42 protein-coding genes and 1 riboswitch (2 of these 43 cut by a window edge) are annotated in these 57,671 nt (G+C 71.3%); of the genes, 15 read left to right on the top strand and 27 right to left on the bottom strand.

Features of this window, described 5'->3' with window-relative positions; translation table 11 throughout:
* Positions 1-5, bottom strand: the start of a protein-coding gene (gene purN, locus ACFYXF_RS43860) for a phosphoribosylglycinamide formyltransferase (protein WP_389358440.1). It extends 625 nt beyond the left edge of the window; only the first 5 of its 630 coding nucleotides appear in the window; the start codon lies at positions 3-5; its stop codon lies off the left edge, out of view.
* Between the two features lie 289 nt (positions 6-294).
* Between purN and ACFYXF_RS43855 the strand changes: the two genes are divergently transcribed.
* Positions 295-1,098: a hypothetical protein gene (locus tag ACFYXF_RS43855; RefSeq protein ID WP_389358438.1), complete on the top strand. Its 804-nt coding sequence runs from the start codon at positions 295-297 to the stop codon at positions 1,096-1,098.
* Positions 1,099-1,122: 24 nt separating this feature from the next.
* Here the strand turns inward: ACFYXF_RS43855 and ACFYXF_RS43850 are convergent, their stop codons facing one another.
* Entirely contained in the window at positions 1,123-2,823 is a 1,701-nt protein-coding gene (locus tag ACFYXF_RS43850) for a DUF6350 family protein (RefSeq protein ID WP_389358436.1), read from the bottom strand.
* 97 nt (positions 2,824-2,920) lie between these two features.
* Between ACFYXF_RS43850 and ACFYXF_RS43845 the strand changes: the two genes are divergently transcribed.
* Positions 2,921-3,943 (top strand): helix-turn-helix domain-containing protein, encoded by a 1,023-nt coding sequence (locus ACFYXF_RS43845; RefSeq protein ID WP_389358434.1) that lies wholly within the window; start codon positions 2,921-2,923, stop codon positions 3,941-3,943.
* A gap of 358 nt (positions 3,944-4,301) precedes the next feature.
* Here the strand turns inward: ACFYXF_RS43845 and sucD are convergent, their stop codons facing one another.
* The 7 genes from sucD to ACFYXF_RS43810 all read right to left on the bottom strand — a co-directional run bounded on the left by sucD (position 4,302) and on the right by ACFYXF_RS43810 (position 13,257).
* Positions 4,302-5,186 (bottom strand): succinate--CoA ligase subunit alpha, encoded by an 885-nt coding sequence (sucD, locus tag ACFYXF_RS43840; RefSeq protein WP_389358432.1) that lies wholly within the window; start codon positions 5,184-5,186, stop codon positions 4,302-4,304.
* Between the two features lie 21 nt (positions 5,187-5,207).
* Positions 5,208-6,386: an ADP-forming succinate--CoA ligase subunit beta gene (gene sucC, locus ACFYXF_RS43835; protein ID WP_389358430.1), complete on the bottom strand. Its 1,179-nt coding sequence runs from the start codon at positions 6,384-6,386 to the stop codon at positions 5,208-5,210.
* 673 nt (positions 6,387-7,059) lie between these two features.
* On the bottom strand, positions 7,060-7,929 hold the full coding sequence (locus ACFYXF_RS43830; RefSeq protein WP_389358428.1) for a hypothetical protein: 870 nt from the start codon (positions 7,927-7,929) through the stop codon (positions 7,060-7,062).
* A 138-nt stretch (positions 7,930-8,067) separates the two neighbouring features.
* Positions 8,068-9,243 carry a VWA domain-containing protein gene (locus ACFYXF_RS43825; RefSeq protein WP_389358426.1) on the bottom strand — a complete coding sequence of 392 codons (1,176 nt, stop codon included), beginning with the start codon at positions 9,241-9,243 and terminating at the stop codon, positions 8,068-8,070.
* On the bottom strand, positions 9,240-11,975 hold the full coding sequence (locus ACFYXF_RS43820) for a DUF5682 family protein (RefSeq protein ID WP_389358424.1): 2,736 nt from the start codon (positions 11,973-11,975) through the stop codon (positions 9,240-9,242). The genes ACFYXF_RS43825 and ACFYXF_RS43820 overlap by 4 nt, the downstream gene beginning before the upstream one ends.
* Positions 11,972-12,115, bottom strand: coding sequence for a hypothetical protein (locus ACFYXF_RS43815; RefSeq protein WP_389358422.1), 144 nt, complete (start codon positions 12,113-12,115; stop codon positions 11,972-11,974). Before ACFYXF_RS43815 ends, ACFYXF_RS43820 begins: the two co-directional genes overlap by 4 nt.
* The gene (locus ACFYXF_RS43810; protein ID WP_389358420.1) at positions 12,112-13,257 is read right to left on the bottom strand and encodes an AAA family ATPase; all 1,146 of its coding nucleotides are present in this window, start codon (positions 13,255-13,257) and stop codon (positions 12,112-12,114) included. The genes ACFYXF_RS43815 and ACFYXF_RS43810 overlap by 4 nt, the downstream gene beginning before the upstream one ends.
* Before the next feature lie 167 nt (positions 13,258-13,424).
* Between ACFYXF_RS43810 and ACFYXF_RS43805 the strand changes: the two genes are divergently transcribed.
* Positions 13,425-14,777, top strand: a complete 1,353-nt coding sequence (locus ACFYXF_RS43805; RefSeq protein ID WP_389358418.1) for an SWIM zinc finger family protein — start codon at positions 13,425-13,427, stop codon at positions 14,775-14,777.
* A 61-nt stretch (positions 14,778-14,838) separates the two neighbouring features.
* Positions 14,839-16,641 carry a DUF5691 domain-containing protein gene (locus ACFYXF_RS43800; RefSeq protein ID WP_389358416.1) on the top strand — a complete coding sequence of 601 codons (1,803 nt, stop codon included), beginning with the start codon at positions 14,839-14,841 and terminating at the stop codon, positions 16,639-16,641.
* 55 nt (positions 16,642-16,696) lie between these two features.
* On the opposite strand, the gene ACFYXF_RS43795 is transcribed toward ACFYXF_RS43800, so the two are convergent.
* The gene (locus ACFYXF_RS43795) at positions 16,697-17,113 is read right to left on the bottom strand and encodes a cobalamin B12-binding domain-containing protein (RefSeq protein WP_389358647.1); all 417 of its coding nucleotides are present in this window, start codon (positions 17,111-17,113) and stop codon (positions 16,697-16,699) included.
* A gap of 414 nt (positions 17,114-17,527) precedes the next feature.
* Here ACFYXF_RS43795 and ACFYXF_RS43790 point away from each other — a divergent pair, with 414 nt between their 5' ends.
* Together ACFYXF_RS43790 and ACFYXF_RS43785 are read left to right on the top strand one after the other, a co-directional pair.
* Complete coding sequence (locus ACFYXF_RS43790; protein ID WP_389358414.1) at positions 17,528-18,412, top strand: esterase/lipase family protein; 885 nt, start codon at positions 17,528-17,530, stop codon at positions 18,410-18,412.
* A 238-nt stretch (positions 18,413-18,650) separates the two neighbouring features.
* Positions 18,651-20,198 carry a M23 family metallopeptidase gene (locus tag ACFYXF_RS43785; RefSeq protein ID WP_389358412.1) on the top strand — a complete coding sequence of 516 codons (1,548 nt, stop codon included), beginning with the start codon at positions 18,651-18,653 and terminating at the stop codon, positions 20,196-20,198.
* A 138-nt stretch (positions 20,199-20,336) separates the two neighbouring features.
* On the opposite strand, the gene pcrA is transcribed toward ACFYXF_RS43785, so the two are convergent.
* The gene (gene pcrA, locus ACFYXF_RS43780) at positions 20,337-22,874 is read right to left on the bottom strand and encodes a DNA helicase PcrA (RefSeq protein WP_389358410.1); all 2,538 of its coding nucleotides are present in this window, start codon (positions 22,872-22,874) and stop codon (positions 20,337-20,339) included.
* A gap of 289 nt (positions 22,875-23,163) precedes the next feature.
* Positions 23,164-23,323: riboswitch (cyclic di-AMP (ydaO/yuaA leader) on the top strand.
* Between the two features lie 7 nt (positions 23,324-23,330).
* On the opposite strand from pcrA, the gene ACFYXF_RS43775 reads away from it, so the two are divergent.
* Positions 23,331-24,518, top strand: coding sequence for an NlpC/P60 family protein (locus ACFYXF_RS43775; protein WP_389358408.1), 1,188 nt, complete (start codon positions 23,331-23,333; stop codon positions 24,516-24,518).
* 22 nt (positions 24,519-24,540) lie between these two features.
* On the opposite strand, the gene ACFYXF_RS43770 is transcribed toward ACFYXF_RS43775, so the two are convergent.
* Positions 24,541-24,894, bottom strand: coding sequence for a hypothetical protein (locus tag ACFYXF_RS43770; RefSeq protein ID WP_235475414.1), 354 nt, complete (start codon positions 24,892-24,894; stop codon positions 24,541-24,543).
* A 488-nt stretch (positions 24,895-25,382) separates the two neighbouring features.
* On the opposite strand from ACFYXF_RS43770, the gene ACFYXF_RS43765 reads away from it, so the two are divergent.
* Complete coding sequence (locus tag ACFYXF_RS43765) at positions 25,383-26,507, top strand: NlpC/P60 family protein (protein ID WP_389358405.1); 1,125 nt, start codon at positions 25,383-25,385, stop codon at positions 26,505-26,507.
* Here the strand turns inward: ACFYXF_RS43765 and ACFYXF_RS43760 are convergent, their stop codons facing one another.
* Positions 26,508-27,320: a LuxR C-terminal-related transcriptional regulator gene (locus tag ACFYXF_RS43760; protein WP_389358403.1), complete on the bottom strand. Its 813-nt coding sequence runs from the start codon at positions 27,318-27,320 to the stop codon at positions 26,508-26,510.
* Positions 27,317-28,609 (bottom strand): PspC domain-containing protein, encoded by a 1,293-nt coding sequence (locus tag ACFYXF_RS43755; protein WP_389358401.1) that lies wholly within the window; start codon positions 28,607-28,609, stop codon positions 27,317-27,319. The genes ACFYXF_RS43760 and ACFYXF_RS43755 overlap by 4 nt, the downstream gene beginning before the upstream one ends.
* Before the next feature lie 179 nt (positions 28,610-28,788).
* Here ACFYXF_RS43755 and ACFYXF_RS43750 point away from each other — a divergent pair, with 179 nt between their 5' ends.
* Positions 28,789-30,240: a PspC domain-containing protein gene (locus tag ACFYXF_RS43750; RefSeq protein ID WP_389358399.1), complete on the top strand. Its 1,452-nt coding sequence runs from the start codon at positions 28,789-28,791 to the stop codon at positions 30,238-30,240.
* Entirely contained in the window at positions 30,227-30,499 is a 273-nt protein-coding gene (locus tag ACFYXF_RS43745) for a hypothetical protein (RefSeq protein WP_389358397.1), read from the top strand. The genes ACFYXF_RS43750 and ACFYXF_RS43745 overlap by 14 nt, the downstream gene beginning before the upstream one ends.
* Before the next feature lie 42 nt (positions 30,500-30,541).
* Here ACFYXF_RS43745 and ACFYXF_RS43740 read toward each other — a convergent pair whose 3' ends face one another.
* Complete coding sequence (locus ACFYXF_RS43740) at positions 30,542-31,072, bottom strand: DoxX family membrane protein (protein WP_389358395.1); 531 nt, start codon at positions 31,070-31,072, stop codon at positions 30,542-30,544.
* Positions 31,073-31,234: 162 nt separating this feature from the next.
* Positions 31,235-32,512 carry a hypothetical protein gene (locus ACFYXF_RS43735; protein WP_389358393.1) on the bottom strand — a complete coding sequence of 426 codons (1,278 nt, stop codon included), beginning with the start codon at positions 32,510-32,512 and terminating at the stop codon, positions 31,235-31,237.
* 224 nt (positions 32,513-32,736) lie between these two features.
* Here ACFYXF_RS43735 and ACFYXF_RS43730 point away from each other — a divergent pair, with 224 nt between their 5' ends.
* A complete protein-coding gene (locus ACFYXF_RS43730; RefSeq protein ID WP_389358391.1) occupies positions 32,737-33,618 on the top strand; it encodes a DUF4429 domain-containing protein in 882 nt (293 codons plus the stop codon).
* Positions 33,619-33,776: 158 nt separating this feature from the next.
* On the opposite strand, the gene ACFYXF_RS43725 is transcribed toward ACFYXF_RS43730, so the two are convergent.
* A complete protein-coding gene (locus ACFYXF_RS43725; RefSeq protein WP_389358389.1) occupies positions 33,777-34,571 on the bottom strand; it encodes a class II aldolase/adducin family protein in 795 nt (264 codons plus the stop codon).
* 265 nt (positions 34,572-34,836) lie between these two features.
* On the opposite strand from ACFYXF_RS43725, the gene ACFYXF_RS43720 reads away from it, so the two are divergent.
* Complete coding sequence (locus tag ACFYXF_RS43720) at positions 34,837-35,304, top strand: pyridoxamine 5'-phosphate oxidase family protein (protein WP_389358387.1); 468 nt, start codon at positions 34,837-34,839, stop codon at positions 35,302-35,304.
* Positions 35,305-35,327: 23 nt separating this feature from the next.
* Here the strand turns inward: ACFYXF_RS43720 and guaA are convergent, their stop codons facing one another.
* Positions 35,328-36,899 (bottom strand): glutamine-hydrolyzing GMP synthase, encoded by a 1,572-nt coding sequence (gene guaA / locus ACFYXF_RS43715; RefSeq protein WP_389358385.1) that lies wholly within the window; start codon positions 36,897-36,899, stop codon positions 35,328-35,330.
* A 245-nt stretch (positions 36,900-37,144) separates the two neighbouring features.
* Between guaA and ACFYXF_RS43710 the strand changes: the two genes are divergently transcribed.
* On the top strand, positions 37,145-37,555 hold the full coding sequence (locus tag ACFYXF_RS43710) for a chorismate mutase (protein ID WP_389358383.1): 411 nt from the start codon (positions 37,145-37,147) through the stop codon (positions 37,553-37,555).
* Positions 37,556-38,257: 702 nt separating this feature from the next.
* Positions 38,258-39,298, top strand: coding sequence for an LAETG motif-containing sortase-dependent surface protein (locus ACFYXF_RS43705; protein WP_389358381.1), 1,041 nt, complete (start codon positions 38,258-38,260; stop codon positions 39,296-39,298).
* 98 nt (positions 39,299-39,396) lie between these two features.
* Here the strand turns inward: ACFYXF_RS43705 and ACFYXF_RS43700 are convergent, their stop codons facing one another.
* The 4 genes from ACFYXF_RS43700 to ACFYXF_RS43685 all read right to left on the bottom strand — a co-directional run bounded on the left by ACFYXF_RS43700 (position 39,397) and on the right by ACFYXF_RS43685 (position 46,243).
* Positions 39,397-41,178: a GMC family oxidoreductase N-terminal domain-containing protein gene (locus tag ACFYXF_RS43700; protein WP_389358379.1), complete on the bottom strand. Its 1,782-nt coding sequence runs from the start codon at positions 41,176-41,178 to the stop codon at positions 39,397-39,399.
* Between the two features lie 73 nt (positions 41,179-41,251).
* The gene (locus tag ACFYXF_RS43695) at positions 41,252-42,883 is read right to left on the bottom strand and encodes a succinic semialdehyde dehydrogenase (protein ID WP_389358377.1); all 1,632 of its coding nucleotides are present in this window, start codon (positions 42,881-42,883) and stop codon (positions 41,252-41,254) included.
* A gap of 130 nt (positions 42,884-43,013) precedes the next feature.
* Positions 43,014-44,786: a protein kinase gene (locus ACFYXF_RS43690; protein ID WP_389358375.1), complete on the bottom strand. Its 1,773-nt coding sequence runs from the start codon at positions 44,784-44,786 to the stop codon at positions 43,014-43,016.
* Positions 44,783-46,243, bottom strand: a complete 1,461-nt coding sequence (locus tag ACFYXF_RS43685) for a diacylglycerol/lipid kinase family protein (RefSeq protein ID WP_389358645.1) — start codon at positions 46,241-46,243, stop codon at positions 44,783-44,785. Before ACFYXF_RS43685 ends, ACFYXF_RS43690 begins: the two co-directional genes overlap by 4 nt.
* A 341-nt stretch (positions 46,244-46,584) precedes the next feature.
* Here ACFYXF_RS43685 and ACFYXF_RS43680 point away from each other — a divergent pair, with 341 nt between their 5' ends.
* Positions 46,585-47,454, top strand: coding sequence for a hypothetical protein (locus ACFYXF_RS43680; protein WP_389358373.1), 870 nt, complete (start codon positions 46,585-46,587; stop codon positions 47,452-47,454).
* Here ACFYXF_RS43680 and ACFYXF_RS43675 read toward each other — a convergent pair.
* From ACFYXF_RS43675 to ACFYXF_RS43655, 5 genes are all read right to left on the bottom strand, one after another.
* Positions 47,451-49,112: a serine/threonine-protein kinase gene (locus ACFYXF_RS43675; protein ID WP_389358371.1), complete on the bottom strand. Its 1,662-nt coding sequence runs from the start codon at positions 49,110-49,112 to the stop codon at positions 47,451-47,453. The genes ACFYXF_RS43680 and ACFYXF_RS43675 overlap by 4 nt on opposite strands.
* Positions 49,113-49,209: 97 nt before the next feature.
* Positions 49,210-50,868, bottom strand: a complete 1,659-nt coding sequence (locus tag ACFYXF_RS43670; RefSeq protein WP_389358642.1) for a serine/threonine-protein kinase — start codon at positions 50,866-50,868, stop codon at positions 49,210-49,212.
* Positions 50,869-50,997: 129 nt separating this feature from the next.
* Positions 50,998-54,072 carry a protein kinase gene (locus ACFYXF_RS43665; RefSeq protein ID WP_389358369.1) on the bottom strand — a complete coding sequence of 1,025 codons (3,075 nt, stop codon included), beginning with the start codon at positions 54,070-54,072 and terminating at the stop codon, positions 50,998-51,000.
* 152 nt (positions 54,073-54,224) lie between these two features.
* Positions 54,225-56,483 (bottom strand): serine/threonine-protein kinase, encoded by a 2,259-nt coding sequence (locus tag ACFYXF_RS43660; protein ID WP_389358640.1) that lies wholly within the window; start codon positions 56,481-56,483, stop codon positions 54,225-54,227.
* Positions 56,484-56,838: 355 nt separating this feature from the next.
* Positions 56,839-57,671, bottom strand: the end of a protein-coding gene (locus tag ACFYXF_RS43655; RefSeq protein WP_389358367.1) for a glycerol-3-phosphate dehydrogenase/oxidase. 874 nt of this gene lie beyond the right edge of the window; only the last 833 of its 1,707 coding nucleotides appear in the window; the start codon falls outside the window, past its right edge — the gene reads right to left on this strand; the stop codon is at positions 56,839-56,841.

Raw genomic sequence — 57,671 nt, 5'->3', positions numbered from 1 at the left:
GCCACGACGGGGCCCTTTCTCGGGGGAGCGTTTGTACGGTCGTACGAATGCTTCGCGCCCCCGGATACGGGGAAGTCTACGAAGCGGCCGACCGCCAGCAACGATACCGGCACACCGGACAGCCCCCACGGGACGGGGGCGTGGCCGGAAGGTAGCGTCTGGGAGGGGCCGGTCCGGGAACGCGGTCGTCATACGGTGCGTTCACTGGGTGACGGCTCACGCCGAAACGGCCCTGACTCCAACCGAAGCTGTAATCAACGAAGCTGTAATCAACAAGGGGAAGACGCTCACTTGATGTCGGACCGCAGCCTGCGACTCCTCCCGCTCACCCCGCAGTCGGTGCTGCTGCGGGAGCGCCCCGCGTCGCCGCCCGACGCGCCCTCGGGCAAGAAGAACGGCGACCAGGGCGACACCGGTGCGACCGGCGACGGGCAGGAGAGCGCGGCCCAGGACGACAACCCGTTCGCCCCACCGCCGGAGGGCACCCCGGACCAGCCCTGGCAGCCCCGGCGTCCGGCGGGCGACGACTCGTCCGACGACAGCGGGCACGGGCACTCCCCGTGGGGCAACCAGTGGAGCGACCGGCAGCCCGGCCGTTCCCCGGGCGGCTTCGGCGACCGCTCCGGCCGCCAGGGCGGACAGGGCGGTCCCGAGGGACCGGGCGACGGCCCGGGCACCAACCCGCGCTGGGACCCGACGGACCCGGCCCAGCGCCGCGCGCGGTACGCACTGCTGTGCGGTATGTGGGCCTTCTTCTTCGCCCTCTTCAGCTGGCCGTACGTGGCGCTGCTGCTCGGCGCGCTCGCCCTGCACTGGGGCATCAGCGCCCTGCGCACCAAGCCCCGCACCCCGAACCCGGACACTCCGGCACCGCCGCCGGGCGCGCCCGGTAGCGGTCGGCAGCAGCGGACGGCCGCGATCAGCGGGCTGGTCACGGCATCCCTGGCGCTCGCCATGGTCGCCGTGACGTTCAGCCTCCAGTTCGTCTACCGCGACTACTACACGTGCACGAACGACGCCCTCACGAACACCGCGAAGAAGGCGTGCGACGACCTGCTCCCGAAGGAACTGCGGGACGTGTTCGGCACGAACGGCTAGCCACGGCTGCGGATACGGCTACGTCTACGGCTGTTTCTCTTCCGGCTTCTCCGGCTTCTCCGACTCCTCCGGCTCATCCGGCGGGGGTGTCGCCGACGCCTCCTTGAGTGCCGCCCAGCGGGCCTCGCGGGACGCGGTGTCGTACCAGGGCGAGAGTGACGACGCGGGCGACGGCGACGGCAGGTCGAGGGGGAGGAAGTCGTACGCGGCCTCCGCCTCGTACGGGTCGCTCGCCTCGTACGCGTCGTCGGCGGTGGCGGCGGCCGCCCCATGCTGCTTCTTCGCCCCGGCGGGCGCCGCCGAGGGCCTCAGCTTCAGCGTGCCGATGTCGGTGCGGGTGCCTGCGCCGGCTCCTGTGGCCTTCGGGCGTCGCTCGCGCAGCCGCCATGCTCGCAGCCCCACGGCTGTCGGTACGGCGACCGTCGCCGTCCACGCCAGCGTCGCCGCGCCCGTCTGCCACCAGCCCGGCCCGATGTGCGCGAGGGCGTCGCTGCCGAGCGGACCGCCCGCGAGCCCGGCCAGCGCGGCCAGCGCGCCCGCGCACAGGACGGCGGCGAGGCCGGCGTTCGCGGCGGTACGCCAGCCCGACCAGGACGCCCTTCCCCCGCCGGGGGCCGCCGCCCGTGCCGTGAACCAGGCCAGCGTCAGCCCGGCCGCCACCGGTACCCCGGCGACCGCCCAGGTCAGCGGGGTGCCCGGACCGGCGTCCGGTACCGCCGCCAGCAGCGGGAACGGCGGCAGCAGCGGCGCCGGATCGGAACCCAGCGGGCCCGTGACCCGGCCCGCGCCGAGCACGAAACCGGGCCCGAGGGCATAGGCCGCGCCCCACAGGGCCGCGTTCGGAATCAGGGCGAGACAGAGCAGCAGTACGGCGATCCGCCCCGACCACGCCTCCGTCAACTGGAGGAAGGAGGCCCGGGCGGCTCCGCCATGCCCCACCAGCGACACGGCCACGAGCAGCGCCCCGCCCCCGACGAGCACGGCCGTACCGGCCCCGGCGGCCCGCCCGACGGCCAGGACCCGGCCCCGCACCTCCGGGTCCAGGATGCGCCGGCGTACCCACCTGGGCAGCAAATACAGCACCCGTGGCGACAGGGGCGCGCACGGTCGGCCGTACGCCGTCCACACCCCGGCGCCCGCCGCCGCCATGGCGAGCAGCGGCACGCATACGGCCGTCCAGGCCCAGTCGGGACGCAGCCCGCCCCCGGCCGCGTACAGCGCGACGCCTCCGCCGACGGTCAGATACCCGGCGACGACCCCGAGCCAGGCAGTGCGGGCGGGAACGGGGGGCGCGTCCCCCGTCGCGCCCTCCTCCTCCGGGCCCTCGGCTGCGTCACGGGCGGCGCGGTGCAGCAGCCACACCGGGAGGGCGAGCAGGAGGAGGGGGGTGACGCCGACGGGGGCGGGGGCGCCGGTGATGCCGTCCGCGCGGATCAGTTCGGCGCCGTGGGCGAGGAGCCAGAGGGCGGCGGCGATGTGCAGTGCGCCGTCGGGTCCGCTGTCCGGGTAGGGCGAGCTGATCCACAGCCCCATCACGAGCACGGCGAACGAACCGAGCCCGAGCCCGGCCGCGACCGCGCCGCCGAGCAGACCCGCGCCCAGCCCGGGAGGACGGTCACGCAACCGGTCGCGGACCCGGTCCCGGACCCGAACGCGCAGGCGCGGGGACAGAGGCAGTGGCAGGAAGGGAAGCCGGCGGCCGGTCGTCTGGGTCACGAGCGCCATGCTCCCAACGACACGCGCTTTCCGGGCGTAACAGGCGAACTTACGACGTGTCACTCAAAATGCATTTTATGTACCTTTTCGCGCGAAGGGGTCTCCGGTGACGCAGAGCCCCACCATCCCGCTGCCTCCACCTTCCGAACGCCGACGCCTGCGCGAGTCCCAGTCACTGACGCAGGCTCAGGTCGCCGAACGGGTGGGCGTCAGCCGCGAGACGGTACGCGCGTGGGAGAACGGCCGTACGACACCGCGCGGACGCAAGGCACAGACGTACGCGAGCCTGCTGGCGGCGGCGCCGGCGGCGACGCCCGTGGAGGACATGACGGCCCTGACGCCCGCTCAGGCCTTCGACGCGCTCTACGCGTTCTGCGCCCCCGCCCTCGTACGGCAGACCTATCTCCTCACCGGGCGCCGGGAGTTGGCGCGCGAGTCCGTCGAACGGGCGTTCCAGCTGGCTTGGCATCGCTGGCCCGAGGTGGCGGTGGACCCGGACCCGGCGGGCTGGGTCCGCGCCATGGCGTACGACTGCGCCCTCTCCCCCTGGCACCGCTTCCGCGCCCGCCACCGCCACCCGGAGGCCCCGCCCGCCGACCCGACCGACCGCGCGCTGCTCTCCGCGCTCCTGAAACTCCCCCCGCCGTACCGCCGCACCCTGCTCCTGTACGACGGTGTGGGCCTGGGCCTACCCGAAACGGCGGCGGAGACGGAGGCGAGCACCCCGGCAGCGGCGAACCGCGTCCTCCACGCCCGCGAGGCGGTGGCGGCCCGGCTACCGGAGTTGGGGGACCCGACCCACCTCTCGACCCGCCTGTCGGGCCTGGCCACCCACGCCCGCCTACGAGCCGCCCGCCCGTCAGCCGTCCGCGCGGGCAGCGAACGCCGAGCCCGCAACTGGACCCACGCGGCGATCGCCTTCACCATCGCCCTGATCGGCGCCACCACGTTCACCCTCCACACGTCCCCCACGCACTACGAGCCGGCGGTGGCCCCCGGCGCATCGGTCCAGGGGATCCCCCCGATCCCGGCCCCGGGCCCCTTGTCCCGAACAGAACTGACCCTCCGCAAGAAGCTGAGGGGCGAGACCGAGAACGGCCCGGAGAGGGTGACACCGGAGATGCGATAGCCCTCGACGACACCTTGTCGCGGACAGCCGTCCCACACCCACCCACCCCGCCCGGCCTGGACACCCAGCCCGACTGCGGGCAGCAGCCACCCACCCGGCTGCGGGCAATCGTCCCGCACCCACCCACCCGCCTAGCCGCGGCCACCCCCGCCCGCCCGACTGCGGCCAGCCACCCGACTGCGGGCAGCAGCCACCCGCCCGGCTGTGGGCAGTCGTTCCGCTGGGGCGGAACGGGTGGGCACAGCCACCGACTCCGGGTACCCGGTGATCCCACGGCACCTGTACCGACGCCAGTGGGCCCGCCCCCGGCAAGGGGAACGGGCCCACAGACGTTCAGCTCAGTACCGCCAAGGAGGCATCAGCCGGCGAGCAGCTCGCGCGCCAGCTTCGCCGTCTCGGTCGGCGTCTTGCCGACCTTGACGCCGGCGGCCTCAAGGGCCTCCTTCTTGGCCGCAGCCGTACCCGACGAGCCCGAGACGATGGCACCGGCGTGGCCCATCGTCTTGCCCTCGGGCGCGGTGAACCCAGCCACGTAACCGACAACCGGCTTCGTCACGTTCTTCGCGATGAAGTCCGCGGCGCGCTCCTCCGCGTCACCACCGATCTCACCGATCATCACGATCAGGTCGGTGTCGGGGTCCGCCTCGAACGCGGCCAGCGCGTCGATGTGCGTCGTACCGATGACCGGGTCGCCACCGATACCGACGGCCGACGAGAAGCCGATGTCCCGCAGCTCGTACATCATCTGGTACGTCAGCGTGCCCGACTTCGAGACCAGACCGATGCGGCCCGGCTTCGTGATGTCGCCCGGGATGATGCCGGCGTTCGACTGACCCGGGGTGATGAGCCCGGGACAGTTCGGGCCGATGATCCGGGTCTTGTTGCCCTTCGACTTCGCGTACGCCCAGAAGGCGGCGGAGTCGTGGACGGCGATGCCCTCGGTGATGACGACCGCGAGCGGGATCTCCGCGTCGATCGCCTCGACCACGGCGGCCTTGGCGAAGGCCGGCGGTACGAAGAGGACCGATACGTTCGCGCCCGTCTTCTCGATCGCCTCGGCGACCGTGCCGAACACCGGGATCTCGTTGCCGTCGATGTCGACGGACGTGCCCGCCTTGCGCGGGTTCACACCACCGACGATGTTGGAGCCGTCCGCCAGCATGAGCTTGGTGTGCTTCATGCCCGTGGCACCGGTCATGCCCTGGACGATGATCTTGGAGTCTTTGTCGAGGAAGATAGCCATGGCTGTGTCTGTCCCTCTTCCTTACTTCGCAGCCGCGAGCTCGGCGGCCTTGTCGGCCGCACCGTCCATGGTGTCCACGCGCTGGACCAGCGGGTGGTTGGCGTCGGAGAGGATCTTGCGACCCAGCTCGGCGTTGTTGCCGTCGAGGCGGACGACGAGGGGCTTGGAGACTTCCTCACCCTTGTCCGCGAGCAGCTGCAGCGCCTGCACGATGCCGTTGGCGACCTCGTCGCACGCGGTGATGCCGCCGAAGACGTTGACGAAGACCGACTTGACGTCGGGGTCGCCCAGGATGATCTCCAGGCCGTTCGCCATGACGGCGGCGGAGGCGCCACCACCGATGTCGAGGAAGTTGGCCGGCTTCACGCCACCGTGGTTCTCACCGGCGTACGCGACCACGTCGAGGGTGCTCATGACGAGACCCGCGCCGTTGCCGATGATGCCGACCTCACCGTCGAGCTTGACGTAGTTGAGGTTCTTGGCCTTGGCGGCGGCCTCCAGCGGGTTGGCCGCGTCCTTGTCCTCAAGGGCCGCGTGCTCCGGCTGACGGAACTCCGCGTTCTCGTCGAGGGAGACCTTGCCGTCGAGGGCGATGACCTTGCCGGAGGCGACCTTCGCGAGGGGGTTGACCTCGACGAGGAGGGCGTCCTCCTTGATGAAGGTGTCCCACAGCGTCACGAGGATCTCGGCGACCTGCTCCGCGACCTCGGCCGGGAACTTCGCCTGCGCGGCGATCTCACGGGCCTTCTCGATGCTCACGCCCTCGTTGGCGTCGACCGGGACCTTCGCGAGGGCCTCGGGGTTCTCCTCCGCGACGACCTCGATCTCCACGCCGCCCTGGACGGACGCCATGGCGAGGAAGGTGCGGTTCGTACGGTCGAGGAGGTACGAGACGTAGTACTCCTCGACGATCTCGGGCGCGGTCTCGGCGATCATCACCTTGTGGACCGTGTGGCCCTTGATGTCCATGCCGAGGATGTCCGTCGCGCGGGCGACGGCCTCGTCCGGGGTGGCGGCGAGCTTCACGCCGCCGGCCTTTCCACGCCCACCGACCTTCACCTGCGCCTTGACGACGGACTTGCCGCCCAGGCGCTCGGTCGCCGCGCGCGCCGCCTCAGGCGTGTCGATGACTTCACCGGCCAGCACCGGTACACCGTGCTTGGCGAAGAGGTCCCTCGCCTGGTACTCGAACAGGTCCACGCGCGTCCGTCCCTATCAGTGATCTCGCGGTTCGTTGGATGCGTGGGCGTGCCGCGAAGGGCAACGTGACGTCCGCTGTGTCACAAGGGTGGCGCACACGGTGTCCGAGCGCGCGGCATGTCCGTCTCGCAGGTTATCGCCGCACCCCGCAGGTCCCTAAATCAGGAATCACACCTGAGCGGTGATACCTGTCACAGAGTGCCATTCACGGCCGTCGGCGGACCCCTGTGCGGGCGCTCGGGAGGGGCTTAGATGCGGTTACGGGTGCAAAGGTGAGGCCTCACCGGGCTGGGGTAGGCCCGGTGAGGCCTCTGGAAGGCCCGCCAACGGCTTTGACGGTCCTCCGGCAAGCGGTCCCCACCCCTTTGGGAGCCACTCACCGCCGTCCGCCGGGCCCGCCCCGCCCGGACCGATGGCATTCGGCCGTACGGGGCTTTCCTGACGGAGTCCGAAAGATCCGCACGTCAGGCGCGCGGAAGTCGGGCGTACAGGGGTCGTGTGTGCAGGGATCAGGCGTACGGAGGCCATGCGCGCGGACGTCGGTTGCGCGAAGGTCGGGTGCGCGGAAGGCGGTCACCGGACTGGCACTCCGTGCAGTCGTCGCAGGCTCCGTTCACGTCACGCACGGCGCGAATTCACGCGCACGGGGACGGAACGGAGAAGGTCCCCGGTCCTAACCGGGGAAGACAGGAACGGCCCGGTACCTGTCCCGGGCCTCGACACCGGCGGCGACCGGGGCGACCCCCGGTACGAGCCGCACCGGCGCCCGCCGGCTCAACGCGACGGCATGCGCGTCGCCGTGCCCAGCACCGTGCCGGGAGCCACTGGCCTCGACGACCGCCCGCTCACCGAGCGCCCCGTTCGGCACCCCGCCCGGCAGCCCACCGGGCACCTGCCGCACAGCCACCCGTGAGACGGGCCCACCGCCCTGCGCGACGCTGCCGCTGTCCACGACCGACCGGACGGCGAACCGGGGCCCGTGGGCAACTCCGCCCTGGTGCGTCCGGAGAACGGTCGTCGGCAGGCTCTTCTCCGGCAACGAGGGAGAAGTGGGGGAGGCGGGCGAGGCAGGAGAAACGGACGACGCTGGAGGAACGGGCGCGGCAGGGGAAGAGGGGACGGTGGGCGAGGCGGGCGCACCCGGAAGCACGGGAAGGTCTGGGAGTCCCGGAAGCGCAGGCAACGTCGGCACTTGCGCCGTTACCTCCGCCAGCTTCTCGGTGACGGTCTCCACCAGCCCACCGACCGGCTGTACGACCTTGTCGACGGTTTCCTCGACGGCGGACGGCACAACCGGCTTGACCGGCACTACCGGCTTGACCGCCTTGACCGGCTCGGCCAACGAATCCGTCACCCGCAGAACCTGGTCCTGAACCTGTCCGAGGGGCAACGGCGCGCCCTCCGCCGCATGCGCCCGCTCCCCGCACAGGAACCCGAACACGAACAACCCGCCCACCAGCACGGCCACTTGCAGCGCACGCCGCCCTACCGCCGTACGCGTCACGCGCAGTACGGCAATGGACAGGGCGGCTGGCCAGTTCAAGGGGAGGGGCCTCCGGGCGGCGGCAGGACTGGGTGGGCGCCGATCCTCGCACGCCCCTCCCGAGGTCGCGCAAGCCCCCCGTACCGATGCTCACTCATGTCCGTTTTGCCGACCGGAGTCGCCCCCGCCCCACTCACCTCACTCGGTGTCGGGTATCGGCAGCGGACGCTTCTCGATCGCCGCGGCCATGATGTCCGGGAACAGATCGGGCGTGCAGGCGAACGCCGGTGCGCCCAGCGCCGCGAGTGCCGCCGCGTGCTCCCTGTCGTACGCGGGCGCCCCCTCGTCCGACAGCGCGAGCAGCGTCACGAACTGCACCCCGGACGCCTTCATCGCGGCGACCCGCTTCAGCATCTCGTCGCGTATGCCGCCCTCGTAGAGGTCGCTGATGAGCACGACGACGGTCTCGGCGGGCCGGGTGATCTGCGACTGGCAGTACGCGAGCGCCCTGTTGATGTCCGTACCGCCGCCGAGCTGCGTACCGAACAGCACGTCCACCGGATCGTCGAGCTGGTCGGTGAGGTCGACGACCGCCGTGTCGAAGACGACGAGCCGTGTGTCGATCGACCGCATGGACGCCAACACGGCTCCGAACACCGACGCGTACACCACCGACGCCGCCATCGACCCGGACTGGTCGATGCAGAGGACGACCTCCTTCTTCACCGACTGCGAGGCACGCCCGTAGCCGATGAGCCGCTCGGGCACGATCGTGCCGTACTCCGGGAGGTAGTGCTTGAGGTTGGCCGCGATCGTGCGGTTCCAGTCGATGTCGTGATGGCGCGGCCTGCTGATCCGGGCACTGCGGTCCAACGCCCCGCTGAGCGTGGCCCGGGTCCGAGTGGCGAGCCGCTTCTCGAGATCCTCAACGACCTTGCGTACAACGGCCCTCGCCGTCTCCTTCGTCGTCTCCGGCATCGCCTTGTTGAGGGAGAGCAGCGTGCCGACGAGGTGGACGTCCGCCTCGACCGCCTCCAGCATCTCGGGTTCCAGCAGCAGGGCGGAGAGCCCGAGCCGGTCGATGGCGTCCCGCTGCATGACCTGGACGACGGACGACGGGAAGTACGTCCGGATGTCGCCGAGCCACCGCGCGACCGACGGCGCGGACGCCCCGAGCCCCGCCGAACGGTCCCGCCCTCCGCGCCCCTTGGTCCCGTCCCCTCTGCCGTAGAGCGCGGTGAGCGCCCCGTCCATGGCTGCGTCCTGCCCGGAGAGCGCGCACCCGGTACCGTCCGCCGCGTCGCCCCCGAGCACGAGCCGCCACCGCCGCAGCCGCTCCTGTGCCGGATCGACCGACTCGGTCACCGTCGTCATGTCCCCACCCCCACAAGGTCGTTGTCGTGGAGCCCCTCGGCCCCCAGCAGCAGTCGCAGCACCGGCAACACGGCATCCGCCCGCCGGACATCGAGGTCGGGCGCGAACCCCGGCACACCGGCGGCCCCGGCCACCGCACTCCCCCGCTCGCCCGGACCGCGCCGGACCAGTTCCCCCAACGTTCTGCGCACCCCGGGCTCGTACGCCGAGAAGGTGCGCCTCAGCAGCGGCAGCACATCGGTGAACGCCTCCGCCGGCACCCCGGTGAGCCAGGCGTCGACCAGCCCGAGCAGCCGCCCGTCGTGCACGAGCAGCATCCCGCCCCCGGAGCCGCCCCCGACGAACCCCTCGATCCACGCGGCCGCGTCCCCCGGCGCCGTCCCCGGCGACAGCACGAGCCCCATGAGCACGGCCGCCTCGTCCTGCGCCAACTCCCCATCGTCCAACAGCAACCGAACGGCCCGCCCACGCACCACCCCGGCCACACTGTCCCGCGCGGACAGAACCCGGAGCACGGAGTGCCAGCGCTGCCGCAACTGGCTGGGGTTACCCGGCACGGCAACATCCGCCGCAGCATCCGCGTCGACGCCCGCAAGACCCCCCTCGGCCCCAACACCGTCCCCACGGCTCCGCAACTCGCCGCGCTGCTCCGGCGCGGAGTCACCCGCCACGGTGTCAGCGTCGGCATTCGCAGGACCGCCAGGAGCCTCGGACTCTTCGGACTCCCCGGAGCCGGGGATGCTCGCGGGGATCCCGGTAGCGCCGCCCGCGGGTACGCCGTCCCCGGAGGCCCCGACAGCAGCCGTACCACCTGCCGAAGACAGCCCCGGTGCCGGAGCTGTGTCCGTATCCGGCGCCGGAGTAGGTGCCGCCGCCTCGCCGAGCAACCCCACCGCCCCGTGCACCGCGTCCACATGGCGCCGCATCTCCTCCGCCGCGTCCGTGTCGAGCGCGGCGCAGGCCGGGGGCAGGCCGACGAAGACGCGTTCGGCGAGGCCTGCCGCGACCTCGGCCAGCGCCTGGGTGTCCGTGCCGCGTACGTCGCCGTAGCGCAGGGACCGGACCAGTGCGGGCAGAGCCTGGGCGAGATGGCCCACGTCCGCGTCGAGGGCCGCCCGGTCGGCGAGGACGCGCATCACCACGGGGAGCGCGTCGGACAGTTCGGCGAGCAGACAGCGCTCGGCGAGTGCGGTCACGTCGGCCAGCGAGCCCGCTCCGACGGCGTCGGCCTCCGCCCTGGCGGTCGCCGCCGAGAGCACGGTCGTCCCCCACACACCGGCCTCGGCGACCCGTACCGCCAGCTCCGGCTCCCACCGCAGCCGCCACGTCTCCCGGAACGTCCCGGTGCTGCCGCGCGACGCCGCCGGTTCGCCCCAGCCGATGCCGAGCAGTCGCAGCCGGTGCAGCAGCCGACTGCGCGCGGCGTCGGTCTCCTTGCGCAGGTCGAGTTCCAACTCCCGTTCCAGCGCCTCCGGTTTGAGCCGCAGCCGGCGCTGAAGCCGTGTCAGGTCCCGCTGCAACGGCACGGCGGGCGCCGACTCCGGGACCTCCCCGAGGACGTCCCCGACGACAAGCCGGTCCTGCACCAGGGCCAGCGGTACGTCCGACCCTTCACACATCACCGCCCGCATGGCATCGGTCGTCTCGGTCAGCCCCGGCAGCGGGCGCCCCCGCATCGCGGCGAGCGTCTCCGCCAGCCGCACCGCCTCGATGACGTGCGCCGAGGAGACCATCCTGTCCTCGTCGCGCAGCAGCCCGGCCACCTTGGTCATCCACCGCTCGACCGGCCGGTCCCGGGCCCCGAACAGATGCCCGTACCAGCCGGGCGAGTCGATGCCCGCCCCGTACCCGCTGGCCCGCGCCAGCCTGCGATGCGTCCACGGCACCCAGGTCACGTCCACCTTGACCTTGGGCAGCCCCTTCAGCAGCGCCCGGTCGGCGGCGACGGCACCCTTCCGCCGCAGCGCGGGCACATGCCAGGCCCCGCACACGACGGCCACCGCCGCGTCCCCGAACTCCCTTTGCGCCGCCCGCACCTGGAGCCGCATGTACGCCTCCCGGACCGGATCCCGGTCGTGGCCCCCGGTCCCGTACACCTCCCGCAGCGCGCCCATGGCCTCTTCGAGCACCTCGAAGGGAGCGAACGCGTCGCCATCCCCCACCCCCCGGTGCTCGACGACGTCCTCCCACCAGCGCTCCGGATCGTCGTAACCACCGGCCCGCGCGAGCACGGCGAGCGGATCGACCCGCACCTCGGCCTCGGTGTCCGTGTCCGTGTCCGTGTCCGTGTCGGAGGCCGGATCGCCGACGCCGTCCCCCTCCTCCCTCGTCCCGCCCTCCTTCTCCTTCTCGTCCTTCTCCTCCTCGCTCCCCCACGCCAGCGTGTGCGTCGCGGGAAGGTCGATGAAGCGGGCGGGTACCCCGTGGTCCAGGGCCCAGCGGATCGCCACCCACTCCGGGGAGAACTCGGCCAGCGGCCAGAACGCCGAGCAGCCGGGTTCGTCCACCGCGTGGGCCAGCAGGGCGACCGGCGGTCGCATGTCCTCGTCGGCGGCCAGCGGGATCAGGGCGTCGGCCTCGGGCGGCCCCTCGATCAGTAGGATCGCCGGCCGCGCCGCCGCCAACGCGGCCCGCACCGCCCGCGCCGACCCGGGCCCGTGATGCCGCACACCGAGCAGCAGGGGCCCTCCGCCGGACCTCCCACCACGGTCCTCCCCCTCGACGTCCGTCACACCAGCCCCCTCTTGGGCCACAGCGTGTCGTCGTCGCCGTACGCCCCGCTCACCGCACCGACCTCCACGGACACCGAACCGCCTCCCACCGACATCGCGTACACCCGCCCCCGTACACCCGCACCAACCATGCAGTTCACGCGCTCACCTCCCGGCACGCCCGGTAGAAGTCCTTCCAGCCGTCGCGTTCGCGGACCACCGCCTCCAGGTACTCCTGCCAGACGACCCGGTCGGCCGCCGGATCGCGGACGACGGCGCCGAGGATGCCCGCGGCGACGTCGGAGGCCTGCAGGACGCCGTCGCCGAAGTGGGCCGCCAGGGCCAGGCCGTTGGTGACGACCGAGATCGCCTCGGCGGTGGACAGCGTGCTGCTGGGCGACTTCAGCTTCGTACGGCCGTCCGACGTGATGCCGTCGCGCAGTTCACGGAAGACGGTCACGACGCGGCGGATCTCGTCGACGCCGTCCGGCACGGCCGGCAGGTCGAGCGAGCGGCCGATCTGGTCCACCCGGCGCGAGACGATGTCGACCTCGGCGTCGGCGCTCTCGGGCAGCGGCAGCACGACCGTGTTGAAGCGGCGGCGCAGGGCGCTGGACAGCTCGTTGACCCCCCGGTCGCGGTCGTTGGCCGTGGCGATCAGATTGAACCCGCGAACCGCCTGCACCTCCTGCCCCAACTCCGGTATCGGCAGGTTCTTCTCCGACAGGATCGTGATCAGCGTGTCCTGTACGTCGGCCGGGATACGGGTCAGTTCCTCCACCCGGGCCGTCATCCCCTCCGCCATCGCCCGCATGACGGGGCTGGGGACGAGGGCGGCACGGCTCGGACCGTGCGCGAGCAGCTCCGCGTAGTTCCAGCCGTACCGGATCGCCTCCTCCGGTGTGCCGGCCGTGCCCTGGACCAGCAGCGTCGAGTCGCCGCTGACCGCCGCCGCCAGATGCTCGGACACCCAGGTCTTCGCCGTGCCGGGAACGCCGAGCAGGAGCAGGGCACGATCGGTCGCGAGGGTCGTGACGGCGACCTCGACGATGCGGCGCGGGCCCACGTACTTCGGTGTGATCACCGTGCCGTCCGGCAGGGTGCCGCCTTGCAGATACGTCGCCACGGCCCACGGCGACAGCTTCCAGCGTGCCGGGCGCGGACGGTCGTCCTGCGCTGCCAGCGCCGCGAGTTCGGCGGCGAAGGCGTCCTCGGCGTGCGGCCGCAGTTCTTCCGTCTTGTTCGCGTGAGCGGACTGCTCTCGACTCGGGTCGACGGATGTCGGTTCAGCGGAAACAGGCATGGCTCGGTCCCCCTCCAGCTCGGCCGGTCTTGGCCCGTTCGGATCTGGTGACCACACTGCACCACGCCACTGACAACGCGTTCTGACCTGTGAAAACGCCATGTCGAGGGTTGAGCGGTGATCGCTGCGAGGACCGATTGTCAGTGCCGGGACCTACCTTCGATGTCATGACTCAGCAGGGGGTGCGCTGGACGGCGGATCAGGTGCTGGCACTGGCGCCTGACGTCTCGTCACGCAAAGCGGGAAGCAAACTCGGCGCGGCCGGACCGTGGTCCGAGGCCGGCAGTTCTGACGAGGGGACGGTGTGGGGGCTGTGCAAGGGCAGTGGCAGCAAGCCGTATCAGACGGTCGTCGACATCGCGGACGCCACCGGGCCCGCGTACAAGTGCAGTTGTCCGAGCCGCAAGTTCCCGTGCAAGCACGCCCTCGGGCTGCTGCTGCTCTGGGCGGGCGGGGACGGCGCGGTGCCGCGAGGGGAGGCGCCGGGCTGGGCGGAGGAGTGGCTGGCGGGGCGGCGGAAGCGTGCGGGAGAAAAGCGGGCGGCGGAGGCAGGTGGCTCCGGGTCCGGTGATCCGGAGGCGGCGCGGCGCAGGGCGGAGCGCCGCGCCGAGCGGATCACGGCCGGGGCGACGGAGCTTGAGCAGCGCCTCGCCGACCTGCTGCGCGGTGGCGTGGCCACGGCGGAGCAGGCGGGGTACGGGCTGTGGGAGGAGACGGCGGCCCGCATGATCGACGCGCAGGCCCCCGGACTGGCCTCGCGCGTAAGAGAGTTGGGGGCGATCCCGGCGTCCGGTCCGGGCTGGCCGATGAGGCTGCTGGAGGAGTGCGCGCTGCTCCACCTCCTAGACCAGGGCTGGCTGCGCCGGGAGGAGCTGCCGGACGGTCTGGCGGCGACGGTACGGTCCCGGATCGGCCTGCCCGGCTCGGCGGACGGCCCGCCGGTACGCGACCAGTGGCTGGTCCTCGCCCAGTACGAGACGGCCGACGCCCGCCTGACGACCCGCAGAATCTGGCTGCACGGCACGGAGTCGGGCCGCACAGCCCTGCTCCTCTCGTTCGGAGCGGCAGGCCGCGCCCCCGAACTGGCGCTGCCGGTCGGCCTGGCGTTCGAGGCAGAGGTCTCCGCGTATCCCGGCGCCGGGCAACAGCGCTCGGCCCTGGGCGAGCGATTCACCGCACCCGCGCCCACGAACGTACGTCCGCCGGGAACGACAACCACGCAGGCGGCGGAGCGCTACGGGGAGGCACTGCGCGCCGACCCCTGGCTGGACTCCGTCCCGGTGACGCTGGACCGGGTCATACCCGTCCCGGCCGGCGACTCCTGGCAACTGGCAGACGCCGAAACCGACTTGGCACTGCCCCTGTCCCCCTCCGCCATCGCCCACCCCGGCCTGTGGCGCCTGATCGCCCTCTCGGGCGGCGCCCCGGTGACGGTCTTCGGCGAATGCGGCCACCAGGGTTTCACTCCCCTGACGGCCTGGCCGGCGGGCACGGCGGACCAGGCGGTACCGCTGTGCTGAGACAGCGCGACACTCCCCGACGCCCCGCCCCCACCACTCCCGACCGACGAAAGGGAACCTCATGAGCGGCAGCAGGGCCTCCGCCCCCGAGGGCGCGTCTTCCCCGGGCACGCCCAAGGCGGGCGGTAGCTGGGAGGAGCTGGTCACCGCGGCGCTGCTCGGCACGGAGCGGCGTACTCCCCCGGGCTGCCCGCCGGGCGTACACGCTCCGGTCGCGCTGCTCGACGCGGCGGCCGTGGAGACCGTACGGCGGCGGGCGGGGCTGCGGCCGGCTCGGGCGGCGACGCATCCGGAGCCCGCCGTGGCGGACCCTCGTCCGCCGCTGCCTCCGGCGGCCGCCCGCAGGCTGGCGATGCTGCTGGCCGACCGGCCCGGCACGCCCGGCGGCAGCGGTCGCCGGGGCACGGCACCGGATCTGATGGAGCTGCTGCCCCAGTGGCTCGCGGCGGCGAACACGCACGGCTTCGCGGCCCCTCCCCAGACGCTGCCCGCGCTGCTCGACGCGGCCAGGGGGCGTACGGATCTCCGTCCGGCGGCGCTGGAGTTCGCGGGCCCGCGCGCGCTGTGGTTGGCCCGGCTGAACACGGACTGGCGGTTCGCCCTGCGTTCGGCGCCGGGCGGGGGCACGGCCCTGCCCGCCGCCGACGAGACCGAGCGGATCCAGCAGCTGTGGCAGGAGGGCCTGTTCGCCGAGCGCGTCTCCCTCCTCGCGGCGATACGCGCGCGGGAGCCCGCCGCCGCCCGGGAGCTGCTGGAGACGACCTGGCCGACGGAACGCGCCGAGGACCGGCTGATGTTCCTCGACTCGCTCCGCACCGGCCTGTCGGCCGAGGACGAGCCCTTCCTGGAGCGGGCGTTGGCCGACCGCAGCCGCAACGTCCGGGCGACGGCCGCGGAGTTGCTGTCCGCACTGCCCGACTCGGCGCTCGCCGCGCGAATGGCGGTCCGCGCGGGAGCGTGCGTGGCCGTCGACCACACGAACGGCGTCGGCCACACCGACAGCACGGCCGCCGGCAAGCGCGGTACGAGTGGCGGGCCCTCGCGTGCCGTCGAGGCACCGCCCGAACTCGACGCGGGCAAGGAACGCGACGGCGCCACCGGCGAGGGCGACACTAAGGGCACGCCCGCGCTCGTCGTCGAGGCTCCGCACGAGTGCGACGCGGGCATGGAGCGCGACGGCGTCGTGGCCAAGGCCCCGGCGGGACGCGGCGAACGGTCCTGGTGGCTCGGCCAGTTGGTGGAGGCCGCCCCGCTCCGCTCCTGGTCGGAGCGGCTCGGCGGGCGTACCCCGGAGGAGATCGTGGCACTGCCGGTGGCCGACGACTGGCGGGCCGAACTGCACGCCGCGTGGTGCCGGGCTGCGGTCCGGCAACGGGACGCCGACTGGTCCCGGGCTCTCCTCGGCGCACCCTCGACACCCGAGGCCGGCGGACCCGGCGCGGTGTCCCTGGCGGAGCGGGCGAAGCTCCTCGCGACGCTGGATCCCGCCGAACGGGCCGAGTGGGTCGCGGGGTTCATCGCGACACACGGCCTGTCGGAGGCGTTCCAGCTGCTCGGGGTGTGCGCGGTGCCCTGGGCTCCGCCGCTCGGGCGGGCAGTGGTCGACGCACTCAACATCGCCCGGGACGCGGGAAGTTACCCCTGGAGCTTCAGCGGGGTGATGGGCCTGGCGGAACGCTGCCTCGACCCCTCCGAGGCCGGCCGCCTCGACGGCCTGCTGGCGGTCCCGGACGAGGGGGAGGACGCGTCACCGGGCGCGGGAAGCTACTGGGCGGAGGCGTTCCAACGCCTCGTGGGTACGTTGCGCCTGCGCGCGGCCATGGCGGAAGAACTGGCGACGGGCGGAAGGGAGGGAGGGGCCTGAACCACGACCAGGAACCACTCGCGCCCCGAGCCACGCACCCCGAACACACGCCTGCCTACGCCCCCGCCGACTCCCGCGCGTTCCCCCGCACCCACTCCACCACCGAAGCCGTGGTCGCCCCGGGCGTGAAAATCTCCGCGACCCCCTTCTCCTTCAGGGCAGCGATGTCCGCCTCGGGAATGATCCCGCCGCCGAAGACCTTGATGTCGGCCGCATCCCGCTCAGCGAGGAGGTCGATCACGGCGGCGAAGAGCGTGTTGTGGGCGCCGGAGAGAACGGACAGGCCGATCGCGTCGGCGTCCTCCTGGATCGCGGTGTCGACGATCTGCTCGGGGGTCTGGTGGAGCCCGGTGTAGATAACCTCCATACCGGCGTCCCGCAGCGCCCGCGCGATCACCTTGGCGCCGCGGTCGTGCCCGTCGAGCCCCGGTTTCGCCACCACCACACGGATCGGACCGCCGGCCACACCCATCACTGCCTCCACGAAGTGCATGAAGTGAACGAACGTTACGTCCAGCATCCCGCAACCCGCAGTTTCGCGACGATCGGCGAGGGGGAAATCACACGGTGGGACACGTTCGCCGCGCACCGCTGCCTTCACCGGAGCGGAGCAAGGGGAGCCGCATCGAGGTCGTCGCACCACCGCGCCGCGAGCCGCGCGCCGTGGCGGTGCGGTGGCTCGGAGATGGCACGAAGGGCGGAAAGGGCACGACAGCGGGGAGCTTCGTCGCCATACGGCAAGGAGCACCTCCACCCCTTGGCGTCACACACGCCGCACGCCCCCTCGTACACCACCGACGCCACCACCGGCCGCCCTCGGCGCGACCCCCCACTAGGGCACACGGGGGACAGAGAAGTCCTCCCGCGTGCCGACAGGAGGTCGGCCATGAAGGTCATCCGGGCAGTACAGCCGCTGCTGCCGCTCTGCGAGCGCGTCCTGCCGAGCAGGCTGGCGGGGCTCTCCATCGCCCTCCTGAAGGCGACCGCCCTGGAGATCGCGATCCTGGCGGGACATCTGCTCCTCTATCCGTCGGGCATCACCCAGGAACGCCGGGCCACGGCCACAGACCCCGCCACCTCCTCCACGCTCCCCGAGACCCCCGCCCCCACCCACCTGCCGACGCAGCCGAAACCCCCGGTCGTCCTCCTGCACGGCTTCATCGACAACCGCTCCGTCTTCGTCCTGCTGCGCCGTTCCCTCGCCCAGCACGGCCGACAGCAGGTCGAGTCGCTGAACTACTCCCCGCTGACCTGCGACATCCGCACCGCGGCCGAGCTGCTCGGCCGGCACATAGAGGAGATATGCCGGCGCACGGGCCACCCGCAGGTGGACATCGTCGGGCACAGCCTGGGCGGCCTGATCGCCCGCTACTACGTGCAGCGGCTCGGCGGCGACTTCCGCGTCCGTACGCTCGTCACCCTCGGCACCCCGCACTCCGGCACCCGGGTCGCCCCACTGGCCGACGCGCACCCGATCGTCCGCCAGATGCGCCCCGGCTCGCAGGTCCTCGAGGAACTGCGCCTGCCCGCGCCCGGCTGCCGTACGCGTTTCGTCAGTTTCTGGAGCGATCTGGACCAGCTGATGGACCCGCCGGAGACGGCCTGCATCGACCACCCGGACCTGCTGGCACAGAACGTGCAGGTCACCGGGGTCGGCCACCTCGCCCTGCCCGTGCACCCGGCCGTCGCGACCGGCATAAGGCAGGCCCTCGACCAGAGCGACGCTCCCGTCGTCACCGGAGCGCAGACCGGCGGACTGACCGTGGCGTAACCCCGCGCACAGGCGGCTCAGCACCACCGAGAAGGCGATTCAGCACCGTCGAGATTCGAACAATCTTCGAACGCCAGGCCAAACCCGTGCCCGCAGTCCCCCGAAACACGGCCGAATGCCCGTTTCCCGCAGGCACGAAACCTGCGGAAGATTGTCGCGCCCGCATACCGCCGGGTACAGTCGCCGCACTGCTCTGCCAGCTCTACCAGCCCCTGTTGTCGAGGCGAAAGAGAAGTTGGTGAACGAACGTCACCCGTCGGGGACCATGACCACCCCGGCTCCGGCTTCCGATGCCGCGACAGCGCATTACGCGTCGTACGGCACCCAGGAAGTCCCTTTCGGTGACTTCACCACGTACGACTCCACCTTCGCCAACGGTTTTGACGCGGGTATGGGCACGGGTACCGGTACCGGGACTTTCGCCGCCGACCCGCTCTTCGGCAACATGCCGGCCGACGACACCACCGGTTCGTACGACAACTCCCAGTGGTCCACCGGCAGTCACCACACCCTGAACTACGACCCGTACGCGGCCCAGCACCACGCCGCCTACGACACCGGGGCGTACGACACCACCACCTGGGCGCCCGGCTACCAGCAGCTCGCCGACATCCCCGCGCAGTCGCCGCCCCCGGGCGCCGAAACCAGCGGCCAGTGGGATGCGAACGCCTGGCTCCAGCCCGAGCAGGTCGGCCAGGCCGACCAGACCCAGCAGTGGGCGTGGGGCACACAGGTCTCCGACACCGGTGTGTACGACGCCACGCAGTGGAACTCGGACGGCGGCCCGAGCGGCACGTCCGCCGAGTACGACCACGAGCGTGAGCACGAGTACGACCAGCAGGCCACCGCGATGTTCGAGCAGATCGCGGACGTGCCGGACGTACAGGAGTACGACCAGCACGCCCTTGCCCACGACGAGTCGGACCTCGTCGCCGACGGCGAACTGCCCGCCGAGGCCCCGCTGCTCGACGGCCAGGAGGAGACCGCCCCGAGCACGGCACCCTCCGGCGGGCGCGCGGCGTCCCGTACGGCGGCTCGCAACGCGGGCCGGTCCCGGCGTCGTACCCCGGCCAAACGTTCCGCTCTGCTGACCGTCGCCGTTCCGTCCGCCTGTGTGATGGGGGTCGCGGGCATCGCCGCCGCCTCCGTGGGCGGCATGAGCGGTGACGACGAGCAGAACACGACGGCGTCGGCCCCGGACGGCGTGGCCGTGAAGCCGTCCACCGCGAACAACAAGCTGGACTCCCAGCTGGAGAGCCTCTCCGCGGGCGCGGACGACTTCGCCGACCGGGCCAGCCGCACGCAGGAACGTATCGACCTCAAGGCCCAGCAGGCCGCCGAGAAGAAGGCAGCGGCCGCGGAGGCCGCCCGCAAGGAGCGGCTGCGCCCCAAGTACGCCCTGCCCGTCGCACAGAGGGGCCTCAGCGCCTACTTCGGCCAGGCCGGCATCAACTGGATGTCCGTGCACACCGGGATCGACTTCCCGGTCTCGTACGGCACGACGGTGATGGCCGCGACCGACGGCACCGTCCGCACGCAGTGGAACAGCGCGTACGGCAACATGATGATCGTGACGGACAAGGACGGCACGGAGACGTGGTACTGCCACCTCTCCAGCTACCAGGTCGCGTCCGGCACGACGGTCAAGGCCGGCGACGCCATCGCGTACTCCGGCAACTCCGGCAACTCGACCGGCCCCCACCTCCACTTCGAGGTCCGCCCGGCAGGCGGCTCAGCAATCGACCCCCTCCCCTGGCTCCGCAGCCACGGCCTGGACCCGACGTAGTTTTCCGGCCTGCCTTTCGCGTATCCCAGCGGGCGCTTCGCTGTTCAGCGGCGCTGCAGCGCCCCGACAGGGGCGCGGGGAACTGCGCGACCAGCCCCCACCGGCCCGCAGATCCATTACCGCGCCCCAGCAAAACCGCTAAAGCTTCTCCACCGGCGCATACCGCAACAGCAACCGCTTCGGCTTCTCCTCACCGAAGTCCACCGTCGCCTCCGCGTTCGAACCAGTCCCCTTCACACCCACCACGGTCCCCAGACCGAACTGGTCATGCGTGACCCGATCCCCCACCGCCAGCGCGACAACCGGCTTCTCCGCCCCACCCCGCCGCGTGGCGAAGCCCGCCGCACCCGAGGCCGTGGAACGCGAGCGCGAGGACGACAGCGAGGACGCCACCCCGGAGACCGGACCAGAGGACGTCGCCGGAGCCATCCCGCCCGTGCGCTTCCACTCCAGATGGGTCGCCGGGATCTCCTCCAGGAACCGCGAGGGCGGGTTGTACGAGGGCTGCCCCCACGCACTGCGCAGCGACGACCGGGTCAGATACAGCCGTTCACGCGCGCGCGTGATGCCGACGTACGCGAGCCGCCGCTCCTCCTCCAGCTCCTTGACCTGGCCGAGTGCACGCATGTGCGGGAAGACGCCGTCCTCCATGCCGGTCAGGAACACCACCGGGAACTCAAGGCCCTTGGCGGTGTGCAGGGTCATCAGGGTGATGACACCGGAGCCGTCGTCGTCCTCGTCGGGAATCTGGTCGGAGTCGGCGACCAGGGCGACCCGCTCCAGGAACGCGGCGAGCCCGGCTGGGGCAGCCACCTCTTCGACAGCAGGCTGTTCGGCGTCCGTAGCCGCCTCGTCAGCAGCCCCAGACTCCTGCTCGAACTCCAGGGCCACCGCGGCGAGTTCCTGGAGGTTCTCGATCCGGGTCTCGTCCTGCGGGTCGGTGGACGCCTGCAACTCGGCGAGATAGCCCGTACGTTCGAGCACCGCTTCGAGGACGGTCGCCGGGCCCGCGCCGGACTCGACGATCGTACGGAGGTCCTCCATCAGCGTGTTGAACTTCTTGACGGCGTTGGTCGACCGCGACGCCATCCCGTACGCCTCGTCCACGCGCCGCAGCGCCTGCGCGAAGCTGATCTTCTCGCGCTGCGCCAGCGCGTCGATCATCGCCTCGGCGCGCTCCCCGATGCCCCGCTTGGGGACGTTGAGGATCCGCCGCATCGGGACCGAGTCCTCCGGGTTGGCGAGGACACGCAGGTAGGCCAGGACGTCCCGGACCTCCTTGCGCTCGTAGAAGCGGACGCCGCCGACGACCTTGTAGGGCAGGCCGACGCGGATGAAGATCTCCTCGAAGACACGGGACTGGGCGTTCGTCCGGTAGAAGACGGCGACGTCGCCCGCCTTCGCGTCGCCCGCGTCCGTCAGCCGGTCTATCTCCTCGGCGACGAACTGCGCCTCGTCGTGCTCGGTGTCGGCGACGTAGCCGGTGATCTGCGCGCCCGCGCCCGCGTTGGTCCACAGGTTCTTGGGGCGGCGGGACTCGTTGCGCTCGATGACCGCGTTGGCCGCGCTCAGGATCGTCTGCGTGGAACGGTAGTTCTGTTCGAGCAGGATCGTCGTCGCGTCCGCGTAGTCCTCCTCGAACTGGAGGATGTTGCGGATCGTCGCGCCCCGGAAGGCGTAGATCGACTGGTCGGCGTCACCCACGACACACAGCTCGGCGGGGCGCAGGTCGTGCTCGCTGGGCGGTACGTCCACCGGATGCTCGGCGGTGCCGACGAGTTCCCGTACGAGCGCGTACTGGGCGTGGTTGGTGTCCTGGTACTCGTCGACGAGGACATGCCGGAAGCGGCGGCGGTAGTGCTCGGCGACGTCCGGGAAGGCGCGCAGCAGGTTGACCGTCGTCATGATCAGGTCGTCGAAGTCGAGGGCGTTGGCCTCGCGCAGCCTCGACTGGTACATCGCGTACGCCTGGGCGAGGGTCTTCTCGAAGCCATCGCTCGCCTGGGCGGCGAAGTCCTCCTCGTCGATCAGCTCGTTCTTCAGGTTGGAGATCTTCGCGCTGAAGGACTTGGGCGGGAAGCGCTTGGGGTCCAGGTCCAGGTCACGGCAGACGAGCGCCATGAGCCGCTTGCTGTCGGCGGCGTCGTAGATCGAGAAGGAGGACGTGAAGCCCAGCCTCTTGCTCTCGCGCCGGAGGATCCTTACGCACGCGCTGTGGAACGTCATGACCCACATCGCGTTCGCGCGCGGGCCGACGAGCTGCTCGACGCGCTCCTTCATCTCACCGGCGGCCTTGTTGGTGAAGGTGATCGCGAGGATCTGACCGGGGTGGACTCCCCGCTCACCGAGCAGATACGCGATGCGGTGCGTGAGCACACGTGTCTTGCCGGAGCCGGCGCCCGCCACGATGAGCAGGGGGGTGTCGGCGTGCACGACGGCCGCGCGCTGGTTCTCGTTCAGCCCGTCCAGGAGCGCGGCCGGGTCCACCACGGGGCGTGGGGCGCCGTCGCGGTAGTACGCGTCCCGGTCCGGCGGCGCGTCGAACTGCCCGCCGAACAGATCGTCCGGAACGGGCTCCGGCGCATGCTCGTCCTCGGGCGGCGGCGGGGGCTCCTCCTCGTGGGCACGAGGGCCCTGGAGGTCCGCCAGGAAGCTGTCGTCAAAGAGGCTGCTCATCGCTCTCCGAGTCTAGGCGCCCCCACTGACAACCGGCCGCCACCCCGAAAACATCCTCCGTGCTGTCCGGACAGCAGATCTCGGATCAGGATGAACACGTCAAGTATGGATCTAACGTCACACACTCCTCCAGATCGACTCCGGGAGTCATGTTTAAGGTTGAGGTCACAAAAACGTATCGGGCATAGCGGTCATCAACCTTCACAGGGGCCACACGAATTGGTTAGCGTGCCCTCCAGGCCGCTCGACCCCCACCGGCGAACATCGCCGGGCCGCGCGGCCTCCGCCGAGTCCGATCGTGCCGCCTGTGCGGCAGGAGCCGGGGACCCACCGAGAACTTGGGGTGAATCGGTCCGACCGCCGTCCAGGGCAAGGACCGTAGGGCAACCCTTCCGAACCACCCGCCCGAACCCGACAGCTAACCCGGTAGGCGGTACGTGGAAGGAGTCGCCTCCCTTGGCGTCGTCGCACCGCAAGTCGCGTCCTACGGGAACGCGCGTAGCAGGCATACGGACCCCCGCCTTCGCCACGGCGGCCCTGACCTCCGTCGCCCTGCTGTCCCAGACCGCCAACGCCGCGCCCTCAGCGCCCTCGGCCGATGACAAGCCGAGCATGGAGGAGGTGGAGGCGCAGGTCGACGACCTTTACCACCAGGCCGAGTCGGCCGCCGATGTGTACAACGCGGCCAAGGAGAGGGCCGTCAAGCAGCAGAGTCGCGTCTCCACCCTGATGGACGACGTGGCCCAGCGCACGCAGAAGCTCAACGAGGCGCGCGAGGAACTGGGTTCCTTTGCCGCGGCGCAGTACCGCACCGGGTCGGCCGCCCCCGACACGGCGACGTTCCTCCTCGCGGACGACCCGCAGGACTACTTCGACCAGAACCAGCTGATGGACCGTCTGACGGCCCGCCAGAAGGACGCGGTCGACGAGTACATCACGGAGCAGGCCGAGACGACGCAGAAGCGTCAGGAGGCCACCGCGAGCCTCGAATCGCTCACGGAGTCCCAGGACGACCTGCAGACGACCAAGACCGCGGTCCAGACGAAGCTCGCGCAGGCCCGCCAGCTCCTCTCCCGCCTCACCGCCGAGGAGAAGCTGCGGCTCGCGGCGATCGAGCGGGAGAAGCAGGCGGAGGCCCGCCGTCAGGCGCAGGAGCTCGCCCGACAGCAGCAGGCGGCGGAGCAGCAGCGCCAGCAGGAAGCGGCGGCGGCCGCGGCGGCCCAGCAGTCGACGGGCGGCACCTCCTCGGACACGTCGACGGCGCCGGTCACCGACTCCTCGTACGCCGCCAAGGCCGAGAAGGCCCTCGCCTTCGCACGCGCACAGATCGGCAAGCCGTACGTCTGGGGCGCGACCGGCCCGGACTCGTACGACTGCTCGGGCCTCACCCAGGCCGCCTGGAAGGCCGCCGGAGTCACCCTCCCGCGCACCACCTACGACCAGGTGAACGCGGGCACCACGGTCTCCCTCTCCGACATCCAAGCCGGTGACCTGGTCTTCTTCTACGACGACATCAGCCACGTCGGTCTCTACATCGGCAACGGCATGATGATCCACGCCCCGAAGCCGGGTGCGTACGTCCGCGAGGAATCGATCTTCTACGACGGTGAGTCGGCGATCCACAGCGTGGTGCGCCCGGCCTGACGGGAAAGCCGGGCGGCTCTCATCAGGTCCAGAGCACGGCGATGAAGATGTTCGCCGTCGTGAACAGACCCACCAGGCCGAACAGCCGCTTGTCCACGGTCTCGTCGTCCCGCTTCACATAGACGAGGCCGAGGATCACGATCAGCAGGGCCAGCTTCACGCCGATCTTGACGTTGTTCACCGTCTGGTCGTCGGCCTGGTTGAGGCCCACCAGGGCGACACCGGTGACCAGCATGGTGAACGCGCCGTGCAGCATCGCCGGCACGAAGCGGGCCGTGCCCTGCCCCATCGCCTTCATCTGGGTGAGGAACCCGCCCAGGAGCGAGGCGATGCCGATGATGTGCAGGCCGACGAAGAGATGGATGAGTACGTCCATGGGCCCGGAGCCTAGTCAGAGGCTCCCGCGCCGCATGACACCGGGCTGGGGTGAAGGGCGCCCGCACGACATCCGGCATGCCTCCTACGGCCCTTCGACGACCTCGCATATATGCACCCCATAGCACCGTGTAATCGCCACGTGCCTCCCAAACCTCCTCATCGGTCAGCCGTCTGTGTGAAGTCGGCGGCGCCGGAGCGCGATCACGGTCGGATGTGGTCACCCGGTGGTCGGCTCACGCCAGTTCCGTACATGGCGTTACCCCCACGTCACACTCCGGTTTAGCGTCCTCCACCAGGTGACCGGCTCCCCACCGCCGCCCGGGCCAGGGGCGGCAGTCGGACACCACCGCCGAGAAAGTCCGGCGGCGGACCGCTCCCCCTGTGCGGGCCGCCGCCGGACGCGCAACCGCCTTCCTGGGTCCGCTTCCCAGGCAGCCTTCCGGCGGTCGTCGTAGTGGCGGTCGTACGAAAGGACGTGACGCCCCGGTGGCAGCGCACCGCAAGCCCCGACAGCGCTCGCTCAACGGCAATACGGCCCGCACCGCCGCCACGATCGCCCTCGCGGGCGCGGCGACGGCGACCGGCTTCGACGGCATCGGGTACGCCGAGCCACAGCTGACCCAGGCCCAGGTCGAGGCCAAGGTGAACAAGCTGTACGAGGAGGCGGAGGTCGCCACCGAGAAGTACAACGGAGCGAAGGAGAGGGCCGAGCGGGCGGAGCAGCGGCTGGGGAACCTGCGGGACGAGGCGGCCCGCAAGGAGGACCGGCTCAACTCGGCGCGGGAGGCGCTGGGTTCGATGGCCGCGGCGCAGTACCGCTCCGGCGGGCTCGACCCCGCACTGCAACTCGCCCTCTCCGACGACCCCGACAGCTATCTCGCCGGCGCCGCGTTCGCCGAACGGGCGGGCAGCAGACAGGCCTCGGACGTGACCCGCGTACGCAGGCAGCTGCGGGAGATCGAGCAGCTGCGCGGGGCCGCCCACGTCGAGCTGACCACCCTCAAGTCACGCCAGGCCGAGCTGAACCGCCACAAGAAGACGGTGACCGGAAAGCTGGGCGAGGCCCGCCGGCTCCTGTCCCGCCTCAGCACGGAGGAACGCGCCCGCCTCGCCGCGGCGGACGGCGCCAGTGGCGGCTGGGGCGGAGCTCATGCCTCGCGATCGTCGGGGAGCGCGCGGGACGAGCTGGGGGCGGCGGGAGCCACAGACACCACCGACGCCGCTGGAGCGTCCGGGGCCTCCGGAGCCGCCGAGGCGCCCAACTCGCGTGCGGCGGCGGCCGTTTCCTACGCCTACCAGAAGCTCGGCAGCCCCTATGTGTGGGGCGCCACCGGCCCGGACGCCTTCGACTGCTCTGGCCTCATGCAGGCCGCGTACCGCTCCGCGGGCATCTCCCTGCCTCGCACCACCTACGCCCAGATCAACGCCGGCCAACGTGTCTCACGGTCCGAACTCCTCCCCGGCGACCTGGTGTTCTTCTACTCGGGCATCAGTCATGTAGGCATGTACGTGGGCCGCGGCCAGATGATCCACGCCCCGAACCCCTCGGCACCGGTACGGGTGGCACCTCTGGACGAGATGCCCTTCGCGGGCGCCACCAGGGTGGCCTGACTACACCAGCCGCCGGGCCGTGGCCCACCGCGTCAGCTCGTGCCGGTTCGACAGCTGGAGCTTCCTGAGGACCGCCGACACATGCGACTCCACTGTCTTCACGGAGATGAAGAGCTGCTTGGCGATCTCCTTGTACGCATAACCCCTGGCGATCAGCCGCAGCACCTCCCGCTCGCGCTGGGTGAGGCGGTCGAGATCCTCGTCCACCGGCGGGGCGTCCGTGGACGCGAACGCGTCCAGGACGAACCCGGCGAGCCGTGGCGAGAACACCGCGTCGCCGTCCTGGACACGGAAGACCGAGTCGACGAGGTCCGTGCCGGTGATCGTCTTCGTGACGTATCCCCGAGCACCGCCGCGGATCACGCCGATGACGTCCTCCGCCGCATCCGAGACGGACAGCGCCAGGAAGCGGACCGGCTGCTCGGGGTCGGCCATCAACGGGGCACATCGGCGCAGGACTTCGACCCCGCCGCCGCCCGGCAGATGGACGTCGAGCAGGACCACCTCGGGCCGGGTGGCGGTGATGACGGTGACCGCCTGGTCGACGTCGGCGGCCTCGCCGACCACCTCGACACCGGTCCTCTCGGTCTGCCCGATCTCGGCCTGCACCCCCGTACGGAACATACGGTGATCGTCGACGAGAACCACCCGCACCCGCCGCCCGACCGCTTCACCAGTGCCGCTAGCGGCAGGCTCAACGGCCTGTGCACCCTCGGCGGGTGCGGTGGTGGGTTCGGCAGCCGCTGTCGGTTCGGCCGACTCCGCCGAACCGGCCGAACCGGCCTGCCTGTTGTCCCCCTGTGCCTCGCTCATGACGTACTCTCCGCCCTCTCCATCTCCAGCTCGACCTCCGTGCCGCCATCCGGTACCGCGCGCAGCCGCGCCGTACCGCCGTTGCGCTCCATGCGGCCGATGATCGATTCTCTGACGCCCATGCGGTCGGCGGGTATGGAGTCGAGGTCGAAGCCGGGTCCGCGGTCCCGGACGGACACGAAGACCGTCCTGCCCTCGACCTCGGCGTAGACCTGTACCGCGCCGCCCTCGCCACCGTACTTGGCGGCGTTCACCATCGCTTCCCGCGCGGCCTGCATCTGTGCGCCGGTTCTATCGTCGAGCGGGCAGTCGCCGACGACCACGACCTCTATGGGGACACCGTGCTTGTCCTCCACCTCTGCCGCACTGCGCCGCACCGCCTCGGCGAGGGTGTCGGGTTCGTCGGCCTCTTCCTTTCCGGTGCCCTCCGGTTTGTAGAGCCAGTTGCGCAGTTCGCGCTCCTGGGCGCGGGCGAGGCGACGCACCTCGTTCGCGCTCTCCGCGTTGCGCTGGATCAGGGTCAGGGTGTGCAGCACCGAGTCGTGCACATGGGCGGCGACCTCCGCACGCTCCTGGGCGCGAATGCGCATCAGGCGCTCCTCGGAGAGGTCCTGGGTCATCCGGACGAGATACGGACCGGCCAGCAGCGCTATCCCGACCAGCACCGCGAGCGCGGCCTGGAGGACCGAGCCGAGGTGGGCGGCGGAGCCCTGCAGGACGAAGATGCCGGACACACCGGCCGTGACCAGCATGACGCCGGCGGCGGCACGGACGAGGGTGAGCGTGCGCCTGCGGCTGCCCACCTCCATCCAGCGGGCCCGCCGTGCGTTGTCCGCCTGGCGCCAGACCAGGGCGACGCCCGCGGCGACGAGCACGGTCGGGAACAGATAGGCCTTGGCGCCCCCGCCGAGATTCACATTGCCGACGAACACCATGGCCACGACGACCATGAGGAGCAGGGCGACGATCTGTCCCTTGTCCGGCTTGCGCGCGACGAGTCTGCGGCGGCCGTCCGGAGAGGTCTCCGCACTGACGAGGGACGGGGGCCGCTGGGCCTCGACGCCGCCGACACCGAGCGGCACGAAGAACCAGAAGGCCGCATACAGCAGCGCACCGAGTCCGTCCGCCATGAACAGGCCCACGAACATGAGGCGCAGCCAGATCACCGGCAGCCCGAGATGCCCGGCGAGCCCTCGCGCCACGCCTCCGAGCCAGCGTCCGTCGCTGCTGCGGTAGAGCTTGCGCGAGGGCCGCGGTTCGACGAGTGGCAACGCTGCGGCTTCCGGCATGCCATCGATGTTCACACGAGCGGGGTGCCCGGGCATCAGGGTCGGCCCCCGAGACTCCCCTGATCTTCAGGCCCGCCCGCCCTCGAACGCTTCCCCCGCCCCACCTCAGGGCCGATATCAGGGTTCGCCCAGGGTCATCCCGACTGCCGCCGAGCCGCCTCAGGCGCCAACATGGACGCATGACAGATCACGCACACGCCGCGACGGGTCCGGGACCCGGCTCCGGCCCGCGCCCTTCCTCGGGCGCCGGGCCGCAGGATGCCGCACCCGCCGCGGCACCCCCACCGCCCGCGGAGAAAGGGGAACCGCGCGCGCCCGAGCACACGGACGCGGCCGCGGCTGCCACAGTCGACGACCAACTGCCGGCCAGGCTCCGGCGCGACCGGCGGCAGAAGATGCTGGGCGGGGTGTGCGCGGGACTCGGGCGGACCTGTGACATGGATCCGGTGATCTTCCGGATCACGCTCGCGGTGCTCTCCGCGACCGGCGGCATCGGCCTCATCTTCTACGGCTTCGCCTGGCTGTTCGTGCCGTACGAGGACGAGGAGGAGAACGAGGTCCGCAAACTGCTCACCGGCAGAGTGGACGGCCAGGCGCTGGCCGCCGTGCTCTTCGCGCTGGTCGGCTGCGGTGTGTTCCTGACGATGCTGAAGAACGGCGGGGTGCTGTCCTTCGCCGTCATACTGTCCATCCTTCTCGCGGGCGCCGGTTACTGGTCGCGCAACCGCGGCGCCCCCGACCCCGACCCCCTGGCCGCCCAGGCCGTCGCAGACGCCCCGCCGGAGGCCCAGGCGCCCCCGGCCCCTTCCGCCTACCCCTCGTGGTGGCGCGACCCCATCGTCAAGGACGGCACACACGTCGGCGGGACGGGCTATCTGTGGGGCCCCCACGACACCCGCGACCGGGACATCTCGGCAGCGGTCAACATCACCCACGGCAACTACGACGGCCGACGTCCGGACGGCCGGACGGCCTGGCCCCGCCCACCGAAACCGCGCGGCCCGCGCTGGATCGGCGGCTGGATCCTCCTGCTCGCCCTCCTCGCCGGGTTCGTCGGCACAGCTGCGAAATGGGACGACGAGGCATTCGCCACCAGCTTGCAGACCGGTCTGGCCTGCGCGCTCACGGTGTTCGGTGTCGGCATAGCCGTGAGTGCGTTCCTCGGCCGGACCGGAGCCGGCTCGGTCTTCCTGGCGATCATCACTGCGGCTCTACTGGCAGGCTCGGCCGCGCTGCCCAAGGACGTCAGCACCCACTGGGTGCGCACGGAGTGGACACCGACCGCGGTGGCAGCCGTCCAGCCGAGGTACGACCTCGGCACGGGCGAGGCCACCCTCGACCTGACCGGGCTGCGCCTCGCCAAGGGGCAGACGGTGACGACGTCGGTCGGGGTGGGCGTGGGCCGGATCGAGGTGATCGTGCCGAAGAGCGCGACGGTGAAGGCGGACATCGAGGTGGGGGTTGGTGACATCCAGCTCCCCGGCGACGACAAACAGGACGTGGACGTGGCACCGGGCAAGCACAAGCAGGTCACGCTGTCACCGACGAGCGTCGGCGTCGGCGTCGGCACAGTCGTCCTCGACCTCCAGGTCGGCCTGGGACAGGCGGAGGTGACCCGTGCTACGTCATGAGTTCCAGCCCGGAAAGCTGATCGCCGGCATCTTCGTCACCATCGCCGGCATCACCTATATCGGCGACGCGGGAGACGCCTGGGAGACACCCTGGTTCGCGGTGATCCCGCTCATGGTCCTCGGCCTCACCCTGGCAGGAGCCGTGGCCCTCCTGACCGGAGCGATACGCCGCCGCAGGAGGACTCGCCGCACGCAGACGTCCCCGGCCCACACGCCCGAGGCGACAGCCCCTTCAAGCCCCCCGGAGATACCGAACTGACCGGCTCTCGATGCCCCGGCCAACCACCCGCACCCGCCGCTGCTACCGATATCCCCCGGACCGCTGCCGCCTGCGCCCCCGTAGGGCGGCGTCCACGGAGAAGACGGACGCACCGGCGAGAACCAGAGGAAGCCAGGCCATCAGATAGGGGAGGTCGTTGCCGTAGTAGTAGGGATCGGAGGCCCAGCTCACGGTCAGCCAGAGGCTGAGCGAGATCAACGCGCCGCCGACCGCCGCCAGCCGCGCCAACAGCCCGAGCAGCGTGCCGATACCGACGGCCAGCTCACCGAAGGCGATGGCGTAGCCGAAACCGGCGGGGTTCTTGAGGGCGAGGTCCACCAGGGCCGGAATGGCGGAGGAGTCCCGGACCGTACGCATCAGATCACCGACCGACCCTGATCCGGAGTCGGCGAAGAAGGAGCTGTCAGTGAGTTTGTCCAGGCCGGCATAGATGAAGGTGACGCCGAGAAAGACGCGCAGGGGCAGTAGGGCATAGCGAGTGGCGGTGTCCCGCCAGTCCCGCTCGCCGTCGAGATAAGGAGAGTGCGTGTCCGTTCGAGTGCTGTGAGTCATCGCTCTTAGCCGCCTCTCGCCCGCCATACGTTGACCCCTCAACAGACGATACGTACGACGACGTGACCTCGCTCACTTCCGGTACGCCAAATTTCCGCCTTTGGCCGGAAGCAGCGGCGGCCGAGCGCCAGGCCAACGCGACCACCATCAGGAGGCAGACCCTCAGTCCGTCACATCGATCACGCACCGGTTCGTCTCCACGCCCGCCGCGGTGACCACCTGCACCTCCACCCGCCCCGGCTCCACATCCGCCGGTACAGGCACCGTCAGTACCTCGTCGCGAGGGTTGCTGAAGCCGCCGGGTACCGGGACCAGGGGGACATGGACGTGGACCGGGCCGATGCGGACGACCATGCGGGACAGCCGGTCGGCGGTGCCCGCACCCGGGGGCACGAAGCCCGCGCCGCGGATCTCGATGTCGTCGCCGGTGCGGATCGGGGCGTCCAGGTCGCCCGCCTCCCGGGACCGGACGACCGACAGGATCACCGGTCGGCCGCCCTCGGCGTACTTGCCCGCCACATAGGTCGCCGCCGACACCAGCACCACCACCGCAAGCCCCCACGGCAGATCCGGCAACTGATCCGGGCGCCGCGCCAGCCGTACGACCGCGAAGAGGAGAGCGACCGTGCCGATCATCACGTACTGGATGTCCGCGAAGGTGCCGCGGCCCGAGTCGTCCGTCAGGAGGTCGGCCGCGCGGGGACGGTCCGCGCGTACCTTCTGGAGGCGCTGGCCGAGGACGCGCAGGCCGACCACCCTGCGTACGAGCACCGCGATCGCGCACACGACCGCGAGGACGGTCACGACGCCCGCGCCCCGGGCGAGTTCGAGGCCGGCGATCAGCGCGTCGCGCTCCTCGTGGCCGGAGGCAGCGGCCAGCCGGCCGACCAGCACGAGTACGGCGTACGTCACGAACAGCACCCAGACCGCCGCCACGACTCGCGACGTCGACAGGCGGTTGTCCTCGCCGATCAGGGGCGCCAGCGCCCCGCCCCGCGCCCGGTGGAACCAGGACGCGGCGGTCAGCGCGCCGCCGACCAGTACGGCGGCCACAAGGCCGGCCGTCCGGGCAGACGTCCAGCCCGCCCCGATCGCGGTGAGCGCCTGGACGAGCAGCAGGACGCCGATCAGCGCCCACACCGTGAAGGCCGTACGGCGCCACAGCCGGGCGAGCCACACCTCGCCCTCGGCCCGGCCGCGCTCGGCGACGACCGCCGCGGACTGGGTCAGCTCGTCCGAGACCCACTGGCGGGAGGCCGAGGCGGAATGGGCCACCGCCGCCGGCAGCCCCTGTCCGGCCGCGAACCCGTCCCGCATGAGCAGGAACTCGGCGACCGCACGCCGGTGTCCCGTACGTGCCCCGTGCGGGCAGTCCCCGCAGGTGCAGCCGCCCCCGTGTTCCCCGGGCAGCACACCTTGTCTCGCCTCCTGCACCGCCACGCCCGACGCCTGCCTTCCCGCACCCGAAGCCCGAACCACACGCGCGCGAATCGCCACCCGAACCGCACGCCCGAACCGCTCTACCGACCGCCGTACAACTCCCCCGCGACGAGAGCGAATTGTGCCCTACGCAACACCCTCCGCGTACGGCAGGTCGGCCCCGGCAGGGGAAAGGGCGAGTGAAACCGTGACCTCCGTGTTGACCCGGCTGCGAGAATTTGCGTATGGCCGAGATCATCCAGCGCGACGGGACCTGGGCCTTCGACGGCAGCACGGTCAGGATCACGCCGGGGCTCCACCGTTCCGTGCCGCTGTTCCGGCAGACGTACGGCGAGGTCGCCGTGCCTCTGGAGGCGGTCTCCGGGATCGTCTACGAGCCCGAACGCAAGCGTGGGCGGCTGCGGTTGCGGCTCCGCGAGGGGGCCGACCCGTTGCTCCAGGCGACGGGCGGACGGCTGCCGGACGCGGCGGACCCGTATCGGCTGACGGTGGACATCGACCGGTCCGGAGTCGCCGAGTACATCGCCGAGGAGATCCGGCACGCCCTGCTCCTCGACCAGGTGCCCAAGGAACCGGCGAAGGCGTATCTGCTGCCGGGTCCGCCCGTGCCGGTGTCGGTGCGGTCCAGCGACGGCATGGTGTCGTTCGACGGTACGCAGGTCCGTATCGACTGGGCCGACACCTCCGACCGGGTCAAGCGGGCCACCGGGCCCCGCATCGTCTCCGTGCACGATCTCGTCCAGGTCGACTGGCTGCCCAACTCCGGCTACGAGGACGGGTTCATGCGCTTCGTGACCCGCGAGACGGTGTTCTCCAAGCTGCCGCCGGAGAAGGACCCGTACGCCCTCGACCTGTGGGGAAGCGCCCGCCGCGATCTGCTCACGGCGCTCGTCGCGACCGCGGTCACCGCCCGGCTGCCGCACCCGTCGACCCGGGCGGTCGACTACGTGGAGCGCCCCCAGCTGAAGCCCGCGGTCCCGCCGCAGTCCGACCATCACGACGTACTCCTGCGCAGGCTCCGGGAGTTGGGCGAGCTGCACCGCGAGGGCGTGCTCACGGACGAGGAGTTCGCGAAGACCAAGGCGGCCGTCCTACGGGGTTTCTGACTCACCCCGCTCAACCGCCCCACCCGACTCACCCGGAGTCTCCGGCTCACCCGGCTCACCCGGCACACCCGGCACACCCGGCACACTCTGCTCACCCGGCACACTCTGCTCACCCGGAGTCTTCGGCCCGGCCCGCCCACCGAAATCCCCGGTCGCCGTCAGCTCAGCAGGTCCGGCTCGCTCCTGCTGATGTCCCGCCACAGCGGCTGGTAGTTGATCCACGCGACCAGGTCCCCGCCGAGCTGCTCGCGCGTCGAGACCGCCTGTTTGTGGTCGATGAGGATGGGGCGGCCGGCCGCCCTCGCGGTCAGCTGGACCTGGCTCGACCGTTCCATCGACAGGAACCACCAGGCCGCCGCGTCCACCGAGTCGCCCACAGTGAGCAGCCCGTGGTTGCGCAGGACGAGAGCCTTGCGGGTGCCCAGCGCGGACGCGATGCGCCGGCCCTCGTCGGCGTCCACGGCGACGCCCGTGTAGGTGTCGTACAGGGAGTGGTCCTCGTAGAAGGCGCAGCTCTCCTGGGTGATCGGGTCGAGGAGGTCGCCGAGGGCAGAGAGGGCGCGGCCGTGCACGGAGTGGCAGTGGGCGACGGCGACGACGTCCGGGCGGGCGGCGTGCACCTGGGCGTGGACGGTGAAGGCCGCCTGGTTGATGTGGTAGCGGCCCTCGATGACCTGGCCGTCCTGGTTGGCCATGACCAGGTCGCTGACGGTGACGTGCTTGAAGGGCATCCCGAACGGGTTCACCCAGAAACAGTTGCTGTACTCCGGGTCGCGCGCCGTGATGTGCCCCGAGACACCGTCCTCGAAGCCGAGCCGCCCGAACAGCCTGATGGCACCGGCCAGCCGTTCCTTGCGGTGCCTGCGCTCGTCGTCGAGCGACTCGTACATCGGGGGCATCGCGAACTGCAGCTGGTCGGTGGGCAGCGGCAGGGGCGGAGTGGGCCCGTGCATAGGTCCTCCAGCACTGGGTTCCTTTACGGAGCGGAAGTTACCGTCGGTCCGCGCAGGAGAACAGGGATGGTTGAGAAGAGGTTGAGAAGAGATAAAAGAGATACCGGAGACAGGGTCCCGAGACCCACCCGAGACACGGACGAGCCCCGGACAGCGGCGAATACGAGACACCCACGGGATGCCTGTGGGATGACAGCAAGATACCTACGGGACACCAGCGAATACACGTCACAGGATGTCGGGTATCCGCGTCAGACTCGGTCCCATGAACTGGGCAGTGTTCACCACCACGGAACCCGAACTGGCCGAAACCGTCGAGGAGCGCTTCCGCGCCTTCACCCATCACACCCTCGCCACCCTCCGCAAGGACGGCTCGCCGCGCACTTCCGGCCTCGAAGTCCGTTTCCTGAACGGCGAGTTGTGGCTGGCGATGATGCCGGACTCGCTCAAGGCCCGCGATCTGCGCCGCGACCCCCGCTTCGCCCTCCAGGCGAACCCCGGGGCGGGGACGGACATGGGCGGGGGTGACATCAGGGTGAGCGGTCGGGCGTACGAAGTGGAGGATCCGGCGGCCAAGGCCGCGTACAGCAAAGAGGTGGAACCGCCGGAGCCGTTCCACCTCTTCCGCACCGAGCTGACGGAGGTCGTACGGACCTACGTCGAGGACGAGAAGTACCTGGTCGTCCAGGTCTGGACGCCCGGAGAGCCGGTGCGGACTCTCAAGCGGACCTGAACCGCCAGGGCCCTAAGAAGGGCTCACTCCCACTCGATGGTGCCCGGCGGCTTGCTCGTCACGTCGAGGACGACTCGGTTGACGTCCGCGACCTCGTTCGTGATGCGGGTGGAGATCTTCGCCAGGACCTCGTACGGGAGGCGGGACCAGTCGGCGGTCATCGCGTCCTCGGAGGAGACCGGGCGCAGGACGATCGGGTGACCGTACGTCCGGCCGTCGCCCTGGACGCCGACGCTGCGGACGTCCGCGAGGAGGACCACCGGGCACTGCCAGATGTCGCGGTCGAGGCCGGCGGCCGTCAGTTCCTCGCGGGCGATGGCGTCGGCCTCGCGGAGGAGGTCGAGGCGGTCCTTGGTGACCTCGCCGACGATGCGGATACCGAGGCCGGGCCCGGGGAAGGGCTGGCGCTGGACGATCTCGTCCGGGAGGCCCAGCTCCTGGCCGACCATCCGGACCTCGTCCTTGAAGAGCTTGCGGAGAGGTTCGATCAGCTGGAATTCGAGGTCTTCCGGCAGCCCGCCCACGTTGTGGTGGGACTTGATGTTGGCGGTGCCGGTGCCGCCACCGGACTCGACCACGTCGGGGTAGAGGGTGCCCTGCACCAGGAAGGCGACCTCAGGACCCTCGTCCGCGATGATCTCGGCCTGTGCCTGTTCGAAGACGCGGATGAACTCGCGCCCGATGATCTTCCGCTTCTCTTCGGGGTCCGAGACCCCGGCGAGCGCGTTCAGGAACCGCTCCTCGGCGTCGACGACCTTCAGCGTGACGCCGGTCGAGGCCACGAAGTCCTTCTCGACCTGCTCGGTCTCGCCCTTGCGCATCAGCCCGTGGTCGACGTACACGCAGGTCAGCTGGGAGCCGATGGCCTTCTGCACGAGGGCCGCGGCGACCGCTGAGTCCACGCCGCCGGAGAGACCGCAGACGGCGCGCTTGTCGCCGACCTGCTCGCGGATCAGCGCGACCTGCTCGTCGATGACGTTGCTGGTGGTCCAGGACGGGGTCAGGCCCGCGCCCCGGTAGAGGAAGTGTTCGAGGACCTGCTGGCCGTGCGTGGAGTGCATGACCTCGGGGTGGTACTGGACCCCGTACAGCTTCTTCTCGTCGTTCTCGAAGGCGGCGACCGGGACGACGTCCGTCGACCCGGTGACCGAGAAGCCCTCGGGGGCGGCGGAGCAGGCGTCGCCGTGCGACATCCACACCGACTGGTCGGCCGGGGTGCCCTCGAAGAGGGTGGAGGACGGCTTGGTGACGGTCAGCTGCGTACGGCCGTACTCGCGGGCTCCGGTGTTGTCGACCGTGCCGCCGAGGGTGGTCGCCATCAGCTGGAAGCCGTAGCACATGCCGAAGACGGGGACGCCGGCCTCGAAGAGGGCGCGGTCGACGGTCGGGGCGCCCTCCGCGTACACGGAGGAGGGGCCGCCGGAGAGGATGATCGCCGCCGGGTTCTTGGCGAGCATCTCCTCGACCGGCATGGTGCTCGGCACGATCTCGCTGTAGACCCGGGCCTCGCGGACTCGGCGGGCGATGAGCTGGGCGTACTGCGCACCGAAATCGACGACCAGGACGGTGTCGGGGGCGGGGGTCGCTGCTGACACGGGGGCCTTCCGGCGGTTGGGCGGGGGTCTGTGTGGGTGATTCTACCGGGGTGGGGGTTGGACACCGCGCCGTCGTCTGGGGGCTGCCGCCCCCAGACCCCCGCTGTCGGCCTGAACGGCCTCGTCCTCAAACGCCGGACGGGCTGGAGGTGCCTGGGGCGGGCGTAGAAGCACCGTGACACACGTACGCGCAAGCCCGTGGCATACTGCCCCCATGCTCACGCACCCGACCTTCCTCTTTACCTATGGCAACCGGCCCGCCGGATGCCATGGTCGTGCTGCTTGAGCAACTGACAAGCGACTTCCCAGGCGCCCCGGGCCGACAAGGCCCGGGGCGTCTGGCGTTTCCGGGTTCTGCCGATCCGGGGCACCCCGTCACTTCCGACAAGGAGCCCCGTATGACCACCACTGACACCGCCGATGTGATCACCGACGCGCGTGAGCGCATCGACGCGCTCGACGACCGGATCATCGGTCTCATCCAGGAGCGGATGGCCGTGTCCGCCGTCATCCAGGAGACGCGGATCTCCTCCGGCGGGCGGCGCGTGAACCTGTCCCGGGAGATGGAGGTTCTCGGTCACTACCGGGACGCCCTGGGCAAGCCCGGCACCTCGCTCGCGATGACCTTGCTGGAGCTGTGCCGGGGCCGGATCTGAGGTCGGATGCGAGGTCGGATGTGAGTTCGGGCGCCGTCTCACCCGTCCGGCGCGTGACCGTCGTCCGCGGTCTTCGTTGGTACCGGTGTCCGTGCCAGCCAGGGGCGGGCCCGTACAAACCACGCGTGGCTCCAGGGTTGTGACCGGACGGCAGGGGACAGCAGCCCGGTCACCCCCGAGAACGGTCGGCTCCGGGGACGCCCGGAGTCGGCCGGCAAAGCTCAAGGCCAGGAAAGACAGAGCCCGGGCCAAGGTCAAAAAGTACAAGGCCGGGTCAAAAGGTTGCGTACTCGACGACCTTCGAGCACGATGCAAGAACGACCCCAAGTCCCGTAGCAGGCAACCGCATTGACGTATGACCCCTGACCGTCATTGGTCCAGACCAGGCGCACGCCCCTCGTACGCCGGGGCGCCGACCAGTGGGTACAGACCAACAATGCGGCGCAACCCCCCGGCGCCGCTCCCCCAGGCACCGGCGCTGCCCTGACGCCGGTGCTGACGGAGAAGGGCCCCGCGGCTCCGTCCCGCGGGGCCCTTTGCCATGCCCGAGCGCCCATAAGGCCTCACGGCACATGTGACCCAGCACACATAAATTTCGCGTGAGTGAAGAGCAACCATTCACAGCGATCGCATGTCACACGTTCAGAACCAGGGGTCACATCCGTGCCCCGCACCTGGACGTTCCGAGGTCGTGAGGTCTTCATGAAGCTTCGCCGAGCCATGGCCGCAGCAGCGGTGACGGCTGTCATAGCCCCGCTGGCGCTGCTGTCCGCGCCCGTCGCGTTCGCCGACGAGTCGCCCTCGGCCACGCCGAGCGAGCCGGCCGTCACGGAGACCCCCTCGCAGACGCCGAGCGACACCACGTCGGCGACACCCTCGGACCCCGCGCCCTCCGACACCGGCCTGCCGTCCGACGTACCGTCCTCCACCGCCTCGACGAGCGCGAGTGCGAGTGCGAGCCCGAGCGACTCCACCTCGGCCACCCCGTCCTCCTCCCCCTCGGTCTCCGCCGAGCCGAGCGAGGACCCGACGGACCCGGACGTCCCGTTCTGCGAGGACCTCGACGAGAACTACAGCAACGCCCGGGTGTCGGCCGACATCAAGGGACTGCCGGGCAAGATCGTCGCGGGCGACGGCTTCCACGCCTTCAAGCTGGTCGTCACCAACGACTCGACGACCGATCTCAAGGGCGTCGCCTTCTACGCCGAGGTCGAGAACTACGAGCTGGACGAGGCGAAGTTCCTCAGCCCCTACGTCGACCTGGAGTTCAAGAACCCCGAGACCGGCTCCTGGGACCGCATCGGCGACGACGAGTGGGCCGGCGACTACTTCTTCTACGTCGAGAAGCTGAAGGCCAAGGCGAGCCAGTCCGTCGACCTGCGCGTCAGCATCGACAAGCAGGCCCCCGCGGGCGACGCCTACTCCTTCGGCTCCGGCGCCTACATCGACAACGTCGACGGCCAGGACTGCATCGCCGAGGGCTGGGCACAGTACGACTTCCAGGTACTGAAGGCCGGTTCCTCGAACACCGACCCGGGTTCGGCCACGCCGAGCGACAGCGGCTCCAAGGACTCGGTCAAGAAGCCCCAGGGCAGCGTCTCCGAACTGCCGACCGGCAACCTCGCCGACACCGGCTCCAGTTCCGCCCTGCCGATGATCGGCCTGGTCGGCGGGGTCGCCGTCGTCGCCGGTGCGGGTGCGGTCTTCGCGATGCGTCGTCGTAAGGCGGGCACGGAGGCGTAAGCCTCCGGCACGAACAAGGGAAGGACCTGCACTCGGAGGGGGGTGCGGGTCCTTCTCTTTGCTCTACGGAGACTCCGGAGCGGTCTTCGGCTTTTGCTCTACAGAGCCTTCTTCGGCACCGCCGGCATCCCCAGGAACGGCAGCCGCAGCGCGCCGAACGCCTCCGCCGGGACCGCCGGTGCCTTCGGCTCGACCGGCCGCAGACGCTCGTACGCGGCGCCCTGGGCCGGACGTGGGTCCGCCTCGCCGTTGTTCGACCAGTACGACATCGCGCGCTCGGCCTGGGCGGTGATCGTGAGGGACGGGTTGACGCCCAGGTTCGCGGAGACCGCGGCGCCGTCGACGACCGAGATGCCCGGGTGGCCGTACAACCGGTGGTACGGGTCGATCACGCCCGTCTCGCGTGAGTCGCCGATCGGACAGCCACCGAGGAAGTGGGCGGTCAGCGGCATGCCCATCAGTTCGCCGACGTTGCTGCCGGCGAAGCCGTTGATCTCCGCGGCGATCGCGGACGCGCTCTCCGTCGCGGCCCTGATCTGCTTGGGGTTGGGGGCGCCGTGTCCCTGACGTGCCGTCAAAAGGCCTTTGCCCGCGCCCTTCGGCTTCAGATACGTGGTGAGGGAGTTGTCCAGGGACTGCATCACCAGGCCGATGATGGTCCGTTCCGACCACTGGCGGTTGGAGATCGAGCGCAGGACCAGGAGAGGGTGGCGGGCCGCGTGCGCCAGCCAGCCCAGAACCCTCGACGAGCCTTCCGCGTACGGGACTTGGAGGATCGACAGGCCGCCCATCGAGTTCGAGCCCTTGCCGTAGCGGACGGGTTCGATGTGGGTGTTCTCGTCGGGGTGGATCGAGGACGTGATGGCGACCCCGCGCGTGAAGTCGACCTTCGCCTCGCCCGTCGCCCTGCGGTAGCGGCGGTTGTCGGTCTGGGCGCCGACCAGCGCCTCCGAGTTGGTACGGGTCAGCTCGCCCAACCGCTCGGAGAGGTAAGGGAGTTGGCCGCCCGCCTTCATCCGGTGCAGGAGGGTCTGGGTGCCGTAGGTGCCGGCGGCCAGGACCACGCGGCGGGCTGTGTACGTACGGCCCCCGCCCTTCCTCTTCGCGTCCGTCGGGAGCGTGGCCACCGCGTAGCCGCCGCGTGAGTCGTCCGTGACGGACACGACCGTCGTCAGGGGGTGGACGACCGCGCCCGCCTTCTCGGCCAGGTAGAGGTAGTTCTCGTTGAGGGTGTTCTTCGCGCCGTGACGGCAGCCCGTCATGCACTCGCCGCACTCGGTGCACGCCTTGCGCGCGGGGCCGGCGCCGCCGAAGTAGGGGTCCGGGGCCTGCTCCCCCGGCGCCGCCTTCACCGACCCCTCCGCGTCCTCGCCGTCGCCGAAGAAGACGCCCACCGGCGCGAGGTGGAACGTGTCGCCCACGCCCATCCGCTCGGCCGCCGCCTTGAGATGGACGTCGGACGGGGTCGTCGTCGGGTTGAGCCGTACGCCGAGCATGCGCCGGGCCTGGTCGTAGTACGGGCTCAACTCCTCCTGCCAGTCCGTGATCTCGCGCCACTGGGGGTCGTCGAAGAACGGCTTGGGCGGTACGTAGAGGGTGTTGGCGTAGTTGAGGGAACCGCCGCCGACGCCCGCGCCCGCCAGGACCATGACGTTGCCCAGCAGGTGGATGCGCTGGATGCCGTACATGCCGAGGCGGGGTGCCCAGAGGTAGTTCTTCAGGTCCCAGGAGTTCCGGGGGAGCGTGTCGCGTGTGAAGCGGCGGCCCGCTTCCAGGACGCCTACGTTGTAGCCCTTTTCCGTGAGGCGCAGGGCGGTTACCGAGCCGCCGAAGCCGGAGCCGACGACTAGGACGTCGTAGTCGTAACCGTCCTGCGACACGATTTCTCCTCGTTGAGTGTTGTGTGCGGGCCGTCTGTGGCTGGTCGCGCAGTTCCCCGCGCCCCTAGGTGGGTTACCGCAGCCGGAATGCCTTCATCACGCGCAGGCTGCGGGTCATGAACTGGGCGTACTTCTCGTCGGTCATGCCCAGTGCCGGGGCCATCGGCAGCAGGCGCTGCTGGGCGACCGTCTGGGCCTCGGTGTACTTGAGGATGCCCTCGGAGCCGTGGCGGCGGCCGAGGCCGGAGTCCTTCATGCCGCCCATGGGCGACTGGACGCTGCCGTACGCGGACGCGTAGCCCTCGTTCACGTTGACCGTGCCGCAACGGACGCGGGCGGCGACGGCGCGGCCACGGGCGCCGTTCTTCGTCCACACCGAGGAATTCAGGCCGTACGGCGTGGAGTTGGCGAGGGCCACCGCCTCGTCGTCCGTCTTGAAGCGGTAGATGGAGACGACCGGGCCGAAGGTCTCCTCCGAGCAGACGGCCATCGGGGTCTCGACGCCGTCGAGGATGGTCGGCTCGTAGAAGTACGGGCCGATGTCCGGGCGGGCCGTGCCGCCCGCGAGGACCTTCGCGCCCTTGGCGACCGCCTCGTCGACGTGCTTCGTGACCGTCTCCAGCTGGCGGTCGCCGACCAGCGAGCCCATGTCGGCGCCGTACGCGAGGGACTTGCCGAGCCGCATCGCCTTCGTACGGGCGACGAAACGCTCGACGAACGCGTCGGCGATCGACTCGTGGACGTACAACCGCTCGATGGAGATGCAGAGTTGGCCGGCGGAGGAGAAGCAGGCCCGGACCGCGCCCGCCGCCGCCTTCTCGATGTCGGCGTCCTCCAGGACCAGCATGGCGTTCTTGCCGCCGAGTTCGAGCGAGACGCCGACCAGTCGCGCGGCGGCGCCCTGCGCGACCTCGCGGCCGGTGCGGGTGGAGCCGGTGAAGGAGACGTAGTCGGCGTGCTTGACGACCTCGGGGCCGACGACCGGGCCCTCGCCGAGGACGACCTGGAAGACATCGGCGGGCAGCCCGGCCTCGATGAGGATGTCCCTGGCCCAGAGGGCCGTGAGGCAGGTCTCCGTGTCGGGCTTCATCACGACCGCGTTGCCCGCGACGAAGGCGGGGATCGCGTCGCCGACGGACAGTTCCAGCGGGTAGTTCCAGGGGGCGATCTGGCCGACCACCCCGCGCGGGTGGCGCAGTTCGGTGACCTTGGTCAAGGTCGGCATCGCGCCCGCGTGCCGCTTCGGCTTCAGATAGCGGGGGGCCATGCGGCCGTAGTGGCGGGCGGCCACGGCGACGGCCTGGACCTCCTCGTGGGCGTGCAGGCGGGCCTTGCCGGTCTCCAGCTGGATGAGGTCGAGGACCTCGGCCTGGCGGGCCAGCACCAGGTCGTGGAAGCGGAGCAGCACGGCGGCGCGCTGCCGTACCGGGGTCTGCTCCCAGACGGCCTGCGCGGCGCGGGCCCGCTCGTACGCCTTCTCCACGTCCTCGGGGGTCGACTCGGGCAGGTCGGCCAGCTTCTCACCGGTGAACGGGGAGTGGTTGGCGGTGCGGCCGGAGCCGACGACCCCCTTGGTGAGCTGGGCGACCAGCTCGGGCGTGACCACGTCCGCGGCGGTGCGGGCGCCTGTGGGCGCGGGGGCCAGGGGGTTCGTACCGGTGGGGGCGTCGGTGCCGGGCTTTACCGGGGCCTGCGAGTCCGTCATGAGCCGCAGGGTATGACGGACTCGCAGGCTTTGGGTACCCATGGGTAACCCGGATTCACTGTCTCCGCACAAGCCGCCAGTGACCACTGGCAACGAATCCGCTGATCAGGGCGTTGGGCGCGACCTGAAGTCACTGCTTCTCGATTTCGAGCTGGTCGCGCGCCCCCTTGAAGACCTCGGTGCCCCGCTTCTCGTCCGGTGTCCCCTTGGGCATGTCGACGCGCAGCTCGTACAGCCGGCCGTCGTCGGTCAGGATCTCCACCTGCATGACCCGGACGAGCCTGCCCTCCGTGTCGTACGTGGTGTCGGCCTGGACGGACTTGTAGCCGTCGACGGTCGTGTTGGTGTACTGGGTGCTCGACTGGCCGTATCCCGCCCAGATCTCGGCGGCGTGCTGCGCCTGGCCCATGGGCGAGCGGGGCGCCCTGTCCCACAGGGTGAGGCGGACCTGGATGACCTCGTCGTTGTCGTAGATCGCCATCCGGGGCTGGTCGTCGGCGTCGCCCTGCTCGTGGAAGCGGACGTACTGGCGGGGCAGGGCGAGCACCGCCCTCAGGTCTTTCTCCTCGTGCGCCAGCCAGCTGCCGAGGGTGGGGAGGGCCTCGGTCGGCGCGGGGACGGAGGTCGGTACGGAAGGGGGTGCGGCGGACGGGGGTGCGGCGGACGGGGTGCCGGGCGCCCCCGCGACCGCCGCGTCCTCGCCGTTGGTCTCGATGATCGTGCCCTCGAACAGCATGCCCACGCCCACGAGAACGACGGCACCGGCCAGCACCGCGAGGGCCACCCGCAGCCGACGCCGGCGCCGCCCGGGCTTCGGGGCGGGCAACGAGGTGGCTCGGGTCTCGGGGGAGGGCTCGGGTACGGGTGTGCCAGGAACCGGTGTGGCGGCAACCGGCTTCTCGGGCTCGGGCTCGGACTCGGCTGAAGCGCTGTCCCCCCGCAACCGCACCGTTCCGGCGTCGTCCGCGAACTCCCTTATCCCGGACGGCTCCTGAGCCACCGTCAACTCCCCGCGCTCCGGCGCCTTCGGCAGCGGCCAGCCCTTCGCCACCGCCTCCAGGGCCGCCGTGACCTCGTCCGCGTCGGGGCGCTCGGCGGGGTCCTTCACCAGCAGCCGTACGAGCAACGGGCCGAGCGGGCCCGCCTGTTGGGGCTGTGGTGTCTCGGCGGCGAGGATCGCGGCGAGCGTGGACTCCAGGGTCGTACGGCGGAAGGGCGACCAGCCCTCGACGGCCGCGTAGAGGAGCACGCCGAGCGACCACAGGTCGGAGGCCGGGCCCGCGCCCCGGCCCGACATGCGCTCGGGGGCGATGAACTCGAGGGAGCCGACGAACTCGCCGCTCATCGTGAGGGATTCCTCGCCCATGATGTGGGCGATGCCGAAGTCGGTGAGGACGACCCGGCCGTGCCGTCCGAGCAGGACGTTGGCGGGTTTCACGTCCCGGTGGACGATCCCCACGGAGTGCGCGGCGCGCAGCGCGCCGACCACGGCGAGGCCGATGCGCGCGGACTCGGCGGGCTCGATGGCACCGCGCTGGAGCACCTCGTGCAGGGACTCGCCGCGCACCAACTCCATGACGATCCAGGGGAGTCCGTCCTCGACGACGACATCGTGGACGGAGACGGCGGAGGGATGGTCGACGCGCGCGGCGGCCCGTGCCTCCCGGTGGAGGCGGTGGGCGATCCGCTGATGGGCGGCGTCCTGCGGGTCCCCGGGCAGCCTGGGCTGCTTGACGGCGACCTCGCGCTCGACCAGCTCGTCCTGGGCTCGCCACACGGTGCCCATGCCGCCGGAGCCGATGCGCTCGGTCAGCCGGTACCGGCCACCGACCAGCCGCCCCTCGTCGCCCTTGGTCCCCCGGCCCGTACCCCTGTCCCCTCCGCCGTCCCCGTCATCGCTCATGCCCCATCCCTACCCTGCGGGGGTGACGCTTGTCGACGCCGGTTCAGGGCGTCCGTCGTACGGCGGGGCAGTGCCGTACGTCCGACCGTCGCCGCCAGTTTGCGCAGCCGGCGCCAGTCCATGGGTGGCGTCGGCGCGGGAACGCCGGGCCGGTTCCGGGGGACGCGGACGCGCAGGGCGCCCGGTTCGACGCGGCAGCGGACGGGGGTGGGCAGGACGAGGGCCTCGCCGTCGAGGCCGACCTCGATCTCGGGCAGGTCGGCCTCGACGACGACCTCGTGGGCGGTGACGACGGTCATGCCGGTGGCGTACCGGCCGAGGAGCAGTTCGGCGGCCTGGGCGGCGTCCTCGACCTTGATGCCGAGCACGCCGAGGACACCGGCGTCCAGGCGCTCACGGCGGCCGAGGCCGGCCAGGTCGTCCATGCGGTAGCGGTTGTTGCTGACGAGCAGGGCCTGCGGTGCGTGGACGGTGGTCTCGCCGTCGCGCGTGTCCGCCTGGGGGTACGCCCGTGCGGTCAGTGTCGCGCCGCGCTCGAAGGTGAGCAGCTCGGGCAGCAGGCCCAGGGTGGTGCCGACCTTGTCGTCGCGGTAGGCGGGGCTCTGCACGATCGAGGCGTACGCGCCGAAGGAGGCGTTGTTGACGAAGGGGCGGCTGTCCGCCGTACCGTCCACGTGGGTGTCGAGGAAGCCGAGGTCCACGCGCAGCTCCACCCCACCCGCGTCCGTGAGGGCGTCGAGGCACGTCGCCGGGTCGTCGCGGTCGAGGCCGAGGTCCATGGCGAAGTGGTTGCGCGTACCGGCGGACACGACCAGGAACGGCAGGTCGTGTTCGGCGGCGACGCCCGCGACGAGGGCCTGGGTCCCGTCGCCGCCGGCCACTCCGAGCAGATCCGCGCCGGCCGCGACCGCCGCCCGGGCCAGGGCGACGACGTCCTCGGGCTCGGGTTTGTCGGGGTCGAGCAGATGGACGCGGGCGCCGAGCCGCTCGGCCTTCTCGCGCAGCCGGAAACTCTCGACCTTGCCGCCGCCGGAGCGCGGGTTCATGAGGAGGAAGGGCCGGCCGGGCGCCGGCACCTCGTACTCGCGGACCGGCACGACATGGGATCTGGTGCTGCTCAGCGCGAATTTCCCGGCCCACAGGGCGACACACCACAGGACGAGGGAGCCGAGCGCGGGCCCCAGCAGATTGGCCGCGGCGAAGAGGGCGACGACAGCGATCGGGGTGGCGACGGCGAGCACCGCCCCCACGGCCCGTACGAGGCCGCGCCGGGCGAGCGCCCACCACAGGCCGGAGGCGGTGAGCACGGCCCCGCCGACGCCGACCGCCGCGAGCAGCAGGCTGCCCATGCCCGCGTATCCGATCGGCAGCAGCACCGCCAGCCCGGCGGCCCCGAGCGCCCCGCGCGCCGCCCAGCGCTGCCGGGCATGCGCACGCCCGAACAGCTCGATGCCCACGCCGGTACCCATGTCCATGTCGACGTTTTAGCAGAGTTCGTAAGCCGCCCATACTCAGGCCCCCGCCGAGCGGGATGATCACGGCGGACTTTCCTTGAAGACACGATCGGGTCACGGTATCTTCACGAGTCAGCCGCCGCACATATCCGAAAACGGCGCACGCATTCGCACTTCACCCTCCACATTTCGCCCTTCGTATTTGGCCCCTCGCACTTTTGGAGAACGTGACGATGACCGTGCCCGAAACGGATGCCCCGAGACAGCACGAAACGCATGGAACGGACGAAATAGAGATAAGACACTACGTCTCGCGGGCCGAACTTCGCGGTACCCGGGTGCGATTGGCCGGATATGCCTATCTGCACCGGGTGGAGACCCATGACGTCACCACCGAACTCGTCGTGCGCGAAAGGGAGACGGGAACGGAGTACCGGCTGCCCGTCACCCACACCGCGTCCCCGCACCTCGGCGCCGACGAGGACGAGGGCAGATTCGCTTACGAGAAGGCCGGGTTCGAGGCCGCCTTCGACATCGACACCCTCGCCGACGGCTCGCCCCTCGACGACGGGCTGTGGGACATCTCGCTGGCCGTCGGCGCCCAGGGGCTCATGCGCGAGGTGCGCATAGGCAGCAGACGGGCCGACCGGCTGGCGGGCCGTCCCGACGTACGGATCACGGAGACCGTACGAGGTCGGCGTGCCGTGACCCTCTACACGACCGTCCCGTACGGCAACTACACGATCGACCTCGGCGAGCGGAAGCACCCGGTGCTGAAGCGGCTCACCTTCGGGGCCGTCCGCTGGCACGCCGGCCGTCCCACCGAGCTGCTGGTCACCGGCCGCTGCACCCTCGGCGCGTATCCGCGCGGGGCGCTGACCGTGCACCTCACCAACGAGGACGAGCCGGGCGCCACGGCCGTCTTTCCCGCCGTACGCCCCCCGCACGGCGAGCAGTTCACCGTGCACATACCCGTCCCCGAGCTGGCGCCCGGCGTGTGGAACGGTGAACTCCGGCTCGGGGAAAGAGTGTTGCCGCTGCCGCAGCCGCCGAAGAAACTGGGTGCGGCCAAGTGGTGGCGGCGAAGCGGACTCTGGTACGCGAAGCCGGTTTTCCGGCCGGAGGGCGGATTCGCGCTGCGCGTGGGGAGCACCGGGAAAGCGGGACTTCTCAGGGCGGCTCCCGGTCTCCTGAATCGCCACTTCCTTCGCTAATCGACGAACGTGTCCAGGGCGACGTCGAAATACTCCTTCGCCTCCCGCACCTTGCCGACGGGCGCCGACACCCATACGTCGTACATCCGCCCGCCCTCCTCCCAGCACAGGTCGTAGGTGTGGCGCGGTCCCTCGGTCGTGCTGAAGCCGTTCCAGGTGAACTCCCAGAGTGCGGCGGCCTGTTGACCATGCACGGTCTCGGTGACCCGTCCGTCGCGGTAACCGGGGTTCGAGGAGGGCCCGTTGGCGTCCGCCCGCTGCATCACCCCGAGCGGGCCGCCCGGTTGGGGGTCGACGACCCTGATCCCGAGGCGGAAGGTCTCTCCCGGTGACAGATAGAAGACCCGGTCCTTCTGCTCGGTCCGCGTGAAACCGTCCGGCACGGCGAGGGAGAAGCCGCGTGGGTCGTGGGCGAGGCGGTAGCCGGAGGGAGCGGTCCGGGCGGAAGGACTGCTGGAAGGAGAGGGAGAGGGAGAGGGCCCGATCGTGCTGGGCGACACCTCCGTCGCCCCCGACACCGTCGCCGTGCTCCCCGGCCTCCCACCCCCGCCGTCCTCCGAGTTCATCAGCAGCGCCGCCGCGGACACCCCTGCCCCGGCCAGCGCCGCGACCAGCACCGCGGCGATGAGCACGGCCCGCCCGGAGGGCCGCGACGCCTGATCCGCCGTACGAGAAGAAGAGGTACGAGGGGATGGGGTACGCGATGAAGGGCGACGCAGGGAGAGGGTGCGAGGTGACGGCGTCGGCGCCGGTTTCCCGCCGGAGTCCTCGCCCCGCCGGTCCTGGTGCCGGGCCGGTGAGTACCCGGCCGACAGCTTCGGCGTACGCCCGGTCGCCCGGAACGCCCGCAGCATCCGTTCCGCCTGTGCCGCGTCGAGCCGCCGCTCGGGATCGCGCTCCAGGAGCCCCCGTACGACGGGCAGGAGCGGCGCGGCCTGGGCCGGTGGCCGTACCTCGTCGATCACGACGGCGTGCAGGATGCCGCCCAACGAGTCGCGCCGGAACGGCGATTCACCGCTCAGCGCCGTACAGATCAGCGCACCGAGCGACCACAGGTCGGACTCCGGCCCGGTCCTGGTCCCGGACATCCGCTCGGGCGCGGTGTACTCGGGCGAGCCGACGAAGGAGCCGCTCTCGGTGAGGGTGGTCGCGCCCGCGACCTGGGCGATCCCGAAGTCGGTGAGGACGATCCGGTCGGTGCCGTCCTCCAGGAGGACGTTCGCGGGCTTGATGTCCCGGTGCAGGACACCGGCGGCATGGGCCGCGCCCAGGGCGCCGAGCAGGGCGATGCCGATCCGGGCGGCCTCGTCGGCGTCGACGGGGCCGCCCCCGGAGATCCGGTCGGCGAGCGAGCCACCGTCGATCAGCTCCATGACGATGTACGGGCGTTCGTCGTCCTCGACGACATCGTGGACGACGATGATGTGCGGATGGTGCAACTGCGCGACCGCGCGCGCCTCGCGCAGAGTACGGTCGCGCCGCAGCCGGGCCTCGTCCGCCGAGAGGGAGGTGTCCTGCGTCAGCTCCTTGACCGCGACCCGCCGTTCGAGGAGCTGGTCGGTCGCCCGCCAGACGACGCCCATGCCGCCCCGGCCGAGTCTGGCCTCCAGGCGGTACCGCCCGGCGATCACACGGAAGCTGTCCCCCTCGGTCCCCATGAGCCTCATCATGCCGCAACGGAGGACAGGACTCCGGGGCGCCGAGCGGCGGATGACCGACAACCGCCCTACCAGGCGTGCCGCTCGTGCCGCGGTGTCAGCCGGAGTTCGGGCGCCAGCCCCGCAGCACCGCCGTGAACTGCTCGCGCGCGGTCGCCCAGTCGGCCGCCGGGGAGGACATGTAGAGCAGGTACTCGGCCCCGTCGCGGCCGAGATACGCCTGCTCGATGGCCCGTCGCGGCCCCGGGAATCCTCCGTCCTTCGCCAGCGCGGTCCAGGTGAAGTCCCAGAGCGAACCCTTGCGGTCGCGGTAGACGTTCGACTCCAGGCTCACCCTCCTGTACTCGCTGAGTTTCTGGAGCTGCTGTTCCAGGTCGAGTTGGTGGAGGTAGGGGTCGTCGAAGTCGGTGTCCTCGTCGATGGCTATCCGGAGGAAGTGCTCCCCGCCGTCGGGCGAGTAGTCGATCTGCCCGTTCGCCTCCGTCCGCGTCCACCCCTGGGGCAGCGAGAGACTGAAACCGGCCGGATCGTCGACCCGCACCCAGTCCTTCGGCACGGCGCCCGGCACGGCGGAGGGCTGCCCACTCGCGCTTTCCGTAGCGGAGGGAGAGCCGGAAGGTGTGGCGGACGGCGAGGCCGAGACGGCCGAACCGGCCTTCTTCGAACCGGAGTTCCACTGGTGCAGCCCGAACGCCCCGCCCCCGCCGACGAGCACGACCAGCGCGGCGACGAGGGCGACCGTACGACCCCGGCGGCGCGGGCCGGCCGGGGCGGCGGGACCCGCCTGGGCCGGGCTGATCGGACCGAACGCCCCCTGGACCGGCGTGGCGGAGCCGACCGCCGCCCCGCCCATCCGGAAGGTCCCGACCTCCCCCTCCGCGGGCGTCCTCATCGCAGCCCCCGTATGAAGCGTCGGCACGTACTGCTCGGCCGCGCGGGGCCGTCGCCCCTCCGCCGCCTCCGCGAGCATCTGCTCGGCCTCGGCCGCGCCGGGCCGTACGGCGGGATCCTTGAGGAGCAGGGCCGTGATGACGGGCCCGAGCGGACCGGCGTACCGCAGCTCGTCGGCCTCGTCCTCGACGACCGCCTGCATGGTGGTCAGCGGGGAGGTGCGGCGGAACGGGGAGCGGCCCTCGACGGCCGTGTACAGCGTGGCGCCGAGCGCCCACAGGTCGGAGGAGGGTCCCGGGTCCTCGCCGCGCAGCCGCTCCGGGGCGAGGTAGTCGACCGAGCCGACGATCTCCCCCGTACGCGTGATGGTCGTGTCCCCCTCGACCTGGGCGATGCCGAAGTCGGTGAGCAGGACGCGGCCGTCCTGGGAGAGCAGGACGTTGCCGGGCTTGATGTCCCGGTGCAGTACGCCGGCGGCGTGTGCGGCGGTCAGCGCGCGCAGCACCCACAGGCCGACCCGTGCGGCCTCGCGCGGCTCGATCCGTCCGGCCTCCTTGACCGCGTCGGCCAGCGAGTGGCCCTCGACCAGTTCCATCACGATCCACGGCCGGCCGTCGTGGTCGAGTACGTCGTGCAGGGTGACGACGGCGGAGTGGTTGATCCGCGCCGCCGCGCGCGCCTCGGCCCGGGTGCGGGCGAGCAGGACGGCCTTCTCGCTCTCGGACACGTACAGCGCGGCCGTCAGCTCCTTGACGGCGACGGCACGGTGCAGCAGCTCGTCGTGCGCACGCCACACACGGCCCATGCCACCGCTGCCGATGACATCGACGAGCCGGTAGCGGCCCGCGAGAAGCAGGCCCTGCATCTCATTCACGTTTCCCCGCAATGGTCTTGACAGGGGCAAGACTAAGGAGCCCCCTCGCCGGAGGGAACCGCAGGGGTGCCTACGGGGACAGCACTGTGACGGTTCTGCCCGTCAGGCCTGCCCTCATGGTCAGCCGGTGAACTGATAGGTGGCCGCCGCCTGTTCGTACAGGCGCGTCACCTCGTCCCGCTCGGCCTCCGGCCCGCGCACCTGGACCACGTGGTACCGCCCGTCGACGACTATCGCGAGATTGCGTACGAACACCTCGCCGCCGGAGCTGTTCTGCCAGGTGAACTGCCCCTCGGCCATGGTCCGTCCGCCCACCTCGATGGTCCGCATCCCGCTGGACGTGGCCCAGGTCGAGTCGCGGAACGGCTGCAGCTCGTACTCCCGCTCCCGCTGGTACGCCATCGGATCGGCGCCGTACTGCTGCGTGGTGTCCCGGCCCGGTACGACGATCAGCTCGAACGAGCCGTGCGAGTACACGACTTGGCCGCGCCCGTTCTTCGCCGCCCGGTCCCACCCGTTGGCGACGGCGACCCGGAAGCCCTCGGTGTCGGTACGCACGGTGAAGCCGGCCGCGACATCGGGCCCGGTGGTCGTCTCCGTCTCGGACGAACCGGCCGACGGGGAGGCGCTGTTGCCGTTCCCGCCGCCGGGCGAGGTCTGCTCGGGCCGGGGTTCGCTGCTCGCGTCCGGGTTCCCGGCCGACTGCTCCGGCGCCGTGCTCACCTCTCCGGCCGAACCGGTCCGCTCCCCGTCCTGATCCCCGCTGCTCTTGGCCTTCGGCATGAAGAACATGGCGTACGCGATCGCCGCGGCCAGTACGAGCAGTATCAGGAGGAGCAGGTTGCGGCCCAGTCTGCGTGGCGCCCGCTGCTCCTGCCTGCCCCGCTTGTGCCGGCCGTGCGGACTGTTCGCGGGCAGCCGTGCCCGGCGCCTGCGCACCAGCTCGCCCCGGCGCCGTACGATCGGCAGCCGGCGCGGATCGGTGGGCGGCGCGGCGACGGTGTGCAGACCGGCCTCGGGCTCCGGCGCCGAGCGGACGAGGGAGCGCAGCCAGCCGTTCAGCTCCTCGAAGTCGAGCCGCTCGGTGGGGTCCTGGCGCAGCAGCGACTCCACGACGGGCCTGAGCGGGCCGCACTCCTCGGCGAAGGCGGGCGGCTCGGAGCACACCAGCTGCACCAGCTCGGCCGTCGACTCCTCGGGGTAGGGAGCGTGCCCCTGTACGGCCCTGAAGAGCAGCGCGCCGAGCGCCCACAGGTCGGTCGCGGGACCGATGGGCGGGGCCAGCTGCCAGTTCTCGTGCACGGGACCGGCCTGCTCGGGCGCCCACCGCTCGGTCACCGCCCCTACGACGGCCATCCGCGCCTGCCGTGCCCGCTCGGCGGCCAGCGGGGTCGCGGGCCCACGCCTGGGGGCACCGGCGGCGACCACGTCGTCCCAACGGCCTGGGGGCCGACCGGGGACCCGGTCGGCGGGCGGGACCTGGTCCCGGGGCGCGTCCTGGGGCGCGTCCTGGGGTGTGGCCTGCGAATGAGCGGGGGTCAGCGGCCAAGGCTGCTGGTGTTGCTGATGCTGGTGCTGCTGATGCGGAACACTGTCGGCGACCCCGCCCGTCGCGGCGCCGTTCGCCGCGGCGGGGAGTGCGCTGCGCGCCTGTCCGGTGTACCCGGGCTGACCGGGAATCCCGGTCGCGGGTGCGATGCCACCGTTCCAGGCAGCCGCCGTACGCACGCCGTAGGGGTCGGCGATCTGCCCCGGAGGCGGAGTCGCCGGGCCACGCTCCACACCGGTGCCGTGCGCACCGCCACCGGCGCCGCCCGACTCGATCGACGGCCGGGCACCGGGCAGTGCCGTACGCCCGCTCTGCTCGGCCTCCTGGACCCGGGCCGCGGCCCGCGCACCCGCCCGATACGCGGCGATCGCGCCGGCCCGCGCCGCACGAATGTCCCCGCCGGTCTCCAACGCCCGCCGCTCACCCCCGGCGGAGCCTCCGTCGCTCCCCTCGGCACCGGTCCCGGGCGCCCCGCCACCGGCCCGCGCCTCGATCGCGGCACGCCGGGCAGCCTCGGGATCCCCTCCGACATCCCCGGCGAACGTCCCACCGGGAACCCCGTAGCTCCCCCCGGCACCGGCTCCGGACACCCCACCGCCCCGCGCCTCGACAGCGGCACGCCGAGCGGCCTCGGGATTCCCTCCGGTACCCCCAGCGAACGTCCCACCGGGAACGCCGTAACCCCCGCCCGCGCCAGGACGACCGGCCCCGCCACCCGTCCGCGCCTCGATGGCGGCACGCCGGGCGGCTTCGACATCCCCGGCGGAAGGCCCGGCGAACGTCCTCCCGGAAGCCCCGTAGTTGCCGCCCCCGCCGGGGTGGCCCGAACCGCCGGGCACCCCCTGGCGCCCCGCCGCACCCGGACCACTCGCCAACGGAGCCGGCGACTGCCCGTACCCTCCGCCCCCGCCGCTGCCGCCCGCCGAACCCGACGCCGCGCCGCCACCGGCACCCGGAGCGCCAACTGCCGCGCCCCCTATGGCCTTCGCGCCCTCGTGCGCCCCAGCCGCCCCTGACGTGTCCCGGCCGGGCACCGGGTCGTACCCGCACAGCGCCTCTTCCGCCGCTCCGGCCGCCAGCCCGGTGAGCATCACGCGCCCGTCGTCGCAGACGAGCACCGTGCGCTCGGTGATGTTGCGGTGCACCCAGCCATGGGCGTGCAGCACGCGCAGTGCCATGAGGACGTCGGCGGCGACCTCGGCCGCGCGGTACGGCGTCAGCGGCTTCTCGGCGAGCAGCGACTCCAGCGACCGCGCCGGCACCAGTTCACTCACTATCCACAGCGAGCCGCCCTGGGCGAACACGTCGAAGACCTGGTCGAGCCGTGGGTGGTCGGGGATGGACGCGGCGGCCTGCGCGGCCTCGATGGCACGCCGTACGGCGGGATCGCTGGGCCGACGTGTGGCCGTGGACCGTGTGTCGGCCGCTCGCGCCCGATGCCCGTCCCGCGCCACGAACCCGTCCGGCAACCCGTCCGAGTCGAGCACCTCGGCCTCGACGACCTCGGGCAACGGCACCTGCCTGACCAGGACTTCCTGCCCGCTGTAGGTGTCCCAGGCACGCGTCTCGCGGAGTTCGAACTCGTCGGACGCAGGCAGCGGCAGGCGGTAGCGGTCGGCGAGCACCCGCCCCGCATATTCCTCCACGATGCCTCCCCCGGCCGCCCGGCTGCTCAATTCCGTTCGCCATACGTCCCGTTCTGGATGCGTACGGTCCGCAACCACTCACGATACGTGCCGGAGGCAAGTCACAAAGAGAGGATGCGAGATCTCACGGCCTCAACTCGGAACCGCGCACATCACGATTTCGGCTCGAACGTCTCCGTGAACGTCCGCCATGTCTCCTTGCGCAGCTCACTGTCCCAATTCGACGCTTTCGCCGTGTACATCAGCGCATACCCGGATTGACTGTCGACGACGAACCCCCGGTCCACCGACCGGTACGTCGTCCCGCCGTCCGCATAGGTGAACTCCCAGTCGGCCGTGTTCCAGCCGCGGTAGTTCACCTTCGCTATTCGGATCCTGTCGTACTGCGAACGCGTCATGTACTGCTCTTGGTTCTCCCAGTCCGCCACGGGATCGGACTTGGGCGTAGTGGTCCACCCGACGAGCAGTTTCTGCCCGGCGGGCCCCGCGAACCGGGCACCCGCAGCCCCTGTGGACTCGAACTTCCACCCGGCGGGCAACCCGATGGAGAACCCCTGCCCACTCGTGTAAGTGGACACACCCGTGACACCACCGGACTCGCTCGCGGTCGCACTGGGCGAGTTCGCCGTGCCCGTCCCCGTGCCCGAGCCGGTTCCCGCCTCGGCGCTCTTCGAGGCGTCGGCGCTCTGCCCGCCGTCCGCACGGGTGCCGTCGCTCTTGTCCTCCTTGGTCTCGGCGGAGGCAGAGGCGGAGGAAGTCACCTTGCCGCCACCGCTCTTCGCACCGCCGGCGGCATCGTCGTTGGAGTCGCCGCCCCCGAGCACGAGGGCCAGCACCACGCCGAGCACGATGACCGCGATGACCACCCCGATGATCACCAGCGTCCGCTTGGGCACCACATCGGTGATCGGCGCCCTGGGCACCGGCCTGGGCGGCAGATCCGGCGGCGGCACGACAGGCCACCCCGAACTCCGCCCCGCGGTACCTGCGTTGCCCGCCGGAGCCCCGGCTTCCCGAGTCTTGCCGTCCCGCGCCCCGGGCACAACGGCCCCCTGAGCAGCACCACTCTTCGCGCCCTCGCCCGCCACCCCGGCGGAAGCCGCATTCCCGGAAGCAGCACCCCCGGAGACCGAGCCGCCGGAGGCCCCACCACCGGAGGCCGAACTCCCGGAGGACGCACCCCCAGAAGCCGCGCTGCCCGAGGCCGAACTCCCGGAGGACTTGCCTCCGGAGGACACGGCACCCACACCCGCATCGGCCCCGGCCGCCACCGCGCCCCCGGACCCGGCAGTGCCGGCGGCCCCAGTGGAGTCGGCGCCCTTCGTACGAACGACCGCCCCCGCACCGGCCCCCGCCGCGACGGCCGCCGCCTTCTTCACGGACCGGAACGCCCCACGGAACCGCTCGCCGGCCTCCTCGCCCCGCTTGCCCCCGGAGCCCGAGTCGGCCGGACTGCCGCTCTCCGCGCCCTTGTCCGCCCGCTTGCCCTTGCCCGGAACGGGCGGCAACGGCACGACCTTCGTGACGTCCACCGGCTCCGGCTCGGCCTCCTTGGGCTCGGGCGCGTGGATCACCGCGTTGAGCATCGTGCGCGCACCGGCGTCGTCGAGCCGCTTGGCGGGATCCTTGGTGAGCAGGCCGTAGATCACGTCCTTCAACGGGCCCGCGTTCTTCGGCTCCTCCAGCTGCTCCGTCATCACGGCGGTCAGCGTCGCGATCGCGGACCCCTTGTCGTACGGCGGCACACCCTCGACCGACGCGTACAACAGGCCGCCGAGCGACCAGAGGTCGGCTGCCGGGCCGGGCTTGTGGCCTCGGGCCCGCTCCGGCGAGATGTAAGAGGGCGCGCCGACGAGCATGCCGGTCGAGGTGATCGACGGGTCGCCCTCGACCTGCGCGATACCGAAGTCGGTGAGGACGACCCGGCCGTCCTCGGACATCAGCACGTTCGACGGCTTCACGTCGCGGTGCAGGATGCCCTCGCGGTGCGCGGACCTGAGCACGTCGAGTATCGCGAGGCCCACCTCGGCCGCGCGCTGCGGCTCCAGCAGCCCGTCCTCACGGATGACCTCGGCGAGCGACTTGCCCTCGACGAGTTCCATGACGATCCACGGCCGGTCGTCCTCCTCGACCACGTCGAAGACGGTCACGGCGCTGTTGTTGCGGATCCGCGCGATCGCCTTGGCCTCGCGCAGCGTCCGCGTGATCAGCCGCCGCTTCTCCTCCTCATCGATGCTCCCAGGGAACCGCAGCTCCTTGACGGCGACGGTCCGGCCCAGGGTTTCGTCCTCCGCGCGCCAGACGGTGCCCATGCCGCCGCGGCCGAGGACCCCTCCCAGCCGGTACCGCCCGGCGAGGAGACGCTCGCTCTTGTCCTCACGGGATGCGCCCGCCCGCTCCGCCTCCGACATGCGTCCCCTCATGCAACCCGCCCTGACAGAACCTCCATTGTCCCTCACCCGACAACCGGCCGACGCCCAGGGTGCCCCTCGGGACGGACGGTGGCCTGTGGGAAGAGGGACCGCGTGAAGCACGCGTTCCACCGCCCCACCTGCGGTCGGTGCATCCTCTTCTTCCGAACGGCCTCCGAACGACCTCTGAATGGACACGGACACGAGCCCGGAACCCGACCTCGAACCGGCCCCGCCCGCCGCCGAGTTCGGCCTCCACACCCACTAGAACGGACGGGTGCCGGACAAAGATCCCAGTTCACGACACTCGTTCGAGTGACGCTCAGGGTTTCGAGGGCTTTGTCGTGAAACGGCGTCAGAGCGGCACGATGTCCGGCGCGCCCAGCCGTGCCGCGTCCGCCGTCAGGTCGTCCGGCTGGCGCTGCGACTCGCGCTCCGCCTCCACCCGCTTGTCGTAGTGCTGGACCTCGCGCTCGATCTGGTCCTTGTCCCAGCCGAGGACCGGGGCCATCAGCTCAGCCGCCTCACGGGCACTGCGCGTCCCCCGGTCGAACGTCTCGATCGAGATCCGGGTCCGCCGCGTCAGCACGTCGTCGAGATGCCGCGCCCCCTCGTGCGAGGCCGCGTACACGATCTCCGCCCGCAAATAGTCCTCCGCCGCCTGGAGCGGCTCACCCAGGGACGAGTCCGCGGCGATCAGATCGAGGACCTCCTGCGCCAGCGAGCCGTACCGATTCAGCAGATGCTCCACGCGCACCACGTGCAGGCCGGTGCGCGCGGCCGTTCGCGCCCGGGCGTTCCACAGCGCGCGGTAGCCCTCGGCCCCGATCAGCGGCACGTCCTCCGTCACGCACTCGGCGACGCGCTGGTCGAGCCCGTGCACCGCCGCGTCGACGGCGTCCTTCGCCATCACCCGGTACGTCGTGTACTTGCCGCCCGCCACGACCACGAGCCCCGGCACCGGATGGGCCACGGTGTGCTCGCGCGACAGTTTGCTGGTGGCGTCGGACTCGCCGGCGAGCAGGGGCCGCAGGCCCGCGTACACGCCCTGGACGTCGTCCCTGGTCAGCGGTACCGCGAGCACCGAGTTCACATGCTCAAGCAGATAGTCGATGTCGGCGCTGGAGGCCGCCGGGTGGGCCTTGTCGAGGTCCCAGTCGGTGTCCGTCGTCCCGACGATCCAGTGCC

The organism is Streptomyces sp. NPDC002680 (genome assembly GCF_042889145.1).
Lineage (GTDB): Bacteria > Actinomycetota > Actinomycetes > Streptomycetales > Streptomycetaceae > Streptomyces > Streptomyces adonidis.
This window is presented reverse-complemented; position numbering and strand designations above follow the sequence as displayed.

What these genes read in the sequence shown, in the direction of transcription:
- ACFYXF_RS43810 (WP_389358420.1), bottom strand. Translation starts at nt 13,257, where the DNA reads ATGCCTGTTTCCGCTGAACCGACATCCGTCGACCCGAGTCGAGAGCAG.
- ACFYXF_RS43710 (WP_389358383.1), top strand. Translation starts at nt 37,145, where the DNA reads ATGGCAACCGGCCCGCCGGATGCCATGGTCGTGCTGCTTGAGCAACTG.
- ACFYXF_RS43720 (WP_389358387.1), top strand. Translation starts at nt 34,837, where the DNA reads ATGAACTGGGCAGTGTTCACCACCACGGAACCCGAACTGGCCGAAACC.
- ACFYXF_RS43800 (WP_389358416.1), top strand. Translation starts at nt 14,839, where the DNA reads ATGAGCGGCAGCAGGGCCTCCGCCCCCGAGGGCGCGTCTTCCCCGGGC.
- ACFYXF_RS43825 (WP_389358426.1), bottom strand. Translation starts at nt 9,243, where the DNA reads ATGACGACGGTGACCGAGTCGGTCGATCCGGCACAGGAGCGGCTGCGG.
- ACFYXF_RS43740 (WP_389358395.1), bottom strand. Translation starts at nt 31,072, where the DNA reads ATGACTCACAGCACTCGAACGGACACGCACTCTCCTTATCTCGACGGC.
- pcrA (WP_389358410.1), bottom strand. Translation starts at nt 22,874, where the DNA reads ATGAGCAGCCTCTTTGACGACAGCTTCCTGGCGGACCTCCAGGGCCCT.
- ACFYXF_RS43795 (WP_389358647.1), bottom strand. Translation starts at nt 17,113, where the DNA reads ATGGGTGTGGCCGGCGGTCCGATCCGTGTGGTGGTGGCGAAACCGGGG.
- ACFYXF_RS43850 (WP_389358436.1), bottom strand. Translation starts at nt 2,823, where the DNA reads ATGGCGCTCGTGACCCAGACGACCGGCCGCCGGCTTCCCTTCCTGCCA.
- ACFYXF_RS43675 (WP_389358371.1), bottom strand. Translation starts at nt 49,112, where the DNA reads ATGGGGACCGAGGGGGACAGCTTCCGTGTGATCGCCGGGCGGTACCGC.
- ACFYXF_RS43730 (WP_389358391.1), top strand. Translation starts at nt 32,737, where the DNA reads ATGGCCGAGATCATCCAGCGCGACGGGACCTGGGCCTTCGACGGCAGC.
- ACFYXF_RS43660 (WP_389358640.1), bottom strand. Translation starts at nt 56,483, where the DNA reads ATGTCGGAGGCGGAGCGGGCGGGCGCATCCCGTGAGGACAAGAGCGAG.
- ACFYXF_RS43725 (WP_389358389.1), bottom strand. Translation starts at nt 34,571, where the DNA reads ATGCACGGGCCCACTCCGCCCCTGCCGCTGCCCACCGACCAGCTGCAG.
- ACFYXF_RS43755 (WP_389358401.1), bottom strand. Translation starts at nt 28,609, where the DNA reads ATGCCGGAAGCCGCAGCGTTGCCACTCGTCGAACCGCGGCCCTCGCGC.
- ACFYXF_RS43670 (WP_389358642.1), bottom strand. Translation starts at nt 50,868, where the DNA reads ATGCAGGGCCTGCTTCTCGCGGGCCGCTACCGGCTCGTCGATGTCATC.
- ACFYXF_RS43805 (WP_389358418.1), top strand. Translation starts at nt 13,425, where the DNA reads ATGACTCAGCAGGGGGTGCGCTGGACGGCGGATCAGGTGCTGGCACTG.
- ACFYXF_RS43770 (WP_235475414.1), bottom strand. Translation starts at nt 24,894, where the DNA reads ATGGACGTACTCATCCATCTCTTCGTCGGCCTGCACATCATCGGCATC.
- ACFYXF_RS43790 (WP_389358414.1), top strand. Translation starts at nt 17,528, where the DNA reads ATGAAGGTCATCCGGGCAGTACAGCCGCTGCTGCCGCTCTGCGAGCGC.
- ACFYXF_RS43690 (WP_389358375.1), bottom strand. Translation starts at nt 44,786, where the DNA reads ATGAGCGATGACGGGGACGGCGGAGGGGACAGGGGTACGGGCCGGGGG.
- ACFYXF_RS43750 (WP_389358399.1), top strand. Translation starts at nt 28,789, where the DNA reads ATGACAGATCACGCACACGCCGCGACGGGTCCGGGACCCGGCTCCGGC.
- ACFYXF_RS43855 (WP_389358438.1), top strand. Translation starts at nt 295, where the DNA reads ATGTCGGACCGCAGCCTGCGACTCCTCCCGCTCACCCCGCAGTCGGTG.
- ACFYXF_RS43760 (WP_389358403.1), bottom strand. Translation starts at nt 27,320, where the DNA reads ATGAGCGAGGCACAGGGGGACAACAGGCAGGCCGGTTCGGCCGGTTCG.
- ACFYXF_RS43705 (WP_389358381.1), top strand. Translation starts at nt 38,258, where the DNA reads ATGAAGCTTCGCCGAGCCATGGCCGCAGCAGCGGTGACGGCTGTCATA.
- ACFYXF_RS43695 (WP_389358377.1), bottom strand. Translation starts at nt 42,883, where the DNA reads ATGACGGACTCGCAGGCCCCGGTAAAGCCCGGCACCGACGCCCCCACC.
- sucD (WP_389358432.1), bottom strand. Translation starts at nt 5,186, where the DNA reads ATGGCTATCTTCCTCGACAAAGACTCCAAGATCATCGTCCAGGGCATG.